Source organism: Streptomyces sp. NPDC002490 (assembly GCF_040296045.1).
GTDB lineage: Bacteria > Actinomycetota > Actinomycetes > Streptomycetales > Streptomycetaceae > Streptomyces.
Window position 1 is genome coordinate 1 of record NZ_JBEOWM010000004.1, and the last position, 56,485, is coordinate 56,485.

General features: G+C 72.9%; 54 protein-coding genes and 1 pseudogene (1 of these 55 cut by a window edge). 24 read left to right on the forward strand and 31 right to left on the reverse strand.

Annotation, left to right across the window (positions count from 1 at the left end; all coding sequences use genetic code 11):
• Positions 1-336: 336 nt before the first annotated feature.
• A complete protein-coding gene (locus ABT092_RS03500) occupies positions 337-1,119 on the reverse strand; it encodes an IclR family transcriptional regulator (RefSeq protein WP_351239296.1) in 783 nt (260 codons plus the stop codon).
• Positions 1,120-1,367: 248 nt separating this feature from the next.
• Between ABT092_RS03500 and ABT092_RS03505 the strand changes: the two genes are divergently transcribed.
• The 8 genes from ABT092_RS03505 (at position 1,368) to ABT092_RS03540 (ending at position 8,859) form a co-directional block, all read left to right on the forward strand.
• Positions 1,368-2,780, forward strand: a complete 1,413-nt coding sequence (locus ABT092_RS03505; RefSeq protein ID WP_351239298.1) for an amidohydrolase family protein — start codon at positions 1,368-1,370, stop codon at positions 2,778-2,780.
• Positions 2,781-2,871: 91 nt separating this feature from the next.
• On the forward strand, positions 2,872-3,747 hold the full coding sequence (locus ABT092_RS03510) for a fumarylacetoacetate hydrolase family protein (protein ID WP_351239300.1): 876 nt from the start codon (positions 2,872-2,874) through the stop codon (positions 3,745-3,747).
• A 47-nt stretch (positions 3,748-3,794) separates the two neighbouring features.
• Positions 3,795-4,880, forward strand: a complete 1,086-nt coding sequence (locus tag ABT092_RS03515; RefSeq protein ID WP_351239302.1) for a cupin domain-containing protein — start codon at positions 3,795-3,797, stop codon at positions 4,878-4,880.
• Positions 4,862-5,392, forward strand: coding sequence for a nuclear transport factor 2 family protein (locus tag ABT092_RS03520; RefSeq protein ID WP_351239304.1), 531 nt, complete (start codon positions 4,862-4,864; stop codon positions 5,390-5,392). Before ABT092_RS03515 ends, ABT092_RS03520 begins: the two co-directional genes overlap by 19 nt.
• Positions 5,389-5,760 carry a YciI family protein gene (locus tag ABT092_RS03525; protein ID WP_351239306.1) on the forward strand — a complete coding sequence of 124 codons (372 nt, stop codon included), beginning with the start codon at positions 5,389-5,391 and terminating at the stop codon, positions 5,758-5,760. Before ABT092_RS03520 ends, ABT092_RS03525 begins: the two co-directional genes overlap by 4 nt.
• A gap of 51 nt (positions 5,761-5,811) precedes the next feature.
• The gene (locus ABT092_RS03530; RefSeq protein WP_351239308.1) at positions 5,812-6,735 is read left to right on the forward strand and encodes an NAD(P)-dependent oxidoreductase; all 924 of its coding nucleotides are present in this window, start codon (positions 5,812-5,814) and stop codon (positions 6,733-6,735) included.
• A gap of 90 nt (positions 6,736-6,825) precedes the next feature.
• Positions 6,826-7,779, forward strand: a complete 954-nt coding sequence (locus ABT092_RS03535; protein WP_351239310.1) for a VOC family protein — start codon at positions 6,826-6,828, stop codon at positions 7,777-7,779.
• A gap of 138 nt (positions 7,780-7,917) precedes the next feature.
• Positions 7,918-8,859, forward strand: a complete 942-nt coding sequence (locus tag ABT092_RS03540; RefSeq protein WP_351239312.1) for a fumarylacetoacetate hydrolase family protein — start codon at positions 7,918-7,920, stop codon at positions 8,857-8,859.
• Positions 8,860-8,874: 15 nt separating this feature from the next.
• On the opposite strand, the gene ABT092_RS03545 is transcribed toward ABT092_RS03540, so the two are convergent.
• From ABT092_RS03545 to ABT092_RS03565, 5 genes are all read right to left on the reverse strand, one after another.
• Positions 8,875-10,284, reverse strand: a complete 1,410-nt coding sequence (locus ABT092_RS03545) for an FAD-dependent monooxygenase (RefSeq protein WP_351239314.1) — start codon at positions 10,282-10,284, stop codon at positions 8,875-8,877.
• Complete coding sequence (locus ABT092_RS03550; protein ID WP_351239317.1) at positions 10,281-11,468, reverse strand: MAB_1171c family putative transporter; 1,188 nt, start codon at positions 11,466-11,468, stop codon at positions 10,281-10,283. The genes ABT092_RS03545 and ABT092_RS03550 overlap by 4 nt, the downstream gene beginning before the upstream one ends.
• A gap of 220 nt (positions 11,469-11,688) precedes the next feature.
• A complete protein-coding gene (locus ABT092_RS03555; protein ID WP_351239319.1) occupies positions 11,689-12,513 on the reverse strand; it encodes a tyrosinase family protein in 825 nt (274 codons plus the stop codon).
• Between the two features lie 17 nt (positions 12,514-12,530).
• Entirely contained in the window at positions 12,531-12,938 is a 408-nt protein-coding gene (gene melC1, locus ABT092_RS03560; protein ID WP_351239321.1) for an apotyrosinase chaperone MelC1, read from the reverse strand.
• A gap of 312 nt (positions 12,939-13,250) precedes the next feature.
• On the reverse strand, positions 13,251-13,961 hold the full coding sequence (locus tag ABT092_RS03565) for a winged helix-turn-helix transcriptional regulator (RefSeq protein ID WP_351239323.1): 711 nt from the start codon (positions 13,959-13,961) through the stop codon (positions 13,251-13,253).
• Between the two features lie 130 nt (positions 13,962-14,091).
• Between ABT092_RS03565 and ABT092_RS03570 the strand changes: the two genes are divergently transcribed.
• The 7 genes and pseudogenes from ABT092_RS03570 (at position 14,092) to ABT092_RS03600 (ending at position 22,080) form a co-directional block, all read left to right on the forward strand.
• A complete protein-coding gene (locus tag ABT092_RS03570) occupies positions 14,092-15,300 on the forward strand; it encodes a pyridoxal phosphate-dependent aminotransferase (RefSeq protein ID WP_351239325.1) in 1,209 nt (402 codons plus the stop codon).
• A gap of 54 nt (positions 15,301-15,354) precedes the next feature.
• Positions 15,355-15,948, forward strand: a complete 594-nt coding sequence (locus ABT092_RS03575) for a histidine phosphatase family protein (protein ID WP_351239327.1) — start codon at positions 15,355-15,357, stop codon at positions 15,946-15,948.
• Positions 15,949-15,965: 17 nt separating this feature from the next.
• Positions 15,966-16,058, forward strand: a pseudogene (locus tag ABT092_RS30995) (DNA-binding response regulator); the annotation flags it as partial.
• Between the two features lie 140 nt (positions 16,059-16,198).
• Entirely contained in the window at positions 16,199-16,828 is a 630-nt protein-coding gene (locus ABT092_RS03585) for a hypothetical protein (RefSeq protein ID WP_351239329.1), read from the forward strand.
• Between the two features lie 144 nt (positions 16,829-16,972).
• The gene (locus ABT092_RS03590) at positions 16,973-19,189 is read left to right on the forward strand and encodes an alpha-N-acetylglucosaminidase (RefSeq protein ID WP_351239331.1); all 2,217 of its coding nucleotides are present in this window, start codon (positions 16,973-16,975) and stop codon (positions 19,187-19,189) included.
• Between the two features lie 204 nt (positions 19,190-19,393).
• Positions 19,394-20,839, forward strand: coding sequence for a glyceraldehyde-3-phosphate dehydrogenase (locus ABT092_RS03595; RefSeq protein WP_351239637.1), 1,446 nt, complete (start codon positions 19,394-19,396; stop codon positions 20,837-20,839).
• Between the two features lie 467 nt (positions 20,840-21,306).
• The gene (locus ABT092_RS03600; RefSeq protein WP_351239333.1) at positions 21,307-22,080 is read left to right on the forward strand and encodes a hypothetical protein; all 774 of its coding nucleotides are present in this window, start codon (positions 21,307-21,309) and stop codon (positions 22,078-22,080) included.
• 54 nt (positions 22,081-22,134) lie between these two features.
• Here the strand turns inward: ABT092_RS03600 and ABT092_RS03605 are convergent, their stop codons facing one another.
• The gene (locus tag ABT092_RS03605; protein ID WP_351239335.1) at positions 22,135-23,751 is read right to left on the reverse strand and encodes an AMP-binding protein; all 1,617 of its coding nucleotides are present in this window, start codon (positions 23,749-23,751) and stop codon (positions 22,135-22,137) included.
• Entirely contained in the window at positions 23,748-25,424 is a 1,677-nt protein-coding gene (locus ABT092_RS03610; RefSeq protein WP_351239337.1) for an AMP-binding protein, read from the reverse strand. Before ABT092_RS03610 ends, ABT092_RS03605 begins: the two co-directional genes overlap by 4 nt.
• A gap of 177 nt (positions 25,425-25,601) precedes the next feature.
• Between ABT092_RS03610 and ABT092_RS03615 the strand changes: the two genes are divergently transcribed.
• On the forward strand, positions 25,602-26,447 hold the full coding sequence (locus ABT092_RS03615) for a helix-turn-helix transcriptional regulator (protein WP_351239339.1): 846 nt from the start codon (positions 25,602-25,604) through the stop codon (positions 26,445-26,447).
• A gap of 9 nt (positions 26,448-26,456) precedes the next feature.
• On the opposite strand, the gene ABT092_RS03620 is transcribed toward ABT092_RS03615, so the two are convergent.
• Both ABT092_RS03620 and ABT092_RS03625 read right to left on the reverse strand, forming a co-directional pair.
• Complete coding sequence (locus tag ABT092_RS03620) at positions 26,457-27,362, reverse strand: LysR family transcriptional regulator (protein ID WP_351239341.1); 906 nt, start codon at positions 27,360-27,362, stop codon at positions 26,457-26,459.
• A 130-nt stretch (positions 27,363-27,492) separates the two neighbouring features.
• The gene (locus ABT092_RS03625; protein ID WP_351239343.1) at positions 27,493-28,716 is read right to left on the reverse strand and encodes a thiolase family protein; all 1,224 of its coding nucleotides are present in this window, start codon (positions 28,714-28,716) and stop codon (positions 27,493-27,495) included.
• A 177-nt stretch (positions 28,717-28,893) separates the two neighbouring features.
• Here ABT092_RS03625 and rpmF point away from each other — a divergent pair, with 177 nt between their 5' ends.
• Complete coding sequence (gene rpmF / locus ABT092_RS03630; protein ID WP_351239345.1) at positions 28,894-29,064, forward strand: 50S ribosomal protein L32; 171 nt, start codon at positions 28,894-28,896, stop codon at positions 29,062-29,064.
• 133 nt (positions 29,065-29,197) lie between these two features.
• Positions 29,198-29,623 (forward strand): cold-shock protein, encoded by a 426-nt coding sequence (locus ABT092_RS03635; RefSeq protein WP_351239347.1) that lies wholly within the window; start codon positions 29,198-29,200, stop codon positions 29,621-29,623.
• A gap of 108 nt (positions 29,624-29,731) precedes the next feature.
• On the opposite strand, the gene ABT092_RS03640 is transcribed toward ABT092_RS03635, so the two are convergent.
• From ABT092_RS03640 to ABT092_RS03670, 7 genes are all read right to left on the reverse strand, one after another.
• Positions 29,732-30,379 carry an isochorismatase family protein gene (locus ABT092_RS03640; RefSeq protein WP_351239349.1) on the reverse strand — a complete coding sequence of 216 codons (648 nt, stop codon included), beginning with the start codon at positions 30,377-30,379 and terminating at the stop codon, positions 29,732-29,734.
• Between the two features lie 149 nt (positions 30,380-30,528).
• Entirely contained in the window at positions 30,529-30,987 is a 459-nt protein-coding gene (locus ABT092_RS03645; RefSeq protein WP_351239351.1) for a MarR family winged helix-turn-helix transcriptional regulator, read from the reverse strand.
• Between the two features lie 101 nt (positions 30,988-31,088).
• A complete protein-coding gene (locus tag ABT092_RS03650) occupies positions 31,089-31,475 on the reverse strand; it encodes a 6-carboxytetrahydropterin synthase (RefSeq protein ID WP_351239353.1) in 387 nt (128 codons plus the stop codon).
• 202 nt (positions 31,476-31,677) lie between these two features.
• Positions 31,678-32,511, reverse strand: a complete 834-nt coding sequence (locus ABT092_RS03655; protein WP_351239355.1) for a hypothetical protein — start codon at positions 32,509-32,511, stop codon at positions 31,678-31,680.
• On the reverse strand, positions 32,504-33,082 hold the full coding sequence (locus ABT092_RS03660; protein WP_351239357.1) for a sigma-70 family RNA polymerase sigma factor: 579 nt from the start codon (positions 33,080-33,082) through the stop codon (positions 32,504-32,506). Before ABT092_RS03660 ends, ABT092_RS03655 begins: the two co-directional genes overlap by 8 nt.
• Positions 33,079-33,222 carry a hypothetical protein gene (locus tag ABT092_RS03665; RefSeq protein ID WP_351239359.1) on the reverse strand — a complete coding sequence of 48 codons (144 nt, stop codon included), beginning with the start codon at positions 33,220-33,222 and terminating at the stop codon, positions 33,079-33,081. The genes ABT092_RS03660 and ABT092_RS03665 overlap by 4 nt, the downstream gene beginning before the upstream one ends.
• A 347-nt stretch (positions 33,223-33,569) precedes the next feature.
• Positions 33,570-34,859 (reverse strand): methyltransferase, encoded by a 1,290-nt coding sequence (locus ABT092_RS03670; RefSeq protein ID WP_351239361.1) that lies wholly within the window; start codon positions 34,857-34,859, stop codon positions 33,570-33,572.
• A gap of 274 nt (positions 34,860-35,133) precedes the next feature.
• Here ABT092_RS03670 and ABT092_RS03675 point away from each other — a divergent pair, with 274 nt between their 5' ends.
• Positions 35,134-35,463, forward strand: a complete 330-nt coding sequence (locus ABT092_RS03675) for a helix-turn-helix transcriptional regulator (RefSeq protein ID WP_351239363.1) — start codon at positions 35,134-35,136, stop codon at positions 35,461-35,463.
• Between the two features lie 132 nt (positions 35,464-35,595).
• Here the strand turns inward: ABT092_RS03675 and ABT092_RS03680 are convergent, their stop codons facing one another.
• The 3 genes from ABT092_RS03680 to ABT092_RS03690 all read right to left on the reverse strand — a co-directional run bounded on the left by ABT092_RS03680 (position 35,596) and on the right by ABT092_RS03690 (position 37,856).
• Positions 35,596-35,841 (reverse strand): hypothetical protein, encoded by a 246-nt coding sequence (locus ABT092_RS03680; protein ID WP_351239365.1) that lies wholly within the window; start codon positions 35,839-35,841, stop codon positions 35,596-35,598.
• Positions 35,842-35,984: 143 nt separating this feature from the next.
• Entirely contained in the window at positions 35,985-36,986 is a 1,002-nt protein-coding gene (locus tag ABT092_RS03685; RefSeq protein ID WP_351239367.1) for an ABC transporter substrate-binding protein, read from the reverse strand.
• 249 nt (positions 36,987-37,235) lie between these two features.
• Complete coding sequence (locus ABT092_RS03690) at positions 37,236-37,856, reverse strand: TetR/AcrR family transcriptional regulator (RefSeq protein WP_351239369.1); 621 nt, start codon at positions 37,854-37,856, stop codon at positions 37,236-37,238.
• A gap of 173 nt (positions 37,857-38,029) precedes the next feature.
• Between ABT092_RS03690 and ABT092_RS03695 the strand changes: the two genes are divergently transcribed.
• Entirely contained in the window at positions 38,030-41,215 is a 3,186-nt protein-coding gene (locus ABT092_RS03695; protein ID WP_351239371.1) for a cytochrome P450, read from the forward strand.
• 46 nt (positions 41,216-41,261) lie between these two features.
• Here ABT092_RS03695 and ABT092_RS03700 read toward each other — a convergent pair whose 3' ends face one another.
• The 7 genes from ABT092_RS03700 to ABT092_RS03730 all read right to left on the reverse strand — a co-directional run bounded on the left by ABT092_RS03700 (position 41,262) and on the right by ABT092_RS03730 (position 48,013).
• Positions 41,262-42,293 carry an ABC transporter substrate-binding protein gene (locus tag ABT092_RS03700; RefSeq protein WP_502968380.1) on the reverse strand — a complete coding sequence of 344 codons (1,032 nt, stop codon included), beginning with the start codon at positions 42,291-42,293 and terminating at the stop codon, positions 41,262-41,264.
• Positions 42,290-43,063 carry an ABC transporter ATP-binding protein gene (locus tag ABT092_RS03705; protein ID WP_351239373.1) on the reverse strand — a complete coding sequence of 258 codons (774 nt, stop codon included), beginning with the start codon at positions 43,061-43,063 and terminating at the stop codon, positions 42,290-42,292. Before ABT092_RS03705 ends, ABT092_RS03700 begins: the two co-directional genes overlap by 4 nt.
• Position 43,064: 1 nt before the next feature.
• Positions 43,065-44,183 (reverse strand): FecCD family ABC transporter permease, encoded by a 1,119-nt coding sequence (locus ABT092_RS03710; RefSeq protein WP_351239375.1) that lies wholly within the window; start codon positions 44,181-44,183, stop codon positions 43,065-43,067.
• Between the two features lie 249 nt (positions 44,184-44,432).
• Positions 44,433-45,491 carry a pyridoxal-phosphate dependent enzyme gene (locus ABT092_RS03715; protein ID WP_351239377.1) on the reverse strand — a complete coding sequence of 353 codons (1,059 nt, stop codon included), beginning with the start codon at positions 45,489-45,491 and terminating at the stop codon, positions 44,433-44,435.
• Complete coding sequence (locus ABT092_RS03720) at positions 45,412-46,458, reverse strand: GHMP family kinase ATP-binding protein (protein WP_351239379.1); 1,047 nt, start codon at positions 46,456-46,458, stop codon at positions 45,412-45,414. The genes ABT092_RS03715 and ABT092_RS03720 overlap by 80 nt, the downstream gene beginning before the upstream one ends.
• Positions 46,455-47,279, reverse strand: a complete 825-nt coding sequence (locus ABT092_RS03725) for a Rossmann-like domain-containing protein (RefSeq protein WP_351239381.1) — start codon at positions 47,277-47,279, stop codon at positions 46,455-46,457. The genes ABT092_RS03720 and ABT092_RS03725 overlap by 4 nt, the downstream gene beginning before the upstream one ends.
• Complete coding sequence (locus ABT092_RS03730) at positions 47,276-48,013, reverse strand: class I SAM-dependent methyltransferase (protein ID WP_351239383.1); 738 nt, start codon at positions 48,011-48,013, stop codon at positions 47,276-47,278. The genes ABT092_RS03725 and ABT092_RS03730 overlap by 4 nt, the downstream gene beginning before the upstream one ends.
• A gap of 156 nt (positions 48,014-48,169) precedes the next feature.
• On the opposite strand from ABT092_RS03730, the gene ABT092_RS03735 reads away from it, so the two are divergent.
• The 4 genes from ABT092_RS03735 to ABT092_RS03750 all read left to right on the forward strand — a co-directional run bounded on the left by ABT092_RS03735 (position 48,170) and on the right by ABT092_RS03750 (position 51,624).
• Positions 48,170-49,435, forward strand: a complete 1,266-nt coding sequence (locus ABT092_RS03735; RefSeq protein ID WP_351239385.1) for an MFS transporter — start codon at positions 48,170-48,172, stop codon at positions 49,433-49,435.
• Positions 49,432-50,256: a TauD/TfdA family dioxygenase gene (locus ABT092_RS03740; RefSeq protein WP_351239387.1), complete on the forward strand. Its 825-nt coding sequence runs from the start codon at positions 49,432-49,434 to the stop codon at positions 50,254-50,256. Before ABT092_RS03735 ends, ABT092_RS03740 begins: the two co-directional genes overlap by 4 nt.
• Positions 50,257-50,797: 541 nt before the next feature.
• A complete protein-coding gene (locus tag ABT092_RS03745; RefSeq protein WP_351239641.1) occupies positions 50,798-51,139 on the forward strand; it encodes an RNHCP domain-containing protein in 342 nt (113 codons plus the stop codon).
• 35 nt (positions 51,140-51,174) lie between these two features.
• Positions 51,175-51,624 (forward strand): RNHCP domain-containing protein, encoded by a 450-nt coding sequence (locus tag ABT092_RS03750; protein WP_502968381.1) that lies wholly within the window; start codon positions 51,175-51,177, stop codon positions 51,622-51,624.
• Between the two features lie 314 nt (positions 51,625-51,938).
• On the opposite strand, the gene ABT092_RS03755 is transcribed toward ABT092_RS03750, so the two are convergent.
• From ABT092_RS03755 to ABT092_RS03770, 4 genes are all read right to left on the reverse strand, one after another.
• Positions 51,939-52,415 (reverse strand): AraC family ligand binding domain-containing protein, encoded by a 477-nt coding sequence (locus ABT092_RS03755; RefSeq protein WP_351239389.1) that lies wholly within the window; start codon positions 52,413-52,415, stop codon positions 51,939-51,941.
• Between the two features lie 150 nt (positions 52,416-52,565).
• Complete coding sequence (locus tag ABT092_RS03760) at positions 52,566-55,088, reverse strand: ATP-binding protein (RefSeq protein ID WP_351239391.1); 2,523 nt, start codon at positions 55,086-55,088, stop codon at positions 52,566-52,568.
• 13 nt (positions 55,089-55,101) lie between these two features.
• On the reverse strand, positions 55,102-55,785 hold the full coding sequence (locus ABT092_RS03765; protein WP_351239393.1) for a response regulator: 684 nt from the start codon (positions 55,783-55,785) through the stop codon (positions 55,102-55,104).
• Positions 55,786-55,855: 70 nt separating this feature from the next.
• Positions 55,856-56,485 carry the 3' portion of a potassium-transporting ATPase subunit C gene (locus tag ABT092_RS03770; RefSeq protein ID WP_351239395.1) on the reverse strand. 36 nt of this gene lie beyond the right edge of the window, so 630 of the gene's 666 nt are visible here — the last part of the coding sequence; the start codon falls outside the window, past its right edge; it ends in the stop codon at positions 55,856-55,858.

A 56,485-nucleotide genomic window follows, 5' to 3' on the forward strand; every position in this document is an offset into this window, starting at 1 on the left:
GCATTCACGATCATGCCCAACCACCTCCGTACCTACGTACACCTTGCGTTGGATTGCCTGCTTATGTTCAGCGAGTAGACACCCCGCCCGGCGACTCGACAAGGCGCCGGCGCCCTTCGGGACAGTTGGCTCAATCACACGTGTCAGCCGGCTACTTGGCCGACCGAACCCGGCGACGGAGCGGGCCTCGATCACCCCTCGACACCCGTCACCGTCCTCGGCCACGGGTGGGCACCCGCGACGGCCCGGCAGGGTGGGCGGTACGGGGGTGGCGTCGCCGCGGCAGGTGCCGTTCCGGGTGCGCGACGCCCGGCGGAACGCGCCCGCGCCGTCGGCTCAGCCCTTGGCCGCGCAGCGTCGCGCCGCCGCCACCGCGGCGTGACCCAGCCGTGCGAGATCACCCTCGGAGAACCGGAATCGGGGTACCGAGACCGTGATCGCCGCGGGAGTGACGCGGTCGCCGTTGGGGATCATCGCGCCCACGGTCGCCACATCGGGTTCCACCTCCCCGACGCAGACGGCGAAGCCGCGCTCGCGCACCTCGGCCAGCAGCCGGATGAGTGTGGCCCGGCTGGTGACGGTGTCGGGGGTGACCGCGTCCAGTTCCTCGGACGGGAGGAGCGACAATACGCGCTCCTCGGGCAGTTCCGCCAGGACCGCTCGTCCACCGGCTGCCGCGTACCCCGGCGTCCGGACCCCGACGCGCGAACTCACCCGCAGTGCCCGCGGGCTCTCCACGGCATCGATGATGAGCATGTCCGCACCCGAGAGGATCACCAGGTGCGCCGACTCCTGGACCTCCTCCACCAGGTCCTCCAGCACGGGCCTGGCGATCGCCCGGATGTCGAGGTTCTGCAGTGCGCCCGCCCCGATCTCCAGCAACCTCGGGCCGGGCACGTACGCACGGGTCAGCGGGTCCTGCTGGGCGAAGCCGTGCAGTTGCAGCATCTCCAGCAGTCGGTGCGCCGTCGAGCGGGCGACCCCGATCCTGCGGCCGGCGTCGGCGACCCGGATCGCCCGCTCCTCGGCGAGCAGGCACAGCAGCCGCAGCGCCCTGTCGACTGAGCCGATCGGATAGTTCGGGGTCAAGGTGTCCGTCTCCTTGGCTGGCTCGGTCATCTGATCCCCTCCTCGCGTCCGGCGTCCAGAGGGGCGGCGCCGAGTCTAGGGCGCGTCACGCGAGTTGAGTGAGTTGCGCGGTGCCGTACAGCGGTCCGAACCCTTGACAGCTTCACAACGGCACGAACATATTGTTCTGAGTAACGGTTACCTGTTCTGTTATGCAGAACATTATCAGACTGGCCCACCGCCCGTAGAAGGGGTCCTGGGATGAACTCTGCTCTGAATCGGTACAAGGCGGTCACGACATGACGGCGGCGCGCACGCTGTTGCGCGGCGGGCGGATCGTGTCGATGGACCCGGCCGTGGGCGACCTGGTCGGTGACGTGCTCGTCGAGGACGGTCGGATCGCCGCCGTCGGCCCCCGTCTGGAGGTCGCGGAGGGCGACGTCGAGGTCATCGACGCCTCGCGGCACCTCGTGATCCCCGGCTTCATCGACTCCCACCGGCACCTCTACCAGGCGCTGCTGCGCGGTATCGGCGCCGACTGGTCGCTGTTCCAGTACTTCACGACGATGTTCGGGATGCTCGGTCCCCACATGACGGCGGAGCACATGTCCCTGGGCACCACGCTCGGGGCCTACGACGCCCTCGACTCCGGGGTCACGGCCGTCTACGACTACTCGCACAACCAGTCCTCGCCCGAGCACACCGACGAGTCGGTGCGCGCCCTGAAGGACAGCGGCATCCGCGCGGTCTTCGGCTACGGCGGTTCGATGGCCGAGCAACTGGAGATCCTCTCACCGCCGTTCACCAGTACCAGCCCCAGCAACGAGGCCGAGATCCGACGGGTGCGCAGCCGGTACTTCTCCGCAGACTCGGGCCTGGTCACCATGGGCTTCGCCGTCCGCGGCCCGGACAGCTCGACCATGGACGTGGTACGGGCCGACTTCGCCCTCGCCCGCGAGCTCGGGCTGCGGATCAACACCCACATCGGCATGGGGGTCCTCGACCCGGAGGGCCGCCCCAACGTGACCCGGCTGCACAAGGAGGGGCTACTCGGTGACGACCTGATCTTCGGGCACTGCAACCTCCTCACCGAGGAGGAGTTCCGGCTGATGGCGGACGCGGGGGTGTCCGCCTCGGTCACCCCCGAGGACGAGTCCGCGATGGGACACGGATGGCCGCCGATCACCCAACTGCTCAGGGCGGGCATCAGACCCAACATCGGCATCGACACCTGCATGGCCGTCGGCGGCGACCCGTTCACGGCGATGCGCTTCGCACTCGCGGTACCGCGCGGGCTGGCCAACCAGCGCTCGCTGGACGAGTCGGTCAACCCGTGGCAGCTGGACGTCTCCGTCCGTGACGTGCTGGAGTTCGCGACCATCGAGGGCGCCCGCGCCCTCGGCATGGAGAGCGTCACCGGAAGCCTGACCCCCGGCAAGCAGGCCGACATCGTCATGATCCGCACCGACCACCTCTCCATGACCCCGGTCCTCGACCCGGTGGCCTCGATCGTGCACCACGCGAGCCGGCAGACCGTCGACACCGTCTTCGTCGCCGGCAAGGCCGTCAAACGCGACGGCGAACTCCTCGGCGTGGACGTGGCCGCCCTCAGCCGCCGGGCGACCGGGGCCGCCGCCGCACTGCTCGAAGCGGCCGGTGTCGAACCCGGCTGGGCCCCGGAACCGCCCCGGGCTCCCGAGGGCGATCACTGACCGTCCGCCGCGCGCCCACGACGTCAACCACGGGCGCCCGGACGGTCACCGCCCCCCTCCCCGCTTCCACCCACGAAGGAACTCCCTCCCCATGCGTATCGCACTCTTCGACCAGTACCGCATCGGCATCGTCGACGGAACGTCGGTGCGTGACGTCACCGACGTCGTCGACAGCCGGTGGCACGGCACTCCATACGTGATCAACGAACTCATCGAGCACTTCGACGAGCTCGAAGCGCCGCTCCGGGCGACGCTGGCCGCTGCCGAGGAGCGCCCACTGGCCGACGTGCACCTGCTGCCGCCCGTCCCGCGTCCCGGGCAGGTGCTCGCGGCACCCGCCAACTACCACGCGCACGTCGCCGAGATGACCGACTCCCGGTACCGGCCGACCAATCAGCAGGCGCTCCAGTCACCGAGCCGGGCAGGCTTCTTCGTCAAGAGCTCCGGATCGATCTCGGGTCCCGCCGACCCCATCGAACTGCCCCCGATGCCGGACCGCGCCTTCCACCACGAGGTGGAACTGGGGATCGTCATCGGCAAGCCCGCCCGCGGGGTCCCCGCGGAGCGGGCCGCGGACCACATCTTCGGCTACCTCGTCCTGCTCGACCTGACCCTGCGCACCGAGGGCGAGCAGCAGGAGGAGCGCACCATGCGCAAGTCGTTCGAGACCTTCACCCCGATCGGCCCGTTCCTCGTCACCGCCGACGAGGTGCCCGACCCGAACGCCCTCGACCTGAAGCTGTGGGTCAACGGCGAGCTTCGCCAGCAGGCCAACACCCGCGACCTCATCGTCGGCATCGGCGAGCTGATCGAGCAGGCGAGCCGTGTCGTGACGCTGCGGCCCGGCGACGTCTACGCGACCGGCACCCCGGAAGGCGTCGGCCCCATCGAGGTGGGCGACGTGGTGCGCGCCGAGATCGACGGGCTGGGCGAGCTGACCCTGCCCGTGGTGAAGCGCGGTTGGTGAACCACCCCGCCGTCGACGCCCGAACAGCACGAGCCCCTGGAGAACACATGCCCCGAACCAGCATCGACGGCATCGCGCCCGGCCCCGCGGCCGCGATCGACGCCGAGCAGTACTACGCCGGTCTCGACTCGTTCAACGTCGAGCCGCTGTGGCGCAACACCGACCCGCGGCTGCTGCCCGCCGAGCCCAAGAGCCGTGCGGTGCCGCACGTCTGGCGGTACCAGGAGGTCCGCGCCCAACTGATGACCGCGGGACGGCTGATCAGCGCCGAGGAAGCGGAACGGCGCGTCCTGATGCTGATCAACCCCGGTCTGGCGCCCGAGGTGGAGACCGCCAACAACCTCTACGCCGGCATCCAACTGGTCCTGCCGGGTGAGATCGCCCCGATGCACAAGCACGCGGCGGCGGCGTTCCGCTTCGTCATCGAGGGATCGGGGGCGTACACCGCGGTGGACGGGGAGCGCGCCCACATGCGGCCCGGCGACATCGTGCTGACCCCCTCCTGGGCCTGGCACGACCACGGCAACTTCAGCGACGAGCCGATGGTGTGGATGGACGGGCTCGACCTACCGCTGATCAAGAAGCTGGAGGCGAACTTCTTCGTCAACGGACCGGAGCGCGCCCAGGACGAGCTGCGCCCGGCGAACTCGACCGAACGGCTCTACGCCACCAGCCGGCTCAACCCGGCCTGGCAGACGTGGGACAAGCCGTACTCGCCCGTCATCAACTACCCGTGGAGCCAGACCGAGCAGCTGCTGAAGACCGCACTCGACGAATGGAGCGGCTCGCCGACCGACGGCGTCATCTTCGAGTTCACCAACCCGAACAGCGGTGGACCCATCATGCCGACCATGGGTGCGTACATCCAGGCGCTGCCGGCCCGGATGCACACCCAGGCGCACCAGCACACCAGCAGCGCGATCTACCACGTGGTGCGCGGTCGCGGTCAGACCGTGGTGGACGGCACCGTGCTCGACTGGTCCGAGCACGACACCTTCACGGTGCCGGGTTGGTCGGTGCACGAGCACATCAACACCGAGAACGAGCCGGCGATCCTGTTCTCGCACACGGACATCCCGGTGCTGAAGGCACTCGGCTTCTACCAGGAGCGGGCATGCCCGCGCCAGGCGTGAACGGCGGCGAGGCCCGGGAGGACCGGGTGACGGGCCCCGCACCGGCGGCCGACTACGCGCAGGACCGCGCCCGCGTCGAGGACACGGTCGCCGCCTTCGTCCTCGCACTGGACGGCCGCGACATCGAGGGCGCCGTCCGGTGTCTGGCCGAAGAGGTCACCTGGGACTACGAGTCGGTGAACGGGCGTCCCGCCGCCGTGCTCGGCCCCGGAGAGCTGGCAGCCCGGTGGAACGCCACCCTCGTGCACACCGACGCCTCGCAGCACTTCCTGTCGCTGCCCCGGATAGGCGTCGACGGCGACCGGGCCACCTGCACCGTGCACGCCCGGGTCGAGATGCGGCTCGCCAACCCCGCGGGCAGCCCCGGCACGTCGACCAACGGAACCTACGCATTCGGCCTGGTCCGTGCCGGGTCCGGCTGGCTGATCACCTCGGTGACGATGGTGCTGCTGTGGAACGACGGCAATCCGCGCATCATGGAACTCGCCGCGGAGAAGGGGCGGCGGAGATGACCGCGACGACCTCCGGCCCCGCCGTGGAGCCGTTGAAGAAGCACTTCTTCGTGATCTTCTCCGAGGCCGGCGCCCGGCCGGAGGAGCTGCCCGCGCAGGTCCCGGCGCACCTGGAGTACCTCGCCGGGCTGGAGAAGCGGGGCGTGCTGTTCATGTCCGGGCCGTTCCTCGACGCATCGGGCGACCCCGGCCCCAGCGGCATGCTGATCGTCCGCGCCGCGAGCGCCGAGGAGGCCGCGGACCTCGCCGCGGGCGACCCGTTCCACCGCAGCGGCGCACGGACGTTCCGGGTCGAGGAGTGGCAGGTGCACCAGGGCCGCATCGACCTCGCCATCGACCTCTCGGACCGCACCTATCTGCTGCGTTGACCGCACATCCACCCATCTGCGCGAACGGCGCACGTACCAAGGAGGCACCCGGTGACGGCACAAGGCTCCGACCTCACCGTCGGTCTGATCGCACCCGGCAAGATCGGCCTGCCGTTCGCGGCGAACCTCATCGCCGACGGCTACACCGTGTGGGGATACCGACGCAGCTCGTTGGCGGACTTCGAAGCCGTCGGCGGCAGGGCCGCCGCCTCGGCCAAGGAGGTGGCCGAGCGCGCCGACGTCATCTTCACGTGCGTCACCTCGGCGGACGCCCTCGACGAGGTGATCGGCGGTGAGCAGGGCATCCTCGCGGCCGGCCGCTCCGACCTGCTCGTGGTCGACATCGGCGCGATGGCGCTCAGCCGCAAGGAGGCGGCCCGCGACGTCCTGCGGGCCCACGGCATCACCATGCTCGACGCCCCGGTCAGCGGCACCCCGCCGATGGTCGCCGAGCGCAAGGGGACCGTCTTCGCCAGCGGGGCCCAGGACTCGTTCGAGCGGGTCCGCCCGGCACTCGAAGCCCTGGGCCGGGTCATCTACACCGGGGATTTCGGCTCGGGCTCGAAGATGAAGTTCGTCGCCAACACCCTGACCTTCGTCCACATCACGGCCGCCGCCGAGGCGATCGCGCTGGCCAAGGCGGTGGGCCTGGACACCAAGTTGGTGATCGACACCATCAGGCCGTCCGCCGCCGCGTCGACGATGTTCAACGTACGCGCACCCATGATGGCCGAAGGCCATACCCGTCCCGTGAAGGGCACCGTTTCCGGAGCCGTCGAGGTGGTGGAAGCGATCATGGCGACGGCGGCCGAAGCGGGAGCGGAGATGCCGCTCCTCAGCGAGGTCCTGGGCATCTGCGAGGAAGCCTGTGCGAGCGGCCGGGGCGAGGAGGACATCGCCGTCCTGGTCTCGGTCCTGGAATCCCGGGCTGCCGGGTCCGTCCGCAACGACCGCCCCGGCGCCGTGGTCTGTTGAACGGCCCGCGGCCGACCGTGCTCGACCCGGCCGGCACCACGCACACCACCCGCACCCATCATCGAACCATCCACTGATCGGAGCAGCACGATGTCCGTCGACACCGGAGCCGAAGCGATGCAGATACCGCGCCCGCTCGCGCCCGTCACCAAGCCGAAGGGGCTGGGCATCTTCCGCACCGGCCACGTCTCGCTCTTCAGCCCCGACCCGGCGGCCTCCGCCGAGTACGCCGTCAGTCACCTGGGCTTCCTGCACGCCGGCAACGACGACGAGGGCCGCCACTACCTCGCGGGGCACGGGCCGGACGCCTACTCGCTCGTCTACTCGCCGGGCGTCAGCGGGCTGGAGACCATCTCCTACATCGTCCCCGACGACGCGGCGTTCGAGGAGGCCGCGTCGGCGCTCGCCCGGGCCGAGGTCGACGTCGTCCGCAACGAGGGGACTTCGCGGTTCCGTCCCGGACCGACCCTGAGCTTCCGGACCCCGGCCGGCCACCCGATCGAACTCAGGGTCGGCCACGCCCCGGAGGTGCCCGTCGCGGCGTCGACCCGACGGCCCGAGGCGGCGCCCGCCCCGATCGCCTCGGACCACGTCGTGTTGCGCACGGTCGACATGGAGGGCGAGATCGAGTACGTGAAGACCAAGCTGGGTCTGATGGAGAGCTCCCAGATCCAACTGCCCGACTCCTCCGCCCTGATGGCCTTCTTCCGCGGCAGCAAGCTCTACCACTGCATGGCGCTGGCCCGGGCCGATGTGAACGGCCTGCACCACGTGCAGTTCACCGTCAAGGACGGTGCCGCCGTGCTGGAGACCTTCGAGTCGATGACCCGCAGCGGCGTCGAGGTCCTCTGGGGACCGGTGCGCCACGGCCCGGGCCACAACATGGCGATCTACTTCCGCGACCACGTGGGGCACATCATGGAGTTCTCCTCGGAGGAGATGACGATCCTCGACGACGAGAACTACTCGCCGATGCACTGGTCGGTCACCGACCCGCGATCGGCGGACGAGTGGGGCACCTTCCCGCCGGAGAGCTTCACGTAGAGCCGCAGGCCCGGCGCGCCGCGTCACCCGGCCGGCCCCGACCGCTCCCCGGCGGGGCCGGCGCCCCATCCCTATCGCCGGGGCCCGGTCGTCGCACCACGGCGCACCGCGGGCCCCGACACAGCTTGGAGGAACCTCGTGCGTCTCGTCAGTTTTGCGGACCCGTCCGGTCGGCCGGCCCCCGGCGTCGACCTCCCCGACCTGGGCGTGGTCGACCTGTCCCGGGTCCTGGACGCCCACCGCGTCCCGGTGCCCTCCTCCGTCGCGGACGTCTTCCGGCGCGGGCAGGACTACCAGGACTCGGTGCGCGGCGTGCTGGCGGAGGTCACCGCCGACCCCGGGATCGCCCGGGACCGGGGGTGGCTGCTCCCCGGGCCCGTCACCCTGCTGGCCCCGCTCGGCGAACGCGTGCTGATCGTCGCCGCCGGTGTCAACTACGCCAGTCACGTACGGGAGATGGGCGGGAAGCCGCCCAAGAAGGCGGCCTGGTTCGTCAAGTCGCCGCACGCGGTGACCGGGCCCGGGGCGCCGATCCGCATCCCCGCCGCGGCCCCGGACATGGTCGATTTCGAGGGCGAGTTCTGCGTGGTGTTCGGCCGTACCTGTCACGGCGTGAAGGCCGCGGACGCCCTGGACCACATCGGCGGCTACACCATCATCAACGACGTGTCGGCCCGTGACGGCTTCCCCGCGATCAACAGTGCCCTGACCCCGGAAGAGGGGCGGGTGACCTGGAGCGACATGTTGCTGGGCAAGCAGTTCCCGACCTTCTGTCCGATGGGACCCGCCGTGGTGACCGCGGACGAGATCGCCGACCCGGAGGACCTGTGGATCAGGACGACGCTCAACGGGCGGCTCATGCAGGACGGGCACACCTCGGACCTGTTGACCGGCGTCGCCGAACTCGTCGAGCAGTTGTCGCGGTACTTCAGCTTCGCACCCGGCGACGTGCTGAGCACCGGCACGCCCGCCGGAGTGGGCATGGGCCGCAAGCCCCCGGTGTTCCTGCGGGACGGTGACGAGGTCCGGGTCAGCGTCGAGGGCATCGGCGAACTGGTGAACCGGGTGACCGGGGCCTGACGACCGCCCGCGCGCTCACCGCGTGCGTACGGGCAGACCCTCCAGCAGGCGGCGCTCGGCGGCGGTGAACGGGGGGCCGTCCAGCGGGCGGCGCAGCGGGCCGACCAGGGCCCTGACCAGGGCACCCGGCTTGGCCAGGGATGTCGGTGGCTCCTGGAGGGTGAGGACGTCGGTCAGGGCGGTGGCCGCGGCGAACGATCCGACGGCGGTGCGGGACAGGCGGCTGACGTACCGGTGCAGCAGGCGGTCGGCGGGGGTGGGGGTCCGGCCGGTGGTGGTGGGGAAGTGGATGTCCTGGCCGGTGGCGAGGGCCCAGGCCGCGTCGACCGGGCGGGCGACGGCGCGTTGGGCACGGCGGGTCAGGTCCTCGGCCGGTCCGGCGGCGAGTTGGTCGCGCAGGGCGAGGGCTCCGCGGGCGGCGGCCGAGACCCCGTGGCCGTAGACCGGGTTGAACGCCGCGAGGGCGTCGCCCAGCACCACCAGTCCTTCGGGCAGGTCGGGGAGGCGTTCGTAGTAGTGGCGCCGGTTGGCGGTGGTCCGGGTCAGGGTGACGCCGGTGAGCGGCTCGGCGCGGGCGATCAGATCGGCCAGCACGGGGTGGCGCAGGGTGCGGGCGAAGGGTTCGAAGGCCTCGGGGTCGCGGGTGGGGTGACCGCCGGGGGCGCCCATCAGGCTCACGTGCCAACGGTCGCCCTCGATGGGCAGGATGCCGCCGGAGTTCCCCGGCCCGGGCCGTCGCGGGTCGGCGTGCACGGCCACCATGGGCCAGCCCGCGGTGGGGACGGGGGCCCGGTAGATGCGGCTGGCGTAGACGAGCCCGGACTCGATGCGGTCCTCCCGGAGGCCGGTGATGCCCAGGTGCCGCAGCCACTGCGGGGTGCGGGAGGTGCGGCCGGCCGCGTCGACGACGAGGTCGGCCGGCAGGTCGGACTCGCCGGCGGCGGTGCGCAGGCGCACGCCGGTCACCCGTCGGCGGTCGCCGAGCAGTCCGACCACCCGGGTGCGGGTGCGGACGGTCACCCCGGGGTCCTGCAGGACGCGGGCCCGGACCACGTGGTCGGTCAGGTCCCGGCTGGCGGCCATGAGGTAGTGGGTGGCCCGTCGCCAGCGGCGGTACCAGCCTTCGGGCGAGTGGATGACCATGTTGGTGGTCATCGGCATGCGGTGGGCCCCGGCGGCCGCCAGCCGGTCGAGGGTGCCGGGCAGGAGGTCCTCGATCGCTTCGGCGCCACCGGTCTGGAGCAGGTGCACGTGTGCGGCCTGGGGCACTCCGAGGCGCGGCTCGGGGCCGTGCGGCAGGTCGTGGGCCTCGACGATCTCCACGGTGTCGACGTGGTCCCTGACCGCCGCCGCGGCCAGGGTGCCCGCGATGCTGCCTCCGATGACGACGGCTCGGGTGGTTCTTCGGCGCGGACGTCCGCTCACGATGCGCTGCTTTCCGTGGGAGCACGGTGGTGCTCGTGGAGGGACTTGAGGTGGGGCGAGGCGAGCGCCAGGGAGATCGGGATCAGGTCCGGCGCCTGCCAGGCCGCGGGGGGCGGATGGTCGGGGAGCCGGTCCGGCGCGGCGCGCTGCCGCTCCCGCGCGGCCATGATCATGGCCGCGTCCGCGGCGGCCGCCGCGGAGGGTTCCCGGTCTCCGGAGCGGAGCGCCGCCCGGTAGACGGCCTCGCGCAGGGCGCGGTCGCAGTAGGGCGCGAGGGCCAGGACCGCGTCGTACAGGGCGGTCTTCCGGCTCGTCAGGAGCACTGCGGGCGAGGTGCGCCACCACGGGAGCAGGCTCCGGACGGCGCCGGGGGCGGAGACGTTCCGCAGCGCACGGTTCAGGGGGGCGAGTTGTCGCAGTTGGTGGACCGCCCGGGCGGCGGCCGCGAGTCGCGGTCCGAAGAGCGGCAGGGTGAAGCCGATGGCGCCGATGAACGCGGATGCGGCGACGAACCGGGGGGAGACCTCGTCGACCAGGAAGTCCAGGTCGCGGCCGGTCCACCGGGCGGCCACGGCGACCAGTCGGGTGCCGTCGTAGCAGAGGTGGAGCAGGTAGGCCACGACGAGCAGGCGCAGTCCCGCCCGCAGCGAGCCGCGGATCTGCTTCGACCAGCGCCAGCACAGGACGACGTTGGCGATCGCCGCCACTCCGTGGGCGACCAGGTAGGTGACGATCATCTCCCGGATGAACGGGGTGTTGGCGTAGTGCGCGTCGAACAGCGTGACCTGTTCCACCGGGGCGTCACCGGCCCAGAACAGGAGGAAGACGGCGGCGACGGCGAGGGCGTAGGCGATCACGCACCACCGTGCGAGGCGCCGGGTCTGCTCGGGGGGTGCCGGTCTCCAGTGGATGATCAGTAGGAGGCTCGACCCGGAGTAGGCGGTCAGCGTCGCGTACACCACGGGGGCGGAGAGGTTGGTGATCCCGCTCCACCGGTTGAGCGCGACGATGGTCTGCGGGGCGGCGAGGAACATGATGCAGCCGCCCGCGAGCAACAGCCGGCAGGCGGCCCGCAGCAGGGCGTTGTCCGGGCGTCGGATCAGGGCCGGCACCTTCACCGCGCAGGCCAGCAGCAGGACGAGGCCGCTGCTGAAGTAGACGAGGTTGCCCGGCCCGGAAGTCACCGCCTGTTCCCTCCCGTGCCCGCCCGACCGGTGTCCTTCCGTTCCTGCGACCGGTGGTGCGGCGGTCGCGGTACGGCGTCCGTGGTCGTGGGACGAGCCGGGATGGCGTCACCCTACCCTCCCCTCCACCGCATCTCCACGAGCGGTCCGTGGAGTTGTCGCGTCCGGCGGGCGGGGCGGTGCGCGGCGGGCGTCCGGCGCCCGCCGCGCACCCGGTCGCTCAGGCGTAGGTGTAGAACTGCGTGTGGTCCAGCACGCTCTGGGGGGTCGCGTTGGTCCAGGGCGGCATGGTCTCGTTGAGGTCGATGACGTCGACCGTGCCGCCGGCGGGGAGGTACTCGGCGCTGCTCGGGTGGAGTGCGTGCCAGTCGGCCCAGAGCTTGTCGACGAACGCGTGGTGGACCCAGAACACGGGGTCGTTCGGGGAGACGCTCGACTCCATCTGGCCCCAGACCCAGGTGTGCACCCGGTTGTGCATGCTCAGGTAGCCGGCGGAGCCTTCGAGGGCGGAGCGGAAGCCCGCCGAACCGTCGCGCCAGGGTGCGGAGTCGTAGCTGGGGAGGGCGAGGGCGGCGTCGACCTCGGCTCCGGTGGGGAGGGTGGGGACGCGGTAGCCGAGGTTGCGGGCGAGGAAGGGGCGGCTGTCGACCTGGACGGTGATCGGCCACTTGCCGGCGGCGTACGCGAACGGTCCGTCCATCACCTGGTCGTCCAGGGGGCGTCCGGTGCCGCCGAGGAAGTCGGGGGCCCAGAGCGAGGAGCCCACGGTGTTGTCGACGGTCCAGTCCCAGTAGGGGATGGACACCGAGGCGTCCACCTTCTGGAGTTCGTTCTCGAAGTCGATGAGGAACTTGCGGTGCCAGGGCAGGAACGAGGGTCCGAAGTGGCCGACGTATATCCCGGTGTTCATGTCCAGGGCGAAGCGGAGGCGGTGGGCGGCGACGAACTCGTCGTACACGCCGAGGCGCTTGACCTCCAGTACGGCGTCGACGAACGCCTTCTTCTCGGCGGTGGTGAGGTTCGCCTGGTTCTTGCGTACGGTCATGGCGGTTGCTCCCGGGCTCAGACGGCGGGGTGGAAGGGGACGACGTGGGCGCCCTTGAGCGAGGTGACCGCGGTGCGGGCGGCGTCGAGCGGGGTGGCGAACCGTTCGTAGTGGTTGATCGCGCTGCTCCAGCCGCTCTTCCCGTGCTGCATCACCTGGAGTTCGCGGCCGTCGATGAGGACGCGGTAGGCGGGATGGTGTCCGGCGTGGCCGTGGGCGCGCGCGTGCCCCGCGGCGGGTTCGCCCTGGATGCGGCGGCCGCGGTAGACCTCGTCGAAGGGCGCGGGGCCACCGGTGCCGGCGGGTCCGCTCCGGTCGCCGGTCGAGGTGGTGTGGGCGACGGCGGTGGCGACGCCGGCGAGTGCGGTTCCCGCGGCTACGCCGGTGATGGCCCCGACGGCCTGGCGGCGAGTGATTCCGGGCATGGCAGAAGACCCCCAGATGCATGGTGGAGACGGCCCCGGACGTTCGGGGCCGCCGTGACCATGCCTACCCGGGGAGTGACGGCCGGGAGTAGACGGACGTTTTCGGTTGGCTGTCATACGGACACGTCCGGGCCCGCCCGCGGCGGGTCCGCGGCACCGGCGGGCGTGGGCACCGACGCGGCGGAGGCGATGCGGGGAAAGATCCTCCACCCCGGGGCCCGTTGCCTGGACTTCTTCCGGCTGACACCCGGTCATCCCAGCTCAGAGCCATGATCCGAACATGGCTGGAAAAATCACGGGGGTTCCCGCACCTCACCCGGCGCGATGGCCGGACGGGCCCGTCGAATCGCCCAGCAGGACCGCGAGTTCCCCCGTGCCGTCCACCCGGACCTCTCCCCGCCGCACCGCTTCGGCCAGGGCGAGGTCCCCGCGGGCGAGCGCCGCGCAGACGGTCGTGGAGAGGGCGAGCCGGGTGTCGGCACCCCCCGGCGCGGGCCCGTCTCCGTAGGGCTCGTGGCAGTCGTCCACGGGGAGTGCCCCGACCCGTACGTGGAACTCGCCCTCGTCCACCCGGACGTCGACGACGCCGGTCGCGCCCCCGGTGGGCAGCGCGCCGAGCAGACGGCGCAGCGGCAGGGCGAACCAGTGGGCGCGGACGGCGTCGGTGGGCCCGGGGTCGGTGAGCGCGGGGCCGCCCCAGGCGGCGAGGGCGTCGAGGACGGGGAGCAGGGCGCGCCCGCGGTCGGTGAGGGCGTAGACGGTGGCGGCGGCCGGGGCGGGCAGTCGTCGGCGTTCGGCGATGCCCTCGCGTTCCATGTCCTTGAGACGGGAGGCCAGCATGTCGGTGCTGACCCCGGGCAGGTCGGCGTGCAGGTCGGTGTAGCGGCGCGGTCCGGCGAGCAACTCCCTCGCGATCAGCAGGGTCCAGCGGTCGCCCACGGCGTCCAGGGCCCGGGCGGTGGCGCAGTACTGGTCGTAGCTGCGTCGGGGACGGCCCGACGCGGCGTGCAACTGACGTGGCATGCGCCGCAGTCTAGCCATGTCATTGGACTTTCCAAGCTCACACTTGGTAAAACCAAGCAACACGCCACACAGGGCGCCGCCGGCTCCGTCCCACCGGACGACGTCCGCCCACGGTCTGGGAGGCCCGCGCATGGAGTTCCGGCAGTCGAGCAAGCTCAACGAGGTCTGCTACGAGATCCGGGGCCCGGTGATCGAGCACGCCAACGCCCTGGAGGAGGCGGGCCACAGCGTGCTGCGCCTGAACACCGGCAACCCGGCGCTGTTCGGCTTCGAGGCCCCCGAAGAGATCGTCCAGGACATGATCCGGATGCTTCCGCAGGCCCACGGCTACACCGATTCGCGGGGCGTCCTGTCGGCCCGGCGCGCGGTCGCCCAGCGGTACCAGGCGCTCGGCCTGGAGGTCGACGTCGACGACGTGTTCCTCGGCAACGGGGTGTCCGAGCTGGTGTCCATGGCGGTGCAGGCCCTGCTGGAGGACGGCGACGAAGTCCTCGTGCCGGCACCCGACTTCCCGCTGTGGACCGCCGTGACCACGCTCGCCGGCGGCAAGGCCGTGCACTACCTGTGCGACGAACAGGCCGAGTGGTACCCGGACCTGGCCGACATGGCGGCCAAGATCACCGACCGGACCAAGGCCCTCGTCCTCATCAACCCGAACAACCCGACCGGTGCGGTGTACCCGAAGGAGGTCGTCGAGGGCGTCCTCGACCTCGCCCGCCGCCACCACCTGATGGTCTTCGCCGACGAGATCTACGACCAGATCCTCTACGACGACGCCGTGCACCACACCGCCGCCGCCCTCGCGCCCGACCTGGTCGTGCTCACCTTCAGCGGGCTGTCCAAGACCTACCGGGTGGCGGGCTTCCGCTCCGGCTGGCTGGTCGTCAGCGGCCCCCGCCAGCACGCCCGCAGCTACCTGGAGGGCCTGGCCATGCTGGCCTCCATGCGGCTGTGCGCCAACGCGCCCGCCCAGTACGCCATCCAGGCGGCGCTCGGCGGACGGCAGTCCATCCGCGAGCTGACGGCGCCCGGCGGACGGCTGCGGGAGCAGCGCGACCGCGCCTGGGAGAAGCTCAACGAGATCCCCGGGGTGTCCTGCGTCAAGCCCCGGGGCGCCCTGTACGCCTTCCCCCGGCTCGACCCGGAGGTGTACCCGATCCACGACGACGAGAAGTTCGTGCTGGACCTGCTGCTGCGGGAGAAGATCCAGGTCGTACAGGGCACCGGCTTCAACTGGCCGCGCCCGGACCACTTCCGCATCCTCACCCTGCCCCACGTGGACGACCTGGACGCCGCGATCAGCCGGATCGGACGGTTCCTCGCGGGGTACCGCCAGTGACCCGCGGCGCTCGCCGGTGCGCTCCCCCGGCCCGGCCGGTGGTATCAAGGGCCCATGGGTGATCTTCTTCTGGTCCGGCACGGGGAGACCGCGTGGTCGCTGTCCGGACAGCACACCAGCTGGACCGACCTCCCGCTCACCGCGAACGGTCGCGCACAGGCCCGGGCGCTGGCCCCGCTGCTCACCTCGCACCGGATCGCGTGCACCCTCAGCAGTCCGATGCAACGGGCCCGGCAGACCGCCGAACTGGCCGGACTGCCCGAGGTGCACGTCGACCCGGACCTACGTGAATGGGACTACGGCGGCTACGAGGGCCTGACCACGGTGGAGATCCACCGCACCCGCCCCGACTGGTTCCTGTTCGACGACGGAGTGACCGCCGGTCCGCCCGAGCACCCCGGCGAGAGTCCCGAGGAGGTGGGCGCACGGGCGGACCGGATGTTGGCCCGGGCCGATGCCGCGCTCGCCAACTTCGAGGGCAGCGTGGTCCTGGTGGCCCACGGCCACTTCCTCCGAGTGCTGGCCGCACGGCGCCTGGGGCTGCCCGCCTCGCAGGGCGCCCTGTTCCAACTCGCCACCGGAACGGTGTGCCGGCTCAGCACGGAGCACGGCCGCCCGGTCGTCGCCGGATGGAACGTCAGGCCCTGAGGTCCGCGTCGTCGAGGACGGGCAAGTCGCACGTGGCGGCCGTGCTGGCCAAGACCGGTGCCAGGGACCGCACGCAGGCGGTGATCGCGGCCTACGAAGGCGGCTTCGTGGGCGCCGAGGGCACGGACCCCCCGCCCGGCGGGTGGGGCCGGGCAGCAGACGGAACGGGCCGCCACCCGCGGTACTAGGCTGACCGGAGCGGGGGACGGGGCAGGGCGCCACCGGCGCTGCGAGCAGGGGAGGGCACGGCGTGGACCGGACACCGACCGCGGCCCAACGCCGCCTCATCGCCGCCGCCGATCCCGTGACCGGGCGGCTGCGCGGCGCCGCGGCACGACTCGCCGCCCTCGGTCGGCTGGGGCTCGCCTTCCGACACCCCCGGCCCCCGCACGACTGGTTCCTCACCCCGGCGGGCCGCCGGTGGACCCTCCCCCAGGAGCCCGCCCCGGCGCCGGCCGCGGCACCCGCGCCGCCGGCGGCGGTGTTCGCGGCCCGGATCGGCGGGGACGCACCGGACCGCGGGGGCGCCCGCCGGGCCCGTGAGGTGGCCAGCGCCTGGACGGGGCTGCTGGAGCTGCGGCGGATGACCCGGGCGGACGGCGCGACCGACCGGCCCTGTGCCTGGGAGCGGGCACATCTGGTACCGGCCGCGGCCCTCGCGCTGGAGGCCGCCGGCTGTGTACCTGAGACCGGGGAGGGCCCCGGCTACCGGGTGGTGGCCTCCGCCCAGCCGGAGGCGGTGGGCGTGCACGCGGCGGACCCGGCCGGGCTCCGCTCCTGCGCGGCGGCCCTGGAGGGGGCGGGCTGGCAGGTGAGCGAGCACACCGAGCCGCGCAGCGGCGGCCGTCGGCACCTGCTCGCCTCGCCGCGCCGCGGCTGACGGACGCCCCGACGCCCGCCGCTGAACGGGCGGACCCGCCGGGTGCGGGCCCTGCCTTCCCGACGACACGGGCGTGCGTTCCCCGCCCGACGGGAGCACAGCCGCTACACAGGTGCCGACCCCGACACCGTCCTGGGAGGCACCGTGCCGCTGCCCCGCCGCGCCCTGCTCCGCGCCACCGCCCTCGGGACGACCGGTGTCGCCCTCGCCGGCCTCGCCCCGTCCCCCTCGGTGGGCGCCCCGGCACCCGCCGACGGGGACGGAGCCGCCGCCCGGGCCGCCCGGCGGCTGCTGCCCCGCCACGCCGACCAGTTCGTCTTCCGCGCCCTGCCCGCAGCGGCGGAGAGCGGCGGGGCCGATGCGTTCGGGGTCTTTGGGGAGCGGGGGCGGATCGTCCTCGCCGGCACCACGCCGGCCGTCCGGCTCACCGCGCTGCGCTGGTACCTCAAGCACACCGCGCACGCGCACCTCGGATGGGCGGGCGAGCAGCTCGACCTGCCCCAGGTGCTCCCGGCGCCCCCGGCCGACACCGTGCGGACGGCCCGGGTGCCGCACCGCTTCGCGCTCAACGACACCAACGACGGCTACACCGGCGCCTACCGGGACTGGGCCTACTGGGAGCGGGAGGTGGACGTCCTCGCCCTGCACGGCTACAACCGGGTCTTCGTCCAACTGGGCGCCGAAGCGGTGCACCACCGGGTCTTCCAGGACTTCGGGTACACCGGGGAGGAGGTGCGGGCGTGGCTCCCGGGGCCGGCCCACCAGCCGTGGTGGCTGCTCCAGAACCTCTCGGGCTTCCCGGCTCCGCCGTCCCGCCGGCTGATCGGCGAGCGCGCCGCGCTGGGCCGGCGGATCTGCGACCGGCTGCGCGAACTGGGCATGGAGCCGGTGTTGCCGGGGTGGTCCGGGATGGTGCCCCCGGGGTTCGCGGACCGCAATCCCGGGGCGCGCACCATCGCCCAAGGCGAGTGGTACGGCTTCGACCGGCCGGACTGGCTGGACCCGCGCACCGGGGTGTTCGCGCGGGTCGCCGCCGCGTACTACGCGGTGCAGCGGGAGGTCTTCGGGAGCACCGCGTTCTTCAAGACCGACCTGTTGCACGAGGGGGGCACCGCGGGGGACGTGCCGGTCGGGGAGGCGGCCCGGGCGGTGCAGCGGGCGCTGCGGGCGGCGCGCCCCGATGCGGTGTGGGTGACGCTCGGGTGGCGGACGAACCCGCCGCGGGAGGTCGTCGAGGCGGTCGACCGGGAGGGCATGCTGGTGGTCGACGGGGTCGCCGACCGGCTCGCCGCGGCGCAGGACCGGGAGGCGGCCTGGGGCGGGACCCCGTACGCGTACGGCTCGATCTGGAACTTCGGCGGGCACACCGTGCTCGGGGCGAACGCGCGGGAGTGGGTGCGGGCGTTCCCCGAGCGGCTGGCCCGGCCGGGCGGTGCGCTGCGCGGCACCGCCCTGTTGCCGGAGGCGGCGGACAACAACCCGGCGGCCTTCGAACTCTTCTCCGAACTCGCCTGGTCGGACGGTCCGACGGACCTCGGCGACTGGTTCGCCCGGTGGGCGCACGCCCGGTACGGGGAGCCGGACCCGAAGGCGGCGGCGGCCTGGGACCGGTTGCGTCGGACGGTGTACGGGACGACCCGCGAGGACGGCTGGAGCGAGGGCGCCGACGGCTTGTTCGGGGCCCGTCCCTCGCTCACCGCGGTGCGGGCGGCCCGCTGGTCGCCGAAGGCGGTGCGCTACGACCCCGCGGAGTTCGCCCCCGCGCTCGGCGAACTGTTGGAGGTCCGTCCGGGACTGCGGAACTCCTCGGCGTACCGGCGGGACCTGCTGGACGTGGCGCGCCAGGTCCTGGCCAACCGGAGCCGGACCCTCCTGCCGGAGGTCAGGGCCGCGTACGAGGCCCGGGACGCCGGGCGGTTCGAGGCGCTCAGCGGACACTGGCTCGATCTGATGGACCTGTTGGAGCGACTGCTGGCGACGGACGGGGCCCACCTGCTGGGGCGGCACCTCGCCGAGGCCCGCTCCTGGGGCGGTGACGCGGCGGAACGGGAGCGGCTCGCCTACGACGCGCTGTCGCTGATCACCGTGTGGGGACCCCGTCGGGCGGCGGCCGCGGGGCTGCGGGACTACGGCAACCGGGAGTGGGCCGGTCTGGTCGGCGGGCTGTACCGGCAGCGGTGGTCGCGGTACTTCGCGGACCTCGCCGAGGCGCTGCGCACCGGCCGGGCCCCCGTCCAGACCGATTGGTACGCGGTCGAGGAGGAGTGGACCCGCTCCCCCGGGCCGCTGGCCACCGCCCCGCGGGGCAGCACCCATGCGGTGGCGACCGAGGTGTACGAACGGGTGGTGGCGGAGCGCTGAGCGGCCCGCGCTCCGGATGCGCCCCGGCTCGCCGGGGAAGAACGACGCGGGAAATCGTAGCAAAACCCACCAAAATACCCTATCTCCCTTGAGATCGTGACCCGAGTCACGGCACCTCACCCATCGACAAGCCTTGATCGATCAAAGTGCGAGGTGGTTACCATATGAGCGCCGCCTAGCTCGAAAGATAAATCTGTGACTGTCGTGACTGCCAACGAGGACTCCTTCACCAACTGGAAGACCCGCGAGGAGATCGCGGAGTCGATGATCCCGATCATCGGGAAGATGCACCGGGAGCGCGACGTCACCGTCCTGCTCCACAGCCGCTCCCTGGTGAACAAGTCGGTGGTGAGCATCCTCAAGACCCACCGCTTCGCCCGGCAGATCGCCGGGGAGGAACTCTCGGTCACCGAGACCGCGCCGTTCCTGCGGGCGCTCACCACCCTCGACCTGGGGCCCTCCCAGATCGACATCGGCATGCTCGCCGCCACCTACAAGGCCGACGACCGCGGCCTGTCGGTGGAGGAGTTCACCGCGCAGGCCGTCGCCGGAGCCACCGGTGAACACAAGCTGGAGCGCGGCACCGGACGCGACGTCGTCCTGTACGGCTTCGGGCGCATCGGCCGCCTGGTGGCCCGGCTGCTGATCGAGAAGGCGGGCTCCGGCAACGGGCTGCGCCTGCGTGCGGTCGTGGTGCGCGGGGGAGGCGAGAGCGACCTCGTCAAGCGGGCCTCGCTGCTGCGCCGGGACTCGATCCACGGCCAGTTCAACGGCACCATCACGGTCGACGAGGCGAACAGCACGATCATCGCCAACGGCAACGCGATCCGGGTGATCTACGCCAACGACCCCTCCGAGATCGACTACACCGAGTACGGCATCAAGAACGCCGTCCTGATCGACAACACCGGAAAGTGGCGCGACCGGGAGGGCCTCGGCCAGCACCTGCGGCCGGGCATCGACAAGGTGGTCCTCACCGCCCCGGGCAAGGGCGACGTCCCCAACATCGTCCACGGCGTCAACCACGACACGATCAAGCCGGACGAGCAGATCCTCTCCTGCGCCTCCTGCACCACCAACGCCATCGTCCCGCCGCTCAAGGCCATGGACGACGAGTTCGGCGTACTGCGCGGCCACGTGGAGACCGTCCACTCGTTCACCAACGACCAGAACCTGCTGGACAACTACCACAAGGCCGACCGTCGCGGTCGCTCCGCGCCGCTCAACATGGTCATCACCGAGACCGGTGCCGCCTCCGCGGTCGCCAAGGCGCTGCCGGACCTCAAGGCCCCGATCACCGGCAGTTCGATCCGCGTCCCGGTGCCGGACGTCTCGATCGCGATCCTCAGCCTCCGGCTGGGCCGCGAGACCACCCGCGAGGAGGTCCTCGACCACCTGCGCGACGTCTCGCTGCACTCCCCGCTGAAGCGTCAGATCGACTTCACCACCGCCCCCGACGCCGTGTCGATGGACTTCGTGGGCTCCCGTCACGCCTCGATCGTGGACGCCGGGGCCACCAAGGTCGACGGCGACAACGCGATCCTCTACCTCTGGTACGACAACGAGTTCGGCTACTCGTGCCAGGTCATCCGGGTGGTCCAGCACGTCTCCGGCGTGGAGTACCCGACCTTCCCCGCTCCGGCGGTGTAGACCGCGGGTCCCCGACCAGGTTCCCGCTGGAGGGGGGACGGACACGGCGGTGTCCGTCCCCCCTCCGCCCTTTCCCCTTTCCCCTTTCCCCTTTCCCCTTTCACCTTTCCCCTTTCCCCTCGCCGCTCCCGCTCCCTGGGCCCTCCCGGGCCGCCGCCCCGACCCGGTCGGGCCGGCATGGACCTCACCTGGCATGGGCATGATGTAGCGTCCCCACCTGTCAGCTGAGCATCGGGAGTCCCTGCGGGCCACAGGAACCCCACGCACGACGGGGCGGAGCGGACGGGGGGCGTGAACCGGCGCGTCAAAGGACCACGGGCATGGGGTGAAGTGCTGCGCGCGCGGGGGAGAGTGGAGCACGATGGAGGGGCCGTCGAGGTACCGCCCGGGAACGCTCACGGGTCGGCTCCGGCTGCCGGTGCGCCCGACGGCACCCACGGACCATCGAGCCCCGCCCTGGAGAAGTCATGACCGAGAGCGTGCCGGTGCGGTGCCCGATCTGCCGCCGCGACCACCGGTTCACCCCGACCGCCTACCCCTGTCCGTGCGGCGAGGTGCTCGCCCCCCGGGTCGCCGCGGACGGAACGCCCGAGAACGTGACCGACCGCGCCTGGGCGGCGGACTGGGTCACCGTCCCCTGCCCCTCCTGCGGTCGCGCGGACTCCTGGCCCCGGCCCGAACTGGGCTGCGTCTGCGGGGCCGTGCTGCGGGTGCCCCTGGCCGCACCGTGCGCACCCGACCCGGCCGCGGACGACCGGGACCGGACGGCCTCCCGTCCCGCGGACGGCACCGGCCGGGAACGGCGCGCACGCCCCCGGTACCCCGCGCACATCCCCCTGCCGGCGACCGCGCCCACTCCCCGCCCCGCCTTCCGGCCCACCGTGATCCGCTCCGCCCGGGACGCGGTGACGGTCACCGCGCTGTACCTGCGCTGGCTGGGCTGCCGGGACATCCGGCGGGCCGAGCCCCCGACCGCGTCCGGGGTGCACCTGTCCGCCGACGCCCTGTCCGCCGTGGTCGAACCGACCGTGCGGGTGGTCACCCTGCGGGACGTGGAGTGCCTCTGGCTGGCCGCCCTCGCCGAGGCCCGGCGCTGTGCGTACTTCGCCCTCTCCGGGTACGAGGACGGCGTCCCCGAACGCGCCGACGCGCTGGGGGTCCCGCTGTTCGTGGTGGACCTCACCGGGGTGCCCCGACCGGTCAACGGACCGGCCGAGGAACTGGTCTCCACCGGAGCCTGAGCCGCACCCGGGGAGAGGTCCGGGCCCCGCGCCGACACGGGGCCCGGACGACCGTCACTCCGCGAAGCGCTCGCGGAGTTCGACCTTGCGCGCCTTTCCGCTGGCCGTCAGCGGAAAGGCGTCGAGGAGGCGCAGCCGGCTCGGGACCTTGTAGTGGGCGAGCCGGTCGCGGCAGTACGCGCGCACCTCCTCCAGGGTGAGCGGGTCCGCGGGGTCGCGCAGGATCACGCAGGCGAGCACCTCCTCGCCGTAGCGCTCGTCCGGGATCCCGACCACCTGGACGTCCGCGATCTTGGGATGGCCGTGCAGGAACTCCTCGATCTCCCTCGGGTAGACGTTCTCACCGCCTCGGATGATCATGTCCTTGATGCGTCCGACGATCTGCACGTAGCCGTCCGGGCGCATCACCGCCAGGTCGCCGGTGTGCATCCAGCGCCCCCGGTCGATGACCTCCGCGGTGCGTTCGGGGTCGCCCCAGTAGCCGAGCATCACCCCGTAGCCGCGGGTGCACAGTTCACCGGGCTCGCCGCGCGGCAGGGTCACCCCGCTCGCCGGGTCCACGATCTTGACCTCGGTGTGCGGCAGGACCCGGCCGACGGTGCCGGTGCGCCGTTCGAGGTCGTCGTCCCGGCGGGTCTGGGTGGACACCGGGGAGGTCTCCGTCATCCCGTAGCAGATCGCCACCTCGGCCATGTGCATCTCGGTGACCACCCGGTGCATCACCTCCACCGGGCAGGGCGAACCGGCCATGATCCCGGTGCGCAGCGAGGAGAGGTCGTAGAGGGCGAAGTCGGCGAGGTTCAGTTGGGCGACGAACATCGTCGGCACCCCGTACAGGGCGGTGCAGCGCTCCCGCTCCACGGCCTGGAGGGTGGCCACCGGGTCGAAGGAGGGCGCGGGGATGACCACGCAGGCGCCGTGCGAGGTGGCGGCGAGGTTGCCCATCACCATGCCGAAGCAGTGGTAGAACGGCACCGGCACGCAGATGCGGTCCCGTTCGTCGTAGCCGATGGTACGCCCCACCCAGTAGCCGTTGTTGAGGATGTTGTGGTGGGAGAGGGTGGCCCCCTTGGGGAAGCCGGTGGTGCCCGAGGTGTACTGGATGTTGACCGGGTCGTCGCAGCTCAACTCCCTGGCCCGGAGGCGGAGTCGTTCGTCGAGTTCGGGGTCGGGCGCGAGCAGCAGCTCCTCCCAGGAGCGCTCCCCGATGTACGCCGTCGTCCGCAGCTGCGGACAGTCGCCCTCGCACTCCCGGACCAACGCCCGGTAGTCGACGGTCCGGTGGCCGGTGGCGGCGATCAGCACGGACACCCCGGACCGTCGCAGCACGTACGTCAACTCGTGGGCGCGATAGGCGGGGTTGACGTTCACCATGACCGCGCCGATCCGGGCCGTCGCGTACTGGACGAAGAGCCACTCCGGGCAGTTGCCCGCCCAGATGCCGACCCGGTCCCCCTTGAGCACGCCCCCCAGGAGCAGCCCGCGGGCCAGCCGGTTCACGTCCGCGTCGAACTGCGCGTAGGTCCAGCGGCGGCCGGAGACCAGGTCGACCAGGACCTCCCGGTCCGCGAAGGCGGCCACCGCGCGGTCGAGGTTCTCGCCGATGGTGTCCCCGAGCAACGGGGTGGGGTCGGTGCCGTGCGCGTAGGACGGCGGTGCGTCCGTCGTCACCGGACGTCCTCCTCCCGGTACTCGGTGGCGGACCCGTGCGCGGTGGCCTCCCGGAGCTCCACCCGACGGATCTTGCCGGAGACCGTCTTGGGCAGCGGGGCGAACTCCAGCCGCCGCACCCGTTTGTACGGGGCGAGCACCGCCCGCGAGTGGGCGAACAGCAGGGCCGCGGTCTCGGGCCCGGGGACGTACCCCTCGGCGAGCACCACGTACGCCTTGGGGACGGCCAGCCGCAGCGGGTCGGGGGCGGGGACGACGGCGGCCTCGACGACGGCCTCGTGCTCCAGGAGCGCGCTCTCCAACTCGAAGGGACTGATCTTGTAGTCCGACGCCTTGAAGACCTCGTCGCCCCGACCCACGAACGACAGCCGGCCGTCGGCGGCGCGGCGGCCGATGTCCCCGGTGCGGTAGTAGCCGCCGGACATGGCCTCGGCGGTGCGCTCGGGATCGCCGTGGTAGCCCGCCATGACGCCGACCGGCCGGTCGGCGAGGTCGACGGCGATCTCCCCCTCCTCCGCGCCGGGTTCGCCGGTGACCGGGTCCAGCAGCACGATCCGGTAGCCGGGGGCCGGGCGTCCCATCGAGCCGGGCACGACCCGTTGGCCCGGGGTGTTGGCGATCTGGACGGCGGTCTCGGTCTGGCCGAAGCCGTCGCGGACGGTGACCCCCCAGGCACTGCGGACCCGCTCGATGACCTCGGGGTTCAACGGCTCCCCGGCGGCCACCGCTTCGCGCGGCGGGGTGCGGAGCGCGTTCAGGTCGGCCTGGACGAGCATCCGCCACACGGTCGGCGGGGCGCAGAAGGTGGTGACCCCCGCCGCGTCCATCTCGGCCATCAGCCGGGCCGCGTCGAAGCGCGCGTAGTGGTGCACGAAGACGGTCGCCTCGGCGTTCCACGGGGCGAACAGGTTGGACCAGGCGTGCTTGGCCCACCCGGGCGAGGAGACGTTCAGATGGACGTCGCCGGGGCGCAGTCCGATCCAGTACATGGTGGAGAGGTGGCCCACGGGGTACGAGACGTGGGTGTGCTCGACGAGCTTGGGGCGGGCGGTGGTACCGGAGGTGAAGTACAGCATCAGCGGGTCGTCGGCGAGGGTCTCCCCGTCCGGCTCGAAGTGGGCGGGCACGGCCTTCCCGTCCGCGTACGCCAGCCAGCCCGGGACCGGTTCGCCGACCGCGATCCGGGTGAACGCGCCGGGGACGTCGGCGAACTTCGCGGTGTCCGCCGATCGGGTGATCACATGGCGGACCCGGCCGCGCAGCACCCGGTCCGCGAGGTCGGCGGGGCCGAGCAGCGGGGTGGCGGGGATGACGACGGCGCGCAGCTTCATCGCGGCGAGCGCGGTCTCCCACAGTTCGGTCTGGTTGCCGAGCATCACCAGGACGCGGTCTCCGGCGGCGACGCCCCGGGAGCGCAACCAGTTGGCGATCCGCGCGGAGCGGCGCGACAGTTCGGCGAAGGTGGTCCGCTCCTGCCGGCCGTCCTCGGCGGCGATGTGCAGGGCGACGCGGTCGTTGCCCTCGGCGATCACGTCGAACCAGTCGAGGGCCCAGTTGAAGCGGGCGGGGCGGGGCCAGACGAAGCCTTCCCGGGCGGCGGCGAGATCCGCACGGTGGCGCAGCAGGAAGTCCCGTGCGGCACGGAACTCCCCGGTGGCGGTGGTCGGGGTCAACCTGGCCTCCTTCGCTCACGGACGTCACGGGCAGCGGCGGGTGGTGCGCCCGGGCGCCCCCTTCGCGTGCGTCCCCTGCCTACCATCCTGGAATCCGTGATACAGGTCTCACTACCCCCGAACGGGGGTGGTGGCGAGCCGTGTGCGGGAACGGCCGAGCGGGAGGCGGACGGACCGGTGACGTCGACGAGGACGGACGCGGCCGAGATCGGGGCGGCGCTGCTGCGGTTGCGCCGGACGACCGGGTTGCCGGTCGCCTTCGGCGGGCTGATCGAGGCGGGCGGACGGCAGATGCGCATCCAGCAGTTGTCGGGCACGGCCACGGCCTCGCTGCGGGCGCTGGTGGTCTCCCTCGGCAACGGCCTGGGCGGCAAGGCGCTGGCCCGCACCCGCCCCTGCGCGGTGACCGACTACCGCGCCTCGCGCCAGATCAGTCACGAGTACGACGAGGCGGTCCGGCAGGAGGGCCTGCACGCGGTGCTGGCGGTGCCGGTCGTGGTGCGTCGACGGGTCCGGGGCGTGCTGTACGGGGCGCTGCGGGCGGCGCAACCGTTGGGCGACCGGACGCTCGGCGCGGCGGTCGCGGCGGCCCGCGACGTGGAGCAGGCGTTGGTGGTCCAGGACGAGGCGCGTTCGCTGTTGACCTCGTCCGGGGCGACCCGCGGCGACCCGGACGGGGCCCGGGCCGCGGCGTGGGAGCAGGTGCGGGAGGCGCACGGCGCGCTGCGCGCGCTCGCCCCGCGGATCACCGATCCGGGACTGCGGGCCGAACTGCTGGCCGCATGCGGGCTGTTGACGGGTGGCGCCGACAACGGTCGCCGCCCCGAGGCGGGGTTGACCGCGCGTGAGGTGGACGTCCTCGGCTGTCTCGCCTCGGGGGCGACCAACGCCGCTGTCGCGGAGCGGCTGGGACTGCGTCCCGAGACGGTGAAGTCGTATCTGCGGTCCACCATGCGCAAGTTGGGGGCGTCCACCCGGGGGGAGGCGGTGGTGGCGGCCCGACGGGCCGGGTACCTGCCCTGACCGCGGCCGTCACGGCTGCTCCCGTCCGGCGCGGTCGGTGACGGCGAAGGACCGCCGGAGGTGGGCGAGCGCCACCCGCACCGCGGGGTGGTGGCCGTTCTTCCAGACCAGTGCGAGCAGCGCCGGCGTCTCGACGTCGACGAGCGGGCGGGCGGTGAGCCGGTCCCGGTGGGCCGCGGCCATCGACGCGCTGAGGACCGCGACGCCGAGCCCCCGGGCCGCGAGGTCGACGACGGCGTCCGCAGCGCTGGCCTGCAACGCGACACGGGGGTGGAGGCCGCGGGCGGCGCAGGCGTCGTCGAGGACGGTGCGCAGGCCGGTGCCGGGCGGCATGCAGACGAGGGGGTGCGCGATCAGGTCGTCCAGGGTGAGGCGGCGCCGGCGTGCGAGCGGGTGCCGGGCCGGCACCGCCGCGACCAGCCGCTCGCTCACCACGGTCTGCGCCTCCAGTCCCTCGGGGGCGGCCGTCGCCGTGCCGATCAGGGCGAGGTCGAGGGCGCCGGCGCGCACCTCCTCGACCAGTCGGTCGGAGTTCCGTTCGGTGAGGACGACCTCCACCCCGGGGTGGGCCCGGTGGAAGGCGGCGAGGGCGTCGAAGAGCGGGGTGAGGGTGCAGCCGATCACCATGCCGACGGAGAGCCGGCCGCGGATCAGGTCGCTCACCTCGTCCACGGCCTGCCCCACCGCGGCCGCGGCGGCGAGCGCGCTCCGGGCGTGGACGAGGGCCGCCCGACCGGCCGCGGTGAGGGCGACGGTGCGGGTCGACCGGTCGAAGAGCTCGGCGCCCAGCGCGCGTTCCAGGTGGCGTATCTGGGCGCTGACCCCGGACTGGGAGATGTGCACGCGGCGGGCGGCCCGGGTGAAGCTGCCCTCTTCGGCCACGGCGACGAAGTACTCCAACTGCCTCAGGTCCATGAGGGGTGATTCTAGGTTCCAGAAGATCCATCTGTTGGACTTCTGATGGGCGGGCGACGGGAGTTGGCTGCGGGTGCTCGACCAGCCGGAGTTCGTCCGGCCGACCGGCTGAGCCCCGCCCGGCCGGGGTTCAGACGCGTTCCACCAGCAGCGCGACGCCCTGTCCGACGCCCACGCAGAGCGTGGCCAGCCCGTACCGGGCCCGCTCCCGCTCCAGTCGCCCCAGCAGGGTGAGCAGGACCCGGGCGCCGGAGGCGCCGAGCGGATGCCCCAGGGCGAGGGCCCCGCCGTCCGCGTTCACCCGTTCCTCGTCCAGCCCCAACCGCCGGATCACGGCCAGGGTCTGGACGGCGAACGCCTCGTTCACCTCGACGGCCCCCAGGTCGTCGGTGCGCAGCCCGGCCCGGGCCAGCGCCTTCTCGGTGGCGGGCACCGGGCCGATCCCCATCAGCTGCGGGGGGACGCCGGTCGCGGCGGAGGTGACCACCCGGGCCCGGGGGGACAGTCCGTACCTGCGGACGGCGGCGGCGCTCGCCACGACCAGGGCCGCGGCGCCGTCGGACAGCGGCGAGGCGGAGCCGGCGGTGACCACCCCGTCCGGGCGGAAGGCTGGGCGCAGGGCCGCCAGCTTCGCCAGGGTGGAGGTGGGACGGGGGCCCTCGTCGGAGGTCACCGTGGTGTCCGCGACCGGCACCGGCACGATCTCGGCGGTGAAGCGCCCGGCCTCCCGGGCCGCGACGGCCCGCTGGTGGCTGCGGAGCGCGAAGGCGTCCGAGTCGGCGCGGGTGATGCCCTCCGAGGCGGCGACCTCCTCGGCGGTCTCCCCCATCGGCAGGGTGACCCGCACGGCCTCGGGGCCCGCGTCGGCGGGCACCGCGCGATCGGCTTCGGTGAAGCGCGGGTGGGTGAAGCGCCAGCCCAGCGAGGTGTCGTGGAGCGGGCCGGGGGACGCCCAGGGGGTACCGGGTTTGGCCATCACCCAGGGGGCCCGGGTCATCGACTCCACTCCGCCCGCGACGACCAGGTCGGCCTCCCCGGACCGGACGGCCTGGGCGGCGGAGGCCACCGCGGTCAGCCCCGAGGCGCAGAGCCGGTTGACGGTGTAGCCGGGCACGGTCGCGGGGAGGCCGGCGAGCAGCACGGCCATCCGGGCCACGTTCCGGTTGTCCTCGCCGGCCTGGTTGGCGGCGCCGAGGACCACCTCGTCCACGGCTTCGGGGGGGATGCCGGCCCGGCGGACCGCCTCCCCGACCACCAGGGCGGCCAGGTCGTCGGGGCGGACGGTGGCCAGGACGCCGCCGTAGCGCCCCTGGGGGGTGCGGGCACCGTCGACCAGGAACACCTCGTCGGACATGGGCGGACTCCTTCACGGCGGGACGGAACCCGGCGGGGGTGCGGCGGGGTGCCGGGCGCACCGCAAGCTAACCGAACGGTCGGTCGACGGGCAAGGGCCCCCACCCGCACCCCTCGCCTTTGGTATTGATTACCGTTTTCATATAGCGTCGAGGACGTTCCCGACCAGGAGGTTTCCATGGCAGTCCCCAAGCGCAAGACGTCCCGCAGCAACACCCGCCACCGCCGGGCGCAGTGGAAGGCGAGCCCGCAGCAGCTGGTGCCGGTCACCGTCGACGGCACCGTCCACCGCGTACCGCAACGGCTGGTGCGGGCCTACGAACGCGGACTGCTGCACCCGGAGGACTGAAACCGCGCCGGGCCGCCGGCGGCGCCGCGACCGGGCAGCGGGGTACTGGTGTGCGCAGGGCGGCTCGCGTAGGCTTCGTGACCTGTGGTGTTCCTACCGGGCATGTGGCCCGGTTTTCTGTGGGGGTGACGGCATGGTTGCCGGTCGTGTGGTGCGGTTCGACGGTTTGCGCGGTTACGGATTCATCGCTCCGGATCTCGGTGGGGAAGACGTGTTCATGCACGTCAACGACCTGCTGATGCCGGAACAGCAGGTGCGTCCGGGACTCGCGGTCGAATTCGAGATCGAGGAAGGGGAGCGCGGCCCCAAGGCGTCGGACGTGCGGCTCGCCGAGGGAGCGGTCCTGCCGATCCCGGTGCGCAGCGGCGGCGCCGGTGTCGCGCGCCAGGTACAAGTGGACGACGATTCGCTGTGTGATGTGCTCACGTCGGAGGAGTTCCTCCACGACGTGACCGAGGTCCTGCTGTCCGCGGCACCCTCGCTGACCGGGGAGCAGATCCTCGCGGTCCGCCGCGGGCTGCTCCAGTTCGGCAAGAACCACGGGTGGACCGAGGGCTGACCCGGAACGGACCGGTGGCCCGGGCGGATTCCTTCCGCCCGGGCCACCGGCCTTTTCGGGAGTCCCCGTCACCCACGAGCGGGGTTCCCGAGGGGGGTGCGGTCCCGTTCAGCCCTGTCCGCCGCTGGCGGAGGAGTGGCTGGCGATGACCGCGCCGTAGAACGGCATGGCCAGGCTGCTGAAGATGTCGGCGGTGCCGGGGCCGCCGGGGTTCTTCCAGTCCCGCAGCAGTTCGGAGACGACGCCGACCGTGCTGTTGAGGGTCGCGCCCGCGTTCTGGAGGCGGAGCAGCGAGGTCTCGCGGGCCAGCTTGTTGGTGGTGCCGGAGGCGTCCGTCACGGCGTGCACGTGGTAGCCACGGCCGAGGGCGGAGAGCGAGGCGAACATCAAGCACACGTCCGTGATGACGCCCGCGATGATCAGGTTGGGGCGGTCCATCGCACGGACGGCCTCGTCGAACCGCGGGTCGTCGAAGGCGTCGACCTCACCGCTGCGGTGGATGATCGGCGCACCCTCGGGCAGTTCGGCGACCAGTTCCGGCAGGAGCGGCCCGTTGGGGCCCTGCGGCGCGGAGGTGGTGGCCACGATCGGGAGGCCGAAGACCTTGGCGGTGCGGGCGAGGGCCTGGGCGTTGCGGCGGACCTCGTTCTGGTCGTGGTCCTGGACACCGAGGATGAGACCCGCCTGGTGGTCGACCAGCAGGATCCCGGTGTTCTCGGGGGTCAGCCGGTCGGTGAGGTAGCTGTTGCTGCTCATGTCTTCCCGTTCCTTGGGGGTCGGGCCGTGGGGACGGCCCCGGCTTGTCGCGCTTTTTGTTGCTTGCGCAAGCACCATAACCCAGAACGGGCGACCCCCATTCCCACCCTTCACCCCCGCACGGAGTGATCTGGGTCACATGGTGGGGGTCAGCCCTCGGAGACCTCGGGCGCCTTCAGCCGGGCCACCAGGGCGTCCAGGGTGCGCAACTCGTCGTCGGTCAGCTTGCCGGCGAAGGTCCGCTCGACCACCTCGGCATTGGTGCGGACCGCGGCGCGCAGCAGCTTGCGCCCCTCCTCGGTCAGGGTGATCATCGCGCCGCGCTGGTCCTCCTCCAGCGGGCTGCGGGCCAGCAGTCCGCGCTGGGCGAGCCGGTCGAACAGTCGACTGAGCGCGCTCTGGGTGAGGACGACCCGCTCCTTGAGGTCCTTGAGCCGGGTCCCGGCCAGCGGAATGTTCACCAGGACGTCGAACTCGCTGATCGACAGGCGGTGCCGGTCCGCGAGCGCCCGCTCGATGGCGGTCAGCACCTCGTGGTTGACCTCCATGTAGGCCCGCCACACCCCGACCTTGAACCCCCGGGACACCACCCGCTCCGACTGCGCCACCACGATCTCCTCCACACCTGCATTTGCTTGCGTATGCACCATTCTCGCAGGTGGTGGCGGGACGGGGCGCGGCACCGGGCCGAGCCCGGTGCCGCGCGCGCTCAGGAGGTCAGCACGGCCGCGCCGCACCGTCCGCTGTAGGGGCCGTGGACCCGCACCCCGCGCAACGGCAGCCGGGCGGACCACTGCGCGTAGACCCAGCGGGCCAGCTCGTCCGGGCCGGCCCGGTGCCGCAGCTCGTCCGCCACCTCGTTGAGGTGGGCGTCGTCCAGGCTCCGTCGGGCCCACCGGGCGAACTCCGCACACGCGGCCCTCGCCGATTCCGTCCCGTCCGGTGGCATCCCGTCCGGGCTCTCGTCGGGCAGGACCGTCTCCAGGGTGACGATCCACAGGTGGCTGTGCGCCACACCCGCACACGGGTGGCCCGGCGGAAGGCCGTGCTCCGTATGCGTCGCGCTGAAGTACACCGTCTCCGTGCCTAGCGCCATCGGGCACTCATCCCTTTCCCTGTCGGGCGACGACTTCTCGTCCGTCCGTGTCGAGTTGACCCGCCCACGCTGCCACGCCCGCCGGCCCGGTACCAGTGGCACGACGGCGACCGGGTGATCCATCGACCGACGGACACCCGTACGGCCTCCCTGCCGGAACCCGCGCACGGCGGCCCGGAGCCGCTCGGTCCGGAAGCCCGGCTCAGCGCCCCCCTCCACCGCGGTGGGCCGTGGCCACACCGCCGTGGGCGCGACGCCGTCGCGCGGGGAGGTCGGATTCCCCGCGCCCACCTCCCTGGACGACGGGTTCGCTGGTCAGATTGCGTATGCGGTCGGTGAATCCCGGTTCCGGAAGCGGAAGTTCGACGTCCTCGTCCACCCACGCCACAGCGGCGGACACGTAATCCAGGACCGCGTCGACCACGGCCGGCACCCGCCAATCGGCGCTCACCCGTAGCGCGTTCAACACCCGTAGCGTGGTGTCGAGGCCGGCGTCGGCGGCGTCGAAGTGTCTGAGGTCGTCCGGCAGTTCGGCCGAGATGCGTCGTACAGGAATCGGCTCCGAAGCCCGTAGCGGGCGCTGCTGCTGGACGTACCACCAACTGGCAGGGGCCTCCTCCCCCAGCGCCAGGTGGTGGAGGTACAGACAGGAGACGGCAGTCGGCTCCCCGGCCCCCGCGGCGTACTGCCACCAGAACCGTGCGGCCTCCTCCCCGCCCTCGCCCTCCGCCAACTGGAGGAGGCAGCCGAGCAGCAGCGCCCCGTCCGGTTCGGGCATCGCCCGGGCGAGGAAGTGGCGCAGCCGACCGAGTGCGGCATGGGTGACGACCGTCTCGCAGAGGGTGGTCAGCCGGAGCGCGGCGGCCCGCCGGGCGTCACCCCGCGCGGCCCGACCCTCCCCCGGTGGGCGCGCCTCGGGCAGGGCGGCCGACCGGGCGGCGATGCGGACCTCCGCCGCGGCGATGTCCGCGGTGGTGCAGGGACCGTCGTCGACGAGTCGGGCACGGGAGAGCCGGTCCAGCAGGTCGTCACGCACCGGAGCGTCCCTCCATGGTGGAGCGGTCGGGCCCGAGGATCTCCCGCAGCCTGCGCCGGGCGTGCCGGTCGCTGGAGCGGACGGCGGCCTGGGAGATGCCGAGTTCGTAGGCGATGCGCTCCACCGGCAGGTCGAGGAGGTAGCGCAGCACGGTCACGTCCTGCTGCCGTTCCGGGAGTTGACGGATGGCCCTCATCAAGGTGAGGGACTCCTCCAGTTGGGCGATCGGATCGACCGTGGCGCGCAGGGCGACGGTCTCGAAGGCGGCCTCGTCGAGGGGTTGGAGGCGCGGGCGGGCCCGCCGGTAGTGGTCGGCGACCTGGTTGCGCAGCACGGCCCAGGCGTACCGGTCGGGGCTGTCGCTGCTCAGGACCTGCACCCACTTGGTCAGCAAGCGTTCGAAGGCGGCGTCGACGGCCTCTTCGGCGTCCGCGTGGTTGCGTAAGAAGGCCCGGGCGTAGCGGAGGTAGGCCGGGCGGTGCATCTGGTGGAACGCCGAGAAGTCGATCGGCGGGGCCGGAGGCATCGACGTGACGCGCTGGGGCGTGGGGGCGCCGTGGTTCTGGATCACCGGCCCTCCCGCGCGGAGCGGGGCGGGGCCGGCGGGGTGCCGGGGCCGCTCCCGGGGGTGCGGGTCGGTCCGGTGGCAGCCCGGGTGACCGGCCCGGGGGCGGTCGCCCCGGTGGACTTCGCGGCACGTGTCGTGGTCATGAATGGTTCGGTTCCCCTCGCCGGTCGCCCGGCGGCCGGCCCCGCTTCGCGCCCGGGGGACCGCCGAGAGTGCGTCGCACTGCGCACGTCACCCTTCAGGACTGATCTGAACGGCATTGTGTGCAAAGGCAATTCGACTTTGCCATGGGGATCTTCCAAGTTTTGCTCATTACTGACCACCGGAGTCCCTTTGCCCAGCAACTTCGATCTTCGCGACCGGGCCCGCAGCACCGCCCCGACCAGCCGATCGGCGGACCGCTCCGACCACGGACGTCCGTTTGCACCGCGTTCGCCACCCCCACCCCGGAAGGATGGTGACTTAGGTCACACTGCACGGGGGTGGCCGGCTACCGGTCCGTGACCGCGAGGACCAACAGGCGGTGGTCCCAGCCCACATCGCGGACGGCCCGGACGCCCAGCCCCGCCCGCTCCGCGAGGGCGGTCAGTTCGGCGAGCGTGCGCACCCCGGTACCGAAGGCGCACCGCAGACGCAGGTGGTGCAGGGCCGTCTCCGGATCGGCGAAGGCCGCCAGGTCGCCCGGGGCGCCCTCGGGGCGCACCTGCTCGACCATCACCACCGTGCCCCCGGTCGGCAGCGCGACGACGGTCTCCCGCAGGGTCTGCACCGCGTCCTCGTCGGGCAGCCAGTCCAGCAACCGCGAGAGCAGGGCCGTGTCACCGCCCGTCGGCACCGGCCCGCTCTGCACCACCAACTCGACCCGGGCCAGGGCGTCCGCGTCCAGCACCCGCTCGCGCAGCACCCGCACCGCCGAGGGCAGGGCGGCGATCCGTACCGACACCTCGGGAACCGCCTTGACCAGGGCGTTCACCAGTGCTCCGACACCGTGGCCGGCTGCCGTGACGGTGCCCGCCGAGGCCCAGTCATGGCCGGTGACCACTCCCGGCGCGAACCAGAGCGCCTGCTCCTCGATCAACTCCCGCGCCGAGCCGCCGAGCCGTTCGTCCTCGCGCATCGCCACCGCCAAGGGCAACCCGGTCGCGGTGCGGTACCGGTTCCCGTCCCCGCCCCGCAGGGCCTCCGGCAGCCCGGCCAGGGAGAGGTCCAGCGCCGCCTGGGCCAGCTCCAGGTGGTACTCGTCCGCCGAGTGGTCGTCCTCGACGAGTTCCTCTCCCACCGCCGTCAGCCGCAACCCCTCCGCGCCGGACTCCAGGAGCCCGAGGTCCATCAGGTACGCCAGCAGGGCCGTGCACGCGTCCGGGGCCCCGCCGCAGCGACGCACCAACTCGGCGGGGTCGCGCACCCCGTGGTGCACCAGCTCGAACAGACCGAGGGTGACCGCCGCACGGATCGCGAACCCCGGTGCCAGATCGGTGAGTTCGTGCAAGCGCTCGTGGACGGCGTCCTCCTCGGGAGCCGCCGCGGACTCCTCGACGACCGTCCCCTGAGCGGCCACCGGCCCCGCGGCCACCGGGCGACGCCAGTAGCCGGTGATGTGGGTCCACTCCCGGGGGACCCCCCGCTCCACGGCCAGGTGACGACGGACGCCCTTCAGGGTGACCGCCTCCCCCGCCGCCCAGACGAACACCGTCCCCGGCCACCACTCCAGGTCCCGCACCGCCCGTTCCTGTACGTTCCGGTGGGCCGGATCGTGGTGCAGGCGGACGGTCGGGAGCACGAACTGTCGGCCTCGGTGGCCCTGCGGATCCCGGCGCACCTGCGGCACAGCGCGCGGTTCGACAGCGACTCGTTGATCGTGGTGGAGACCTTCGACCCCGATGACCACCGGTTGCCCTTCGTCGAGGCCACCCCGGTCAACGTCACCGACGCCCAACGGCGACTGCTGCTGGGGCGGATGCGCAGCTCCGAGGCGCCGGAGAACGACCCGGTGGTCTTCACGGCGCTCTCCGCCGGGCACCGGGACTGCCTGCCGCTGCCCCAGCCGACCAGTCGTGCGGCGCTCGGTGTGGCACTGGCCCTGGACCCGGGACCCGGGCGACCCGAGGACGGCGACCGAGTGGGCGCAGGAGCTATACACCAGCTCCACGAGCCTGCGGCGGGCCTTCCGCGCGGAGACCGGGCTGGCCTTCTCGGAGTGGCGCACGCGACTGCGGCTGAACCACTCGTTGCCGCTGCTGGCACAGGGCCAGTTGGTGAGCACGGTGGCGGCCCGGGTGGGGTTCGTCAGCACCAACGGCTACATCCTGGCCTTCCGCCGGCACTTCGGGCGGACCCCGGGCGCGTACGTGCGGGAGTCGGCGGCCGACGCACCGGCCGCGTAGTCCGGGCGGACGCCGCACCGGAAATCCCCACGATCGGAGCACGGGCGGCCGGGACTCCGCACCGACGGCTACCGGGCTCGCCCCCGGCACCGTTCCCGATGCGGAAGCCTTCGGAGAGCCCGGCGGTGTGCCTCAGTCAGGCAGGAGTTCGGCCGGGCGGCGGGGCAGGATCTCGATCTGCTCGTTGGTCACGTCGATGCTCTGACGCAGGAGGGCAGGGTCAGGCAAGGGGCGTGGAACGGGCAGGTCGTCGTGCGCGGTGCAGCGGAGGGGCGGGGTCCGTCCGACGGTCTGCCCCCGGGCCCGGGCCTCGATGCCGACGACCCGGGCGGGGGAGGGAGTCGAGTCCCAGGCGGTCCGGGCCGGCCCACCGCCCACCCGCTGCCGATCGTGGGCGCGGGTGAGGCGTCGGTCCGGATGCGCAGGGCGCGGCGACCGCGGGATCGTCCGCGCTGATGGCGCCCGGGCCCGGGAGGCGGGTCGGACCCGTACCGTCCCGGGCCGCAGGGAGCGGGCGGTGCCTACTTGGTGAGCACGGTCTCCAGCTCGGCGAGGATCTTGGTGGCGCCGGTGTAGCCGATCGCCTGGATCCACAGCTCGTCCTTGACGGCGTGGGTGTTGCCCTTCTTCACGGCGTCCATGTTCTTCCACAGCGGGCTGGCGAGCACCTGGGTGGCCTTGGCCTTCTTCGGGTCGCCGATGGTGGAGTGGAAGATGACGTCCGTGTCGGCCATGTCGATCTTCTCGGGGCTCACATTCAGCATGAAGCCCTCCTCCGCCTTGTCCGTCACGGCCGGACGGCCGAGGCCGACGTCCTTGAAGATCGTGCCGAGGTAGTTCTCCTTGCCGTAGATGCGGATGTCCGCACCTTCGACGAAGCGGACCATGTTGACCTCGATGGCGGCGGCCTTGTCCTTGCCGCCCAGCGCCTCGGTGACCTCCGCGGTGCGCGCCTGGTAGGCGGCGATCGCCTGCTGCCCCTCGGTCTTCTTGCCCACCGCGTCGGCGTGGACCAGGAAGTTCTCCTTCCAGGGCAGGCCGGTGGTCTCGGTCATGACGGTGGGCGCGATGGCCTTCAGCTCGTCGTACCGGTCGCCGTGGCGGAGCTTGCTGGTGAGGATCAGGTCGGGCTTGAGGGCCGCGACCGCCTCCAGGTTCGGCGTGGTCATCTCCCCCACCAGCTTGGTGTCCTTGACCTGCTCCGCCGGGACGTGCCCGGGGAATCCGGACACCGAGTCGGTGCGGGTGGCGCCGACCGGCTTGACGCCGAGGGTGATGAGCGAGTCCAGCTCGGCGGTGTCGAGGGCGACGATCCGCTGCGGCTGCGCCTTGACCTCGACGTCACCCATGACCGTCTTGATCGTGCGCATGTCGGTGCCGGCCGTGGACTTCCCCTCGCTCTTCTTGGCCTCGCCGTCGGCGTCCGAGTCGGACGAGCCGCAGGCCGTCAGGGCGAGGGAACCCGCGAGGGCGGAGGCGAGGGCGATGGCCGCGCGGCGGCGGACTGCGGTCTTGGCGGTCATGGTCTCTGCTTTCCGGTGCAGGGCACGGCGGCACATCCACCCGGCTAGATTTGGTTAGGCTTGGCTAAGTTTAGATCCTCCTTTACTCCACCTTGACCGGACCCCCCGCGCGCGGCACCGCCGGACCCGGGAGGGAGATCCAGCCACCGCCCAACCCGCCCCGCCGGCCAGGGCGTTCGAATCCGCCGGGCCTCGCCGGACCCGCCTGACCATTTTCGGCCGCCCCCCTCGAAGAGCCGGCGGTGGACGTCAGCCGGCCGGGGCCGGCCGGGCGTCGGCCAGCGCCAGGGTGGCCCGGACGACCTGGTCCAGGAGTCGACGGGTCTGCGGACTCGGCTCCGGTTCACCGCGCAACAGATGGCCCATGCAGACCCCGTCCAGGCCGGCGACCAGGAAGTCCGCCAGCTCCTCCGCCGGCACCGCGTAGGCGCGGCCGGTGCGGCTACCGGTCTCGGTCAGCGCGTCCGTCGCGATCCGAACCATGTACCGGTAGTGCCGCTCCACCACGTCCCGCAGCTCGGGGGTGCGCAACGAGAAGGCGACCAGCTCGAACCAGACCAGGTTGAGCTCGGGGCGGTCCCCCATGTCCACCCAGAACGCGTCGGCGGTGGCCCGCAACGCCTCCTCCAGGCCGTTCGCCGCGGCCACCCCCCGCTGCGCCCCGGCGATCAGTTCCGCGGAGAGCGACTCCAGCACCGCCCGGTACAGGTCCGCCTTGGTGCCGAAGGTGTAGTGCACGGTCGCCTGGGCGACCCCGAGTTCCGCTGCGATCGCCCGGGTGGAGCCGGCGGCGACCCCTTCGCGGGCCATGAGTTCGATGGCCGCGGCAATGAGCTGGGGTCGACGCTCGGCGGCGGTTACATGAGCCATACAAGCCACTATAGCGACATAGTCAGACGCCTCCGTCAGTTGACTTTGTCACCCGACCATGTCGCGCGTAGGGTGGCGAGGAGCGGCCCGGGCAGCATCCGTCCGGCCGCCACGGGCGTCGTGCGCCACCCTGGGCGTCCGCGCAGCGAAGACCACCGAGGGGACACCGGCCGATGAACCCGACAGCACTCCACCGCACCACGGGCACCGCCCCCGTTCCCGAGCGGCCCCGGATCCCCGTCTTCGGGCACGCCCTGCGCATCCCGACCGACGCCTTCACCCGGTGGTCGATGCGCGAGGCACGGGAACTCGGCCCGATCTTCAACGTCCGGGCGTTCGGGGAGGACACCCTGATGGTCTCGGGCGGTGACCTGGTCGCCGAGGTCTGCGACGAGAGCCGGTTCCGCAAGACCCCCGCCCCGCTGGAGCCGGTGCGGGAGTTCGGCGGCGACGGCCTCTTCACCGCCTACGGCGACGAGCCCAACTGGCGCAAGGCGCACAACATCCTGCTGCCCGCCTTCGCCTTCGACGCGCTACGGTCCTACCACCCCGCCATGGTGCGGGTGGCCCGACGGCTGCTCGCCAAGTGGGACGCGCACGCGGGACGCCCCGTCGACGTCGCCGAGGACATGACCCGGCTCACCCTCGACACCATCGGGCTCTGCGGCTTCACCCACGACTTCGGCTGCTTCGAGCGCACCGAGCCGCACCCGTTCATCACCGCGATGGTCCGGGCGCTGGACCACGCGCAGAAGAAGACCGCGTTCATCCCCGGACTCGACCTGCTGTACGCGGCGGCCGAGAAGCGCCAGCAGGCCAACGTCCTGACCATGAACCGACTCGCGGACGACATCGTGCGCCGCCGCCGGGCCGAGGGCGCCACCGGGGACGGCCCCGACGACCTGCTGTCGCTGATGCTGCACTCCGTCGACAAGGACACCGGCGAGTCGCTGGACGACACCAACATCCGGTACCAGCTGATCACCTTCCTGATCGCCGGCCACGAAACCACCAGCGGCGCCCTCTCCTTCGCGCTCTACTACCTGCTCAAGAACCCGGCCGTGCTCGCCGCCGCCCAGGCCGAGACGGACGCCCTCTGGGGCGACGCCGCCGACCCGGACCCGTCCTACGCGGACGTGGGACGACTGCGGTACGTGCGCCAGGTGCTCAACGAGAGCCTGCGCCTGTGGCCGACCGCCCCCGCCTTCGCCGTGGAGGCCTTGGCGGACACCGTCATCGGCGGCCGGTACCCGGTCCGCAAGGGCCAGGTCGTCACCGTGGTGACACCCATGCTGCACCGCGATCCCGGCTGGGGCGACAACCCCGAACTCTTCGATCCGACCCGGTTCGACCCCGAGGCCCTGGACGCCCGCCCCGGACACCTCTACAAGCCCTTCGGCAACGGCGAACGCTCCTGCATCGGACGCCAGTTCGCCCTGCACGAGGCGACCCTGGTGCTGGGGCTGCTCGTGCACCGCTACCGCCTGCTGGACCGGAGCGACTACCGGCTGAAGATCAAGGAGACCCTGACCATCAAGCCGGACGGCTTCACCCTCGTCCCGGTACGGCGCACCAGCGCCGAACGCGCCGCCCTCGCGCCGACGCCCGAACGGGCCGCGACCGGAGCCCCGGCGCACCGGGACCCCGTCCCGAGCGGGCTGCGCGCCCCCGGCACCACCCTCACCGTGCTGTACGGGTCCAACCTCGGCACCTCGCGCGCGATCGCCGCCGAACTCGCCGACGCGGGCGCCCGCCACGGCTTCGCCACCGTCCTCGCCCCGCTGGACGACGCGGTGGACTCCCTGGACCCGGCCCACCCGGTCCTGGTCGTCGCCTCGTCCTACAACGGCCGCCCCACCGACGACGCCGGCCGGTTCCTCGCCTGGCTGGAGGAGGGCGGCGCCCCGGCCGGACTGCGGTACGCGGTGCTCGGCATCGGCGACCGCAACTGGTCCGCCACCTACCAGCGCATCCCCACCCTGATCCACGACGGCCTCGCCGCCGGTGGCTCCCCACTGCTGGAACGGGTCGCCGTCGACGTCTCCGGCGACGTCCGGGCGTCGATCGACGCGTGGAGCGCCCGGGCCTGGACGGTGCTCCTGGAGCGGTACGGGGTGCCGGTCGAGGAGGCGCCCGGGGGCGCGGCCCCCGGCGCCCGGTACACCGTGGCGGACGGCGACCCGGCCGCGGTCGAACCGCCGGCCACCGACGGCCTGCTCCCGTTCGTCGTCACCGAGAACGCCGAACTCGTCGACACCGCGCACGAACTGGGCCGCTCCAAGCGGTTCCTCCGGCTGGGCCCGCCCGGCGGCACCGAGTACCGCACCGGCGACCACCTGCTCGTCCGACCGGCCAACCCCACCGCCCTCGTCGACCGCGCCGTCACGCTCCTCGACCTCGACCCGGGCCGGGTGGTGGTGCTGCGCGCCACTAGCGGGGGCCGGCCCGCGCTGCCGGTGGACCGTCCGATGACGGTGCGCACCCTGCTCACCCACTTCGTGGAACTCGGCCGGACCGCCACCGCACGCCAGATCGGCGCACTGGCCGGCCACACCCCCTGTCCCCCGGAACGGGCCGCCCTGGAAGCCCTCGCCACCGCACCCGGCGGCGACTCGGTGGTGGACCTGTTGGCCCGGCACGCCTCCTGCCGGCCCCCGCTCGCCGAACTCCTCGACGTCCTGACGCCGATGAACCCGCGCTACTACTCGGTGTCCTCCTCCCCCGCCGCGGCCCCCCGCACGGTCGACCTCATGGTGGCCGCGCACCCGGTACCGCACCGCGACGGCACCGGCACCTTCCTCGGTACCGGCGCGGCGTTCCTGGCCGCACGGGAAGCCGGGGACACCGTGTACGCCCGGCTCGCCCCGTGCCGGGAGGCGTTCCGCCTCCCGACGGACCCCGCGGTGCCGGTGGTGCTGGTCTCCGCGGGCACCGGGCTGGCCCCCTTCCGGGCCGCCGTCGCCGACCGGGTCGCCACGGCCGGGACCGCCCGGGCCGCGATGCTGTGCTACTTCGGCTGCGACCACCCGGACGTCGACTACCTGCACCGGGCGGAGTTGGAGGCGGCCGAGGCCGCCGGCGCGGTCGGGCTGCGCCCCGTCTTCTCCCGCGCCCCGCGCGGGGGCGCACGGTTCGTCCAGGACCGCCTGCTCGCCGAAGGCGCCGAAGTGTGGGGGCTGCTGGCGGCCGGGGCGCACGTCCGGGTCTGCGGCGACGGCCGTGCCATGGCCCCGGCGGTGCGGGAAGCCCTGCGCACCCTGCACCGCCGGCACGCCGGTTCCACGGCCGAGGGGGCCGAGGCGTGGCTGTCCGCGCTGATGGCCGAGGAGCGTTACGTGGAGGACGTCTGGGCGGGCTGAGCCCCGGCGGGCCGGTCCCGTGCCGGTGGGCACGGGACCGGCGGCGTCAGCGCTTCAGGGTGCGGAGGTAGTCGGCGAACTTCTCCAGGCCGTCCACGTTCCGCGGGCCGCTGATGCCCTCGTTGTAGTTCAGGACGAAGAACCGGTCGTTCTTCACCGCGGGCAGCTTGCTGGTGCGGGGCGACTCCTTCAGGAAGTCGATCTTCTTCTGGGCCGGCTGGTCGCCGTAGTCGAGGATGATGACGACCTCGGGTGCCGCCTCGGCGACCGACTCCCAACTGACCTGGGTCCAGCGGGCGTCCAGCCGGTCGAAGACGTTCCGGCCGCCGGCGGTCTCGATGATGTCGTTGGGCGGCACCTGGTTGCCGGCGGTGAACGGCTGGTCGGTGCCCGAGTCGTAGAGGAAGACCCGCGGACGCTCCCCCGCCGGCACCCGGCGGGCCACCGCGGCGACCCGCTCCTTGAGCCCGTCGACGACCTTCTCGGCCCGTTCCTCCACCCGGAAGATCGCGCCGAGCCGTTCGAGGTCGGTGTAGAGCGCCTCGAAGGGGGCGGTCCGCTGCGGGAAACGGGGGTAGTTGTAGCAGCTCTCGGTGTGCATGAAGCTCTGGACGCCGAGCTTGTCGAGGATGTCGGGGGTGATGCCCCGCTGGTCGCTGAAGCCGGAGTTCCAGCCGGCGACCACCAGGTCGGCCCGGTGGGAGACGATCAGCTCCTTGTTGAGCAGGTCGTCGCTGAGCATCGTGACCTTGGCGTACTCCGACGCCCAGGGCGACTGGCTCACGGGCGGGTTCGCCGGCGGCAGGACGTAGCCGAGGACGTGGTCGGTCAGGCCGAGGCTGAAGAGCTTGTCCGCACTGCCTCCCTCGTAGGCGACGGCGCGTCGGGGGACGGTGTACGACACCGGCTCGCCGCAGCGCTTGACGGTGACTTCGGCGCTCGCCGCGTCGTCGGTGTCGACCTCGGCGCCGCAGGCGCTCAGCAGGGCGACGGCCGTCAGCGCGGCCCCGAGGGCGAGGAACCGGCGGGGGGCGGAAGGGGCGGAGGCCGTGGGCATGGGTGCGTTCTCTCTGTTCATGGGTCGGGGGTGAGCGAGTACAGGAGTTGGGGGCCACCGGTCAGCGGGTGGCGGACGACGCTGGCCCGTACGCCGAACACCTCGTGGACGAGGTCGGCGGTGAGGACCTCCTCGGGGGTGCCCGAGGCGACCAGCCGGCCGTGGGCGAGCACCCCGAGCCGGTCGCAGGCCGCCGCGGCGAGGTTGAGGTCGTGGAGGACGACCAGCACGGTGATCCCCGCGGTGCGCAGCCGGGACAGCAGCGCGATCTGGTGCCGGACGTCGAGGTGGTTGGTGGGTTCGTCCAGGACCAGGACCGCGGGTTCCTGGACCAGGGCGCGGGCCATCAGCACGCGTTGGCGTTCGCCCCCGGACAGGCTCAGCACCCCGCGGTGGGCGAGGTGGGCGACGTCCAGCCGGTCCATGGCCGCCTGGACCAGGGCCCGTTCGCGGGCGTCCGGAGCCCGGTTGCCCGGGAGGTGCGGCGCGCGGCCCAGGGCGACCACCTCCGCCACGGTGAAGTCAAGGTCGACGGTGCCGTCCTGGGTGAGGGCGGCCAGGGCCCGGGCGCTGCGGCGCAGGCTCAGGGTGGCCAGGTCGGTCCCGTCGATGCGCACCACGCCGCTGGTCGGCTTCAGCGCCCGGTACACGCAGCGCAGCGCGGTGGACTTGCCGCTGCCGTTGGGGCCGACGAGACCGACCACCTGGCCCGTGCCGACGTGCAGGGACAGGGCGTCGACCAGTCGGGAGCCGTCCACGGCGACCGTGAGGTCCTCCAGGGTCAGTTCCATCTCAGCGGCCTCCGAAGACGTAGCTCCTGCGCTGCATCAGCGCGATGAAGACGGGGACGCCGACCAGGGCGGTGATGGCCCCGAGCGGGAGTTCGCGCGGGGCCACCGCGGTGCGGGCGACGAGGTCGGTCCAGACCATGAAGACGGCCCCGGCCAACGGGGCGACGGCGAGCACCCGGGCGTGGCCCGCTCCCACCACCAGGCGCACCAGGTGGGGCATGACGAGTCCGACGAAGCTGATGGCGCCGCTGGCGGCCACCATCACCCCGGTGACCAGGGACGCGAGCACGAGGAGCAGCCGTCTGTGGTGGTCGGGGCCCACGCCCAGGCTGGCCGCGGTCTCGTCGCCGAGCGCCATGACGTCCATCGTCCGGCTCCACCGGTGCAGCAGGGCGGTGCCGAGCAGCACGGCGCCCGCGACCACCGGGAGCGATTCCCAGTTCGCCGCGCCGAAGCTGCCCATGCTCCAGTACAGGATGGTGCTGGTGGCCTCGCTGTTGGGCGCCAGGTAGACGATCACGCTCATCACGGCCTGGCAGCCGAAGGACACGGTGACGCCGATGAGCACCAGTCGGAGCGGGGAGAGCGAACCGGAGCGCGTGGAGACCAGGTACACCAGCGCGGACGCGATCAGGGCGCCCGCGAAGGCGCCCACGGACATCGCGTGGACGCCGAGCACCGCCAGCGAGCCGGTGACCGTGACGGCGACGGCTCCCACCGAGGCCCCCGAGGAGATGCCGAGGACGAACGGGTCGGCCAGGGCGTTGCGCACCATCGCCTGGACGGCGACGCCGATCGCGCTGAGTCCGGCCCCCACCAGCGCGGCGAGCAGGACCCGTGGGGTGCGGATCTCCCAGACGATGTGGTAGGCCGTGAGGTCCCCGGCGGGCAGGGTGCCGCCGGTGAGCGCCGCCCACAGGAAGCGGGCGGTGTCGCCGGGGGCGACGGCGGCCGGCCCGAGGCCGATGGCCAACAGCATCGAGACCAGGAGCAGGGCCGTGAGCACCGCACACACGGCCAGGACCGCTCCGCGTCGGTGGAGGGGTGCCTCCCGGGCGGGCGGTGCGGGCTTCGGGGGGCCGGTTCCGGGGCGGGTGGCGGCGGTGGAGGTGGAGGTCATGGCCGGGCCCGCCGGGTGCTGGCGGGCGCCGTCGACGAGGCGGCACGAGGGTGCATGCGAGGGGTTCCTGACGGTGCGGCGGAGTGGTGGGGCGGGCGCGCACGGCCCGCGGGCCGGGGAGCGGGGGCCGTCCGGTGCGCACCGGCCCCGCGGTTCTCCGGGGTCGCGCCCGGGGAGGGGCCCGGCCCGCCGGAGCGGCGGCCGGGGCACCCCCACCGAACGTTATTGACAATGATTTCCATTCTTATATCACGGAGCGGCCCCGGCGCGGGAGGCCCCCTCGCCCACCCGGCCGTCGAACCCGGAGCCACCGGGTCCCACCGGTCTTCGGTTCCACCGCATCCGGGACCAGGGGAGGACGAGTTCCCGGGGCCCTGCGACCTCGCGCGGGGCGAGGTCCGCCACCGGGACCGCCTCCTCGTGCCGGGCGAACACCGAGTCGACGTACCGGTGACCGGTGTCGGCGGCGACGAAGACCACCGTCCGGTCCGGTGCGCGGTCCCGCTCCCAACGGGCGGCGAGGTAGGCCGCTCCCGTGGAGAGTCCGGCGAAGACGGCGCGGGAGCGCAGCAGGTCGACGCTGCCCGCGAGCGCCGCCTCGAAGGCGAGCCAGTGGATGGTGTCGTAGAGGCCGTGGTCGACGTTGGCGAAGGGGATGGAGCTGCCGATCCCGGCGATGATGATCTCCGGATCGCGGACGTGGGCACTGCCGAAGGTGACGCTGCCGAAGGGTTGGACGCCCACGAGGCGCAGGTCCGGGGCGCGTTCCCGCAGTGCGCGGGCGAGCCCGCCGGTGGAGGCGCCCGAGCCGATCCCGCCGACCAGGGTCAGCCGCTCGGTGCCGAGCTCCCGACGGATCCGGTCCGCGACGGTGCGGTAGCCGAGGTAGTGGACCTCGTCGTGGTACTGCCGCATCCAGTGGTACTCGGGGTGCTCGGCCAGCAGTGCGCGGACCCGGGCCACCCGGCGGTTCTGGTCGAGCTTCAGGTCGTCGCTCGGCTCCATCTGCTCCAGGTGGGCGCCGAGGACGGCGAGTTGGGTGCGCAGGGCGTGGTCCACGGTGCTCGACCCGATGATGTGGCAGCGCATGCCGTAGCGGTGGCAGGCCAGGGCCAGCGCATGGGCGTAGATGCCGCTGGAGCTGTCCAGCAGGGTGTCCCCGGGGCGCACCACCCCGGTGTCCAGCAGATGCCGTACCGCCGCCAGGGCGGAGACGACCTTCATCGATTCAAAGCGCAGGCAGACGAAGCCGTCGTCCAGCCGTATCAGGTCCGGTCGGGCCATCGCCTCTGCCGGGTGTCGGTCCATGCGGGAACTCCTCGCCCGTGGGGAACGTCGTGAAGGTTCGGGTGACGGGGATGCCGTCGTGGTGCAGGGCGCGCGCGCAGTCACGCAGTCGGGCGTCGAGCCCGGGGGCGGTCGGGTCGAAGAGGAGACCCGCCACGCTGCCGCTGTGCGCGATCTGCACGCCGGTGGCCCCGGTCCGCTCCGCGATCCGTACCAGCCGGTCGAACTCCACCCGTGGGAGGACCCGTTGGGACAGGCGGGCACTCTCGGTCGCGATGTGCCCGAGGAGTTCGACGTCCGCGTCGCCCACCGCCCGGCGCAGCAGCCGGCGCAGCCGCTCGTAGCCGGCGAGGTCGTCCGGGCCGGAAGGCCGGGAGGGCAGCGACAGGGTGTCCACCGGGCGCCCTTCGTCGAGTGCGCAGCCCACCACCACGGCGGGCGGCAGCGCCTCGCCGAAGGTTTCGAGGACCCGGCCCTCCCGTTGGGCGAACAGCCTCGGGCGGTCGTCGAGCATCAGCGGATCGGTCGCCTTCTCGGCCGCCACCGCGAGGCGGGCGACGGCCTCCGGCGCGAGCCGGCGTCCGTACGCGTCGGCGACCGCGCGCACCGCGGCGACCACGTCGCTGCTGGACGATCCCATCCCGAGGCCCAGCGGGACCGTTCCCCCGAGCCGCAACACGCCGCCGGGGGGCGGGGCGTGGGGCCCGGCCCGGTGGCATTCCGCCAGGGCGAGGGTCGCCGCCCGTAGGGCCTTGGTGCGGTCGGCCGGCGTCACCGTGAGGGGGCCGGGCGTCCCGTGCGGGTCGGGGGTGAACTCGGCGCGGGTGCCCGGTCCCGTCATCGGCAGGGTGACCAGGCCGGCGCAGGCGCGCCCCCGTTCGTCGAGGAACACGCCCTGGAGGATCTCCCCGTGGTGGCAGGAGGCGCGGCCCCGGCCGACGGCGGCACGGCCGGGGGGACGGGCCCGGGGGACGGACCGTCGGGTCATGAGGTGCGGTCCGCTCGGTAGCGGTAGAGCGTGGTCGGTCCGGCGCTGAACTGGGAGAAGGGAAACGGTTCTGCGGACAGGGCGCTCACCCCGGCCCCCAGGAAGGCCCGTGCCACCGCGCTGCCCGACTGGGCGTAGACGGTGAGCGGGATGCCACGGGCCCGGCACCGGGCCAGCAGGGTGTCGAAGGTGCCGTTGCCGAGGGTCATGCCGGTGGCGACCACGGCCTCCGCGACGTCGAGGACCTCCTCCATGTCGTCGGTCACCGCGTCGCCCCACTGGGTGGTCCGCAGGTTGAAGTCGCACGGCAGGGGAACGCCCCCGCGCTCCCGGATCGCCGCCACCAACGGGTTGACCACGCCGATCAGTCCGACCCTGGCGCCCCGCGGGACGTCCAGCAGGCCGGCCACGGCCGCGTCCCGCGCCCGGGCCCGGACCTCCGGGGTGCCGGCGGGCAGGGTCACCGGTTCGGCGCCGGGGTCCCCCTCGTACGGCCGGGCGTCCGCGAGCACCGCGTCCAGCGCGGCGATCCGCAGCGGGCGCGGAGCCTCCCGCAGGAGCACGTCCAGGGGGGCGCCCGAGGCGTCCTTGCAGACGGCCGCGTCGATCTCGCCGGGCTCGAAGGCACAGGCGCCGAACGCCCCGCGCAGTCTGACCAGGACGTACTGGTTGAGGTAGGTGGTGTCCCCACCGGCGAGCCGGGTGCCGTGGTGGAGCCAGAACACGCTGGTGGCCACGGACCCGGCGGGATCGACGCCGTGGGCGCCGTCGAGCACGGAGGCCATCAGCCCGTCGACGGCGGCGGGGTGCGGAGCGGTCATGCCCGACCTCCTCGGGTCAGTCGGAACAGGAGGGTCACGACGCCGTCGCCCCAGTCGTGGTGGTGGGCGATCTCCGGCACGAGCCGCCGGTCCCACGCGTGTCGGACGATGGCCGGCAGGTCGGCGGTGTTGGAGACGACGACGAACGCCTCCCCCCGCTCGGCCAGGAGGTCCCGTTCGTCGAGTTGGGCGAAGAACCGCTCCAACAGGGGCGCCCCCACGCAGACGTTGCGGATGACGTCGGGATCGGTGCTGACCAGTTCTCGGACCGCGGGCGGGTTGAAGGTGACGACGTCCAGGCGGACGCCGTCGGGGAGGGCGTCGAACACGTCGCTGACGAGGGGGTGGAGGGGAGGTGCGGCGTCCTGACCCACGATCCTGCGGTAGTGGTCGGCGGTGGCGGCGACGCTGCCGGGGTGGACGTCCAGTGCGTAGACCTCGCGGGCGCCGCGCACTCCGGCGGCGACGGCCTCGACCCCCAAGCCGACGCCCATGGCCGCGTAGACCCGCCCGCGGACCTCGATCCGGCCGTCCAGCACCCGCTCGTGGATCAGGCGGCTGGTCCAGCCGGGGAGGAAGACCCCGGGCGGCGCCTCGAAGGACCAGCCGTTCCAGGCGTGGTGGCGGGTGGTGTGCAGATCGGCCTTCGGTTGGTTGAGCGCGATGACCCGGGCGGCGGGCAGGGGCGGCGGTAGTTGGGCGAGCAGGGCGGAACCGGTCGCTGTGGTGTCCACGGAACTCCTCCTGGTGGAAGGGCGATGGGTGTGCGCGGGGCGGATCAGCCAGTACTCTAACGATAATCATTTTCATCATGCTACCCCCGGGGCCCTCCTCGCCCCTCGCCGGGCCGGGGTCCGAGGGGGAAGCCCGAGACGAAGGAGGCCCCTGCCGTGCAGACCTCACCCCCCGCGACCCCCGCCCGCGAGGCCGGTCCGCCGTCCGGCCGTTCCCTACTCCGCGACCCGGCCTTCCTGCGGCTGTGGTCGGGCACCACCGCATCGGGCCTCGCCACCTGGGCCCTGCCCTTCGTCCTCGGCCTCGCCGTGCTCGACCGCGTCCTGACCCCCACCGGTCTGGGCCTGGTGCTCGCCGCCCGCACCGCCGGGTTCCTGCTCGCCGTCCCCGTGGGCGGGGTACTGGCCGACCGCCACTCCCGCCGGGGCGTCGTGCTGTGGTCGGGGCTCCTCGCCGCCGGCGCCGCACCGTTGCTCGCCTTCGGCGCCGGGCACTCGCTCCCGCTGATGGTGGTCGCCGCCGCCGTCACCGGGGCCGGCCAGGGGGCCTGCCGACCGGCGTTCCAGGCGCTGACGGCGGAGGTCGTCGAACCCGACCGCCGCAAGCAGGCCAACGCCGCCATGACCCTGTCGATCCGCACCAGCACCCTCACCGGCCCCGCCCTGACCGCCCTGCTCGCCCTGGTCCTCGACACCGGCACCCTGCTGCTGGGCACCGGACTGCTCTGGCTCGTCGCCGCACTGGCACCGGGCGCCGGCCGGCCCGGCCCGGCCCCCGCCGTCCACCGGACGTCACTGCTCGCGGAGTTCGCCGAGGGCGTGCGGGAAGCCCGGCGCCACCCCTGGTTCGTCGCCGGCCTCGCCGCCCTGACCACCGTGATCGCCACCGGCTACTCCGCCACCGGCGTCGCCCTCCCCCTGGTCAGCCGCGACCGGTACGACACCGAGGTGGTCCTCGCCGCCGCCACCACCGCCTACACGGCCGGCGCGCTGGCCGCCGCGCTGCTCATCGCCCGGTGGCACCCCGCCGCCGAGGGCTGGACCGCCCTCGCCGGACTGGCCGCCTACGGCCTGGCCCCGCTGAGCCTGCTGCTGCCGGTGCACCCCGTGGTCGTGATCGCCGCCTACGCCGCCGCCGGCATCGGCATCGAACTCTTCAACGTCCCCTGGTTCACCGCCACCCAGCGCGAGATGGCCCCCGACAAGCTGGCCCGCGTCTCCTCCCTCGACTTCATGCTGTCCTACGGGCTGGCCCCGGTCGGACTGGCGCTCATCGCACCGGCCATCGACGCCTTCGGGGCCCGCCCCGTGCTCGCCGGCTGCGCGCTGGCCTGCTTCGTCGCACCCGCGCTGGCCGCCCTCGTGCCGAGCGCGCGTCGCTTCTCCCGGGACGACGCTCCGCATGGCAACCTCGCCGGATGAGTGCGCACCACACCACCTCGACCACGACCCCCTCGACCCGCGGCCCCGCCCCGGCCGCACCGGGCCGCCACCCCACCGCGGGCATCACCCCGGCCCGGCTCGCCGCCGACGACACCGAGCGGGCCCGGGAACTCCTCGCCCGGCAGGGCGCGGTGGTCCTCAGCGGCTACGGCACCACCCCGGACGCCCTGGTGGAGGCGGCCGCCCGCACCCTCGGCAGCCGACTGAGCGAACTCTTCCCCCAACGGCTGCGGGCCTCGCGGGACGGCGGCCCCGTGCATCTGCACGCGGACGGCTTCGACGTCGTCGTCGACGTCGCCGGCGTCCCCGTTAGGCGCCGCCACCCCGACGAGGACCACGTCCTCCTCCAGTGCGTCGAACCCGCGCGCACCGGCGGCGAGACCTTCCTCGTCGACGCCTACCGCTTCGTCGACGCCTGCGAGAGCGAGGACCCGGACCTGTGGGACTTCCTCACCGGCTGCGACGTCGACCTTTACGGGGCCTGGGCCGGGCTGCGCGGACTGCCCGCCACCCCCCGGGTCGCCCGCCACGTGGAGTACACCCGCACCGGACGGCGGGTGGTGCGCCGCGGGGACGGCGCGGTCCCGCTGCACCGCGACCCCGACGCCGACCGGATCAGCGCCCTGCTCACCCGGTTCACGGAGACCGTGCACGCGCTCGAAGCGGACCTGCCCCGCATCCGGCTCGACGCCGGTGACGTCCTCGTCCTGGACAACTACCGCTGCTGGCACGGCCGGGACGCGCACACCGGGGCCCGTCAGGTCCGCATCCTCACCCTGCGCACCACCGACGCCCGGTGAGCCCGCCCGGCGCGGCCCGCGGCGGTGCGGCGGGCCGCGCCGCGGCACACCGCGGAAAATCGGTTGGCCGGTCCGCGGGGACGTTGTTACCGTCCTCGAACGCCCGTACCAGGGCGCCCCGCGGCCCCGGGCCGCGGCCCTCCTCCCCCGGGCCCCCGGCCCCGGAAAGCGGTGATGTATGCCCCGGCCCCTGCCGAGCGCGCCTCGTGGAGACGTGAGCGCAACCGGCTGCTGACCCCGCCGCCACCGCCGTGCGCCGCCGCCGACCCGATCGGCCCCGGTGCCCGACGACTTCCGTGCGCGGGTCCTCCCTGCCGCATGCCACCACCCCGCCCGCCCCGTCCGGACCGGGCCCGCCGTCGCGCCCCCGCGCCGCCGGTGGTGTTCCCGGGCGTGAGCGCGGAGCCGCGGGTCCCCGTTTCCCGACGCCGCTCGGTGCCTCCTGCTGCCCATCGCCTTCCTTCCAGCCAGGAGACCCAGGGTGTCCACCCTTCACCAGGGCCACGGCCCGTCCGACCGACCGTCCCCGCAGCCCGGTCCCGTGCTGCGCACCCGGACCTTCACCTGCGTCCGCTGCGGGCTCACCGTCGGCACGCTCGACCCCGCGGGCGCCGTCCGCAACCACTGCCCGAGTTGCCTGCACTCCCAGCACCTCGTCGACCACGTGGCCGGCGGCCGGTCCGACTGCCGCTCGCGGATGAGCCCCCTCTCCATCGCGGTGCTGCGCACCGGCGACTGGCGGGTCGTCCACCGCTGCACCCGCTGCGACGAGCTGACCTCCAGCCCCGTCAGCCCCGACGACAACCAGCTCATCCTCATGCGGATGGCCGTCCGTCCGCTGGCCCAACCCCCCTTCCCCCTCGACGTCTTCGCCCAGTGGTGACGAACGCGACCGAGCGACCGGAAGGAGAACGGACCGTGCCCCGACGCACCAGACGCACCGCTGACGCCCGCCCCGGAGAAGGAGGGCGCCGCGGCACCCCACGGCCCCAGCGGCCCAAGGACGTGTTGCACGGCCCGGGCGGTGAGCGTGGGGAGTCGTTCCGCTGCGCGGGCTGCCGGTTGGACGTGTCCCTGCACGCCCCCGGCACCGCGCACCGCAACCACTGTCCGCACTGCCTGTTGAGCCTGCACGTGGACGGCCGGGTACCCGGCGACCGGGCCGCCCGGTGCCGGGGACGGATGCCGGCGCTCAGCGTGACGGTGCGGGAGGACGGCGAGTGGCTGATCATCCACCAGTGCCGGTCCTGCGGGGAACTGAGCGCCAACCGGATCGCCGGGGACGACCACCCCGTCTCGCTGGTCCGGCTCGCCATCCGCCCGCTCGGGGACCTCGCCACCCCGGTGCGCGCCTTCGCGCTGTACTGATCCGCGCCGTACCGACCCGGACGGCCCTTCGGGGCCGTCCGGGGCACCGGTCCGCGTCCGCCACCGTCGCCCGGGTCTCACCCCCGGGCCGGCGACCGCACCCCCGCACAGAGGGCGCGGTCGCCCTTCGCCGGACGCGGACCGGCTTGTGACGCCCGAGATCGATGGTGGCGGACCGTCCGAGGACACGCCACGGTTCCTGCCGGCTTTTGCTCTGTACTGATCAGCTTTTTAGGTCGCGTTGAGCGATCCCGTCCGTGGTCTTGACCGAGTCGCCCCGGACGCGCACGGTCCCGAGACCCACCTCGACGGGCTCACCGCAAGGCGGTACCGCACCGGGCGCAGAAGCGGGCGCCCGGCTCGCGCGTCGGCTGGCCGCACTCCCCGCACGGCTCCCGCACCTCCTGCGCACCGGCACCCGTGGTCACGGGTCCCCGACGGATCGTCAGCCCGGGACGTCGGCGGTGCACCGTGAGGTACGTGAGCCCGTCCCCGTCCGCACCGATCTCCCGGGCCGTGCCGCGGGGCAGCCAGACCACCGCACCGGGCAGCGCCTCCTGGCGCGCCCCGTCCACCACCAGCCAGCCGCCGCCCCCGGTGACGTACACCAACACGTCCAGGTCGGGCTCCACGTGTGCGGCCACCGTGGCGCCCGGCCGCAACCGGATGACGTTGGCGTCGAGTTGACGGGCCCGGGCCGCGAGTCGCCACAGCGCACCGCCGTGCCCGCGCGGGGCGCCCCGCACCAGTTCGGGGACACGTGCCAGCACCCCGGTCGACGAAGAAGACATCACACCTACCACCTCCGGCCCGAACTGGGCATATTACCCACACCGGGACCCGACCACCCCCGCACGGGGCGCGCACCGAACCGCCGTGCCGTGCGACACGCGCCGTGGGCGCCGTACGTGCCTCCACCCGAGCGGGACGGGGGGACCGGGTCAGCCGGCGACGTCCGGACCGGGGGCGCAGCGCAGCGACAGGACCATGGTGAGGCCACCGCCGGGGGTGTCCTCCGCGGTGAGGGTGCCGCCCATGGACTCGGTGAACCCCCGGGCGACGGCGAGCCCGAGGCCGACCCCGGCGCCGCGCGGGGCGTCCCCGTGGCGCTGGAAGGGCTCGAAGATGCGCTCCTTGGCCTCCTCGGGGACGCCCGGTCCGCGGTCCACCACCCGGATCTCCACCCGGCCGGCCATGGCGCTGGCCGAGACGAGGACCGGGGTGAGGTGCGGGCTGTACTTGACCGCGTTCTCGACGACGTTGGCGACCGCCCGTTCCAACAGGCCCTTGTCGACCTGGACCATCGGCAGCCGCGGCGGGATGTGGAGCAACACGCTCACCGCGGGGTCGGCCAGTCCGCCCAGGGCCATCGGCACGACCTCCTCCAGGTCGATCGCCCGGATCAGGGGTTGGACGGTGCCGGTCTGGAGCCGGGACATGTCGAGCAGGTTCCCCACCAGGTGGTCGAGGCGGTCGGCCCCCTCCTCGATCGCGGCGAGCAGTTCGGTCTGGTCGTCCTCGGACCAGGCGACGTCGTCGGAGCGCAGCGAGGAGACGGCGGCTTTGATGCCGGCGAGGGGGGTGCGGAGGTCGTGGCTGACGGCGGCGAGGAGGGCGGTGCGGATGCGGTTGCCCTCGGCGAGGCGGCGGGCCCGGTCGGCCTCCTCGCGCAGGCGTCGGCGGTCCAGCACCACCACCGCCTGGGCCGCGAAGGCTTCCAGGACGCGGCGGTCCTCGGCCGGCAGCACCCGCCCGGACAGCGCCAACGCCAGGTGGTCGTCCACCGGCACGTCCACGTCCGCGTCCTCCGGACGTTCCGCCGGGGCGGGACCCACGCTCCCCACGCACGTCCAGGGCGCCACGTCACCCTCCCGCTCCAGCAAGGCCACCGACTCCATCCCGAACGTCTCCCGCACCCGGTCCAACAACGCGTCCAGCGACGTCTCCCCCCGCAACACGCTCCCCGCCAAGAACGACAACACCTCCGACTCCGCCCGCAACCGCGCCGCCTGATGCGTACGCCGCGCCGCCACGTCCACCACCGACGCCACCGCCACCGCCACCCCCACGAACACCACGATGGCCAGCAGGTTCTCCGCGTTGGCGACGGAGAAGGCGTGCAGCGGCGGGGTGAAGAACCAGTTCAACAGCAGCGAACCGAAGGCCGCGGAGGCCAGCGCTGGCCAGAGTCCGCCCAGCAGCGCCGCGGCCACCGTGAGCGTCAGGAACAACAACATGTCGTTGGCCAGGCCGACTTCGGGGGCCGCCAGGTCCAACAGCAGGGTCAGCAGCACGGGACCGACGATGCCGGTGAGCCATCCCCACACGATCCGCTGCCGACCCAGCCGCGCACCCCGCGCCACCGGCAACCCACGCCCCCGCGCCACCTCCTCGTGCGTCACGATGTGCACGTCCAGATCAGGACCCGAATCCCGCGCCACCGTCGCACCCACACCCGGCCCGAACACGTACTGCCACGCCCGACGCCGCGAAGACCCCAACACCACCTGCGTCGCATTCACCCCACGAGAAAACTCCAACAACGCAGACGGCACATCATCACCCACCACATGATGAAACGTCCCCCCCAACCCCTCCACCAACCCCCGCTGCACCGCCAACTCCTTCGGCGACGCCGCCGTCAACCCGTCACTCCGCGACACGTACACCGCCAACACCTCACCCCCCGCCCCCTTCTCCGCCAACCGCGCCGCACGCCGTATCAACGTCTCCCCCTCCGGACCCCCCGTCACCCCCACCACGATCCGCTCCCGGGAGCCCCAGATCTTCTTCACCCGGTGTTCGCTGCGGTACTGCTGGAGGTACTCGTCGACCCGGTCCGCCACCCACAACAACGCCAACTCGCGCAACGCCGTCAAATTCCCCGGACGGAAATAATTCGACAACGCCGCATCGACCTTGTCCGACTGATAAATGTTCCCGTGCGCCATCCGACGCCGCAACGCCTGCGGCGACATGTCCACCAACTCGATCTGATCCGCCCGCCGCACCACCTCATCCGGCACCGTCTCCCGCTGCCGCACCCCCGTAATCGACTCCACCACATCACCCAACGACTCCAAATGCTGAATGTTCACCGTCGACACCACATCAATCCCCGCCGACAACAACTCCTCCACGTCCTGCCACCGCTTCGCATTCCGCGACCCCGGCACATTCGAATGCGCCAACTCATCCACCAACACCACCACCGGCCGCCGCGCCAACACCCCCACCACATCCATCTCCTCAAACACCCCACCCCGATACCCCACCCCCACCCGAGGCACCTGCTCCAAACCGTGCAACATCACCTCCGTCCGCGGCCGACCATGATGCTCCACGAACCCCACCACACAATCCGTCCCCCGCTCCACCCGCCGATGCCCCTCCGACAACATCGCATACGTCTTCCCCACACCCGGCGCCGCACCGAGATAAATCCTTAGCCTGCCGCGTCCCATGTTCCGGTGGTCCTCATTTCTCGAATCGATACCCCCTACCCGGTTCGGTGATGAAGTAGCGCGGGTGCGGTGGATCGGGTTCCAACTTGCGGCGCAACTGGGCCAGGTACACCCGCAGGTAGTGGGACTTGTCGCTGTGGGACGGCCCCCACACCTCGTGGAGCAGTTCCCTGCCCCCCACCAGCCGGCCCGGGTTGGTGACCAGGATCTCCAGGATGTGCCACTCGGTGGGGGTGAGCCGCACGTCGTGCCCGCCGCGCACCACCCGCTTGGTGACCAGGTCGACGGTGAAGTCGTCGGTGGCGATCGCCGGCGGGTTGACTCCGCCGACGACGCTGCCGCCGCGGCGGGCGGCGGCCCGCATCCGGGCGAGGAGTTCGTCCATGCTGAACGGCTTGGTCACGTAGTCGTCGGCCCCCGCGTCGAGGGCGGCGACCTTGTCGTCGGGCGACCGGCGCGCCGACACCACCACCACCGGCACCGGGCCGCGTTCGCGCAGGGCCCGCAGCACGGCGACGCCGCTCATGTCGGGCAGCCCCAGGTCGAGGAGGACCACGTCCGGCGGGTGCGCGGCGGCGCTGTCGAGGGCGGTGGCGCCGTCCGAGGCCGATGCGGTGTCGTAGCCCCGGGCTCTGAGGGTGATGACCAACGCCCGTACGAGTTGCGGATCGTCCTCCACCACCAGGACCCGGGTCATCGGTGTGCAGCCTCCTGCGGTCGGTGCGCGACGGGTGCGGGAGCCGGTGCGCCGGCTCCCGCACCCCGGTTCAGCGCTGGGTGAGTTCCTTCAGGGCGATGTTCAGTTCGAGCACGTTGACGGTGGGTTCCCCCAGGAAGCCGAGGAGCCGGCCCTCCTCGTGCTCGTCCACCAGGTGCTGCACCCGCTCGACGGGCAGGCCGTTGCGGGCGGCGACCCGACGGACCTGGAGGTCCGCGTAGGCGGGGGAGATCGCCGGGTCGAGGCCGGAGCCGGAGGAGGTCACCGCGTCGGCGGGCACGTCCTTCGGGTCGACCGGGTGGCCGGGCACCGAGTTGTCCTCGACCACGGCGGCCTTGGCCTGCTTGACCTGCTCGATCAGCTCCGGGTTGTCCCCGGCCAGGTTGGTGGCGCCGGAGAGCAGCAGCTCGTACTGGGTGTTGACGGAGTTGGTGCCGAGGCCGTTCTGCGGCCGGCCCTGGAACCAGCGCAGGTCGGGGGCGCGGTCCTGCTCCCCCTCCTTCGCGGGCAGCAGGTACGACTGGCCGATGAGGGAGGAGCCGACGACCTTCCCGTCGGAGGTGATCTCGGACCCGTTGGCCTTGTCCCGGAAGGCCGTCTGGGCGATCCCGGTGACGAGGAGCGGGTACAGGACGCCGGTGACCAGGGTGAGCACCAGCAGGGCGCGCAGCCCGGCGCC

Bases quoted from the DNA above. Each gene is read 5' to 3' on its own strand.
- ABT092_RS03565 (WP_351239323.1), bottom strand. From the start codon at position 13,961: ATGCCACGTCAGTTGCACGCCGCGTCGGGCCGTCCCCGACGCAGCTAC.
- ABT092_RS03700 (WP_502968380.1), bottom strand. From the start codon at position 42,293: ATGAACAGAGAGAACGCACCCATGCCCACGGCCTCCGCCCCTTCCGCC.
- ABT092_RS03755 (WP_351239389.1), bottom strand. From the start codon at position 52,415: ATGTCTTCTTCGTCGACCGGGGTGCTGGCACGTGTCCCCGAACTGGTG.
- ABT092_RS03725 (WP_351239381.1), bottom strand. From the start codon at position 47,279: ATGACCGCTCCGCACCCCGCCGCCGTCGACGGGCTGATGGCCTCCGTG.
- ABT092_RS03500 (WP_351239296.1), bottom strand. From the start codon at position 1,119: ATGACCGAGCCAGCCAAGGAGACGGACACCTTGACCCCGAACTATCCG.
- ABT092_RS03760 (WP_351239391.1), bottom strand. From the start codon at position 55,088: ATGGGACGCGGCAGGCTAAGGATTTATCTCGGTGCGGCGCCGGGTGTG.
- ABT092_RS03625 (WP_351239343.1), bottom strand. From the start codon at position 28,716: ATGTCCGACGAGGTGTTCCTGGTCGACGGTGCCCGCACCCCCCAGGGG.
- ABT092_RS03575 (WP_351239327.1), top strand. From the start codon at position 15,355: ATGGGTGATCTTCTTCTGGTCCGGCACGGGGAGACCGCGTGGTCGCTG.
- ABT092_RS03640 (WP_351239349.1), bottom strand. From the start codon at position 30,379: ATGAGCAGCAACAGCTACCTCACCGACCGGCTGACCCCCGAGAACACC.
- ABT092_RS03685 (WP_351239367.1), bottom strand. From the start codon at position 36,986: ATGACCGCCAAGACCGCAGTCCGCCGCCGCGCGGCCATCGCCCTCGCC.
- ABT092_RS03620 (WP_351239341.1), bottom strand. From the start codon at position 27,362: ATGGACCTGAGGCAGTTGGAGTACTTCGTCGCCGTGGCCGAAGAGGGC.
- ABT092_RS03635 (WP_351239347.1), top strand. From the start codon at position 29,198: ATGGTTGCCGGTCGTGTGGTGCGGTTCGACGGTTTGCGCGGTTACGGA.
- ABT092_RS03690 (WP_351239369.1), bottom strand. From the start codon at position 37,856: ATGGCTCATGTAACCGCCGCCGAGCGTCGACCCCAGCTCATTGCCGCG.
- ABT092_RS03765 (WP_351239393.1), bottom strand. From the start codon at position 55,785: ATGACCCGGGTCCTGGTGGTGGAGGACGATCCGCAACTCGTACGGGCG.
- ABT092_RS03570 (WP_351239325.1), top strand. From the start codon at position 14,092: ATGGAGTTCCGGCAGTCGAGCAAGCTCAACGAGGTCTGCTACGAGATC.
- ABT092_RS03525 (WP_351239306.1), top strand. From the start codon at position 5,389: ATGACCGCGACGACCTCCGGCCCCGCCGTGGAGCCGTTGAAGAAGCAC.
- ABT092_RS03695 (WP_351239371.1), top strand. From the start codon at position 38,030: ATGAACCCGACAGCACTCCACCGCACCACGGGCACCGCCCCCGTTCCC.
- ABT092_RS03510 (WP_351239300.1), top strand. From the start codon at position 2,872: ATGCGTATCGCACTCTTCGACCAGTACCGCATCGGCATCGTCGACGGA.
- ABT092_RS03555 (WP_351239319.1), bottom strand. From the start codon at position 12,513: ATGACCGTACGCAAGAACCAGGCGAACCTCACCACCGCCGAGAAGAAG.
- ABT092_RS03505 (WP_351239298.1), top strand. From the start codon at position 1,368: ATGACGGCGGCGCGCACGCTGTTGCGCGGCGGGCGGATCGTGTCGATG.
- ABT092_RS03705 (WP_351239373.1), bottom strand. From the start codon at position 43,063: ATGGAACTGACCCTGGAGGACCTCACGGTCGCCGTGGACGGCTCCCGA.
- ABT092_RS03600 (WP_351239333.1), top strand. From the start codon at position 21,307: ATGACCGAGAGCGTGCCGGTGCGGTGCCCGATCTGCCGCCGCGACCAC.
- ABT092_RS03535 (WP_351239310.1), top strand. From the start codon at position 6,826: ATGTCCGTCGACACCGGAGCCGAAGCGATGCAGATACCGCGCCCGCTC.
- melC1 (WP_351239321.1), bottom strand. From the start codon at position 12,938: ATGCCCGGAATCACTCGCCGCCAGGCCGTCGGGGCCATCACCGGCGTA.
- ABT092_RS03665 (WP_351239359.1), bottom strand. From the start codon at position 33,222: ATGACCACGACACGTGCCGCGAAGTCCACCGGGGCGACCGCCCCCGGG.
- ABT092_RS03715 (WP_351239377.1), bottom strand. From the start codon at position 45,491: ATGGACCGACACCCGGCAGAGGCGATGGCCCGACCGGACCTGATACGG.
- ABT092_RS03740 (WP_351239387.1), top strand. From the start codon at position 49,432: ATGAGTGCGCACCACACCACCTCGACCACGACCCCCTCGACCCGCGGC.
- rpmF (WP_351239345.1), top strand. From the start codon at position 28,894: ATGGCAGTCCCCAAGCGCAAGACGTCCCGCAGCAACACCCGCCACCGC.
- ABT092_RS03650 (WP_351239353.1), bottom strand. From the start codon at position 31,475: ATGGCGCTAGGCACGGAGACGGTGTACTTCAGCGCGACGCATACGGAG.
- ABT092_RS03710 (WP_351239375.1), bottom strand. From the start codon at position 44,183: ATGACCTCCACCTCCACCGCCGCCACCCGCCCCGGAACCGGCCCCCCG.
- ABT092_RS03720 (WP_351239379.1), bottom strand. From the start codon at position 46,458: ATGACCCGACGGTCCGTCCCCCGGGCCCGTCCCCCCGGCCGTGCCGCC.
- ABT092_RS03515 (WP_351239302.1), top strand. From the start codon at position 3,795: ATGCCCCGAACCAGCATCGACGGCATCGCGCCCGGCCCCGCGGCCGCG.
- ABT092_RS03520 (WP_351239304.1), top strand. From the start codon at position 4,862: ATGCCCGCGCCAGGCGTGAACGGCGGCGAGGCCCGGGAGGACCGGGTG.